This window comes from Larsenimonas suaedae, from assembly GCF_023712105.1.
Classification (GTDB): Bacteria; Pseudomonadota; Gammaproteobacteria; order Pseudomonadales; family Halomonadaceae; genus Larsenimonas; species Larsenimonas suaedae.
The window spans coordinates 173,014-230,684 of record NZ_JAMLJI010000003.1; the positions used below are offsets into that span (position 1 = coordinate 173,014).

Consider the following 57,671-nt stretch of genomic DNA (forward strand, 5'->3'; position numbering starts at 1 on the left):
TTGGTTTCCCGCTATCAGCTGCGGGCATTCAAGCGCGCGGGCGTACAACCATCCTCAAGCTCAACTATCGAAATACACGTGAGATCCTGACCTTTGCCTATGATTTCGCAAAGGAGTTCATCCAGGCTCAGGACGCTGATGATGATCATATCCCGCTGATCACCCCCGAGGTAGCGGGCATTAGCGGGCCTCACCCCGTCTTCCGAAAAAAGAAAACGCTGGAGGAAGAAGGCCGTTTTCTCGCACGCTGCATTCTTCAGTGGCAGGAAAAAGGGGTTGAGCTCAATACCATTGCCATCGTGTACCCACACAATAACGTTGGCCACTTCTTCCAAAAGTTTTTAGAGGACGAAGGCATTCCTAGCGTTTGCCTTTCTGGCAAAGAGGATAAGCGCGCGTACAACCCCGAGGCTAATCAAGTCGTACTGCTCAGTCGACACAGCAGCAAGGGTCTAGAGTTTGATACTGTCCTGCTGTGCGGCATTGGAGAATTGGCGGACAACGATGAACAAAAGGCGCAGGAGGCACGGCTTTTGTATGTCGGGATGACCAGAGCGCGTAAACAACTATTGATTACGAGCAGTAAGAAAAACTGGTTTACCGAGAAACTTGAGAAATTGAGTGCCCCGATCAATCAAAAACACGGCACGCAGGTTTCAGAACCCGCCTAAAACCAGACCAGTAGAAACGCTTGATGCGCATTCAAAGTATCTAACGCGCGCCTAGAAATACTATGTTGCCCTGAGGCTCGGCCTCGGCAGCCTCTGATACTGCCTGCCCCCAGCGCTCCCATACATCGGCCTGCATCTGGTAACGCTTGCTTTTGTTATAGGTGCCGAGCAACTTCGGGGGCGCATGCGCCAGCATGGCATCCACCAGCAAAGGGTCTGCCATGAATGTTTCCGTCCACATGGTGGCCACCGACCGCCTCAAATCATGCACCGTAAAATGATCGAGATGGTAAAGAGGTGCGGAGGGGTCATGCTCCTTGCGGTTGCGACCCTGCAACTTGGCAACGGCCGAAGTAACCGTGTCGTAATGTATTGGCCTTCCAGGGCTTCGATTTGACTCGAACACAAACTCGCTGCTCGAAAACCGGCGCTGTTCGGTCAATATTGATCGCGCTAGAGCAGAGAGATGAATCCGATGCTCTCGGCCACTTTTCGTGCGTTCAGCGGGAATCGTCCAAGTCTCCTTTTTGACCTCTGACCACTGCATCGATGCAACCTCTGCACGTCTGGCGCCCGTCAGCATCAGCAGCTTTATGGCATTGGCCACTGAAGACGAAAGAACGACAGAGGAAGCAACACCTTCTACCACACGCTGCTTTTCATTAATTGACTCCCAAAGCACCTTGATTTCGGCCAGATTGAGATGACGCTCGCGAGGTTTACCGGGGCGCGCCTTGATCTTTGCAGGCTTGAGGCCAGCTGCCGGGTTGTCCTGGATTTGCTCTCGGTCTTCACAGTAATCGAGTAGCTGGCGCAACAGGGTAAGGCACTGGCGCCCTTCTTCTCTCGTTCGGGTAGAGACCTTCTCCAACACTTCGATCAGGTACCTTCGCGTCATGTCTCGAACGTATGCGCCACCCAATGGCTCTTTCAAGTAAAGCCGCCAGCGCCCTCTTTGCTTGGCTACCGTTCGCGCTGTAGGTGCCTTGCCAGAGCGTGCAGGAGCTGACGCATAAAACTCTATCCAACGCTCAAAGGCATCATCCATGGTCCAGGCGGTTTGATTACGCGCCTTTTCTGCCTTGCGGTGCTTTCGGGGGTCAATGCCCTGCCTTAACAGCTCAGCCGCTTCGCGATGCGCTTTTCGCGCCTCGGCCAAGCCCATCTGTGGGTAGCTACCCAGCTGTTGCTCGACAGTTTTATCGGCGTCTCTATAGCGGTAAATCCAGCGTTTTGCCTCGCGCTCAATTCGAGCCTCCAAGGCAAGTCCACCATACCCGCTATTGGATACCGTAAGCCGTGCCTTTTTCTTTCCTGCAGGCACAGAGAAGTTTTCGACGCCCTTGGACGTGGTTATCGCTTTTCGTTTCCCTGTGATCTCAGTCACTTGCCTTCTCCAGATGCCCAATTTTTGGACCCCAACAGCGCCCCCAACAAGATCACTGTATAGCGCTGTATACCCTTGGACAACCCTGGACGACTCACAAGCAATAAAATAACTTAAGCCACTGATTAATGTATAAATTTTATACATTATTAGACCTAGATAGATGCGTCTGGATTCGGCAAAAAAACCTCACCTTGACGCTCCTAAGGGGAAGGTCTCAGGTTCGAATCCTGATGGGGGCGCCACCTGACGTTCCTGACACGTCCAAGCGGTTCCAAAAAAACCCTTAAATTCAAAGAAGTAACCTTAAAACCATTCCCAGAAAGTCCAGGCCATTCCTACCTAATCCGGCATACTCATGGTATACGTTGTGGACTAACCCACTGTTCGAAGAATGTCGGTATGCCACGATGCCTCTAACTGCCCAACAAGTCTCGAAAAGTAAGCCAGGGGACAAAGTCATCACCCTGTCCGATGGGTCGGGATTAGAACTCAGGATTTCTCCAAATGGCCGCAAGGGATGGCGCTTTCGCTACGTGCGTCCCAATGGAAAGCGCAACATGATCAGTTTTGGGACATACCCTGAAACTACACTCGCAGAGGCCCGGGAAAAGCGCATTGATGCAAGACGGCTTATAGCCAAAGGCATCGATCCCGCCGAAGAAAGAAAGCGTGAGCAGAATGAGCATCAGGAGATCGTGCGCAATAAGTTCATCACGCTTGCCCAGGAATGGCACACAACGGGCGCCACCGCCCTCTTCGCACGTTTGCCTTTCTGGCTCTCTACCCGTGCCGCGTTTCATCGGTCAGTTCGATATAACTCGATTCACCCTCACCGCAGGCGCTCATACGAATAAACGCCCTCGGACGTATCGACGACGCCACTCACACGCCGCAGCATGGCCCTCGTGAGAAACAAGGGGTTGGCAATGCGCAATGAGGCCGGCCTTCGTTGCAAAACCTGTTGGCGCGTTAGTCAGGTTCTTCGGCGTTCTTTCCAACTGAAGACCTTGCCGTGTGAAGAGACAACAGATACTCGCACCGTACTGGTCACCGTATCGCAGAACTCATGCCCCAAGGCCACCGATCATCGCTTACGAGATGAGCATACGCTGAGTGCGGTGCATGTCACTCATGATTGACGAGACGACCCACAAATGATGTCGCCGTCTATCCTGATGCAACGTTCTGCCCCAGAATGGGGCACTTTTTTGGCTCTCAAGGGAATGTTGTGGCATGTCATCGGTAAGCTATACGAAGAAGGGGTCTCAGGCGGCACTGGCACTGGTGGGGCTGTTGCTGGTAGCGATCAATCTGAGGCCGGCGCTGACCAGCGTCTCTCCCGTCCTTAAAAATATCGCCGAGGGGCTGTCGCTGTCTCCCGCCGCCCTGGGGGTTCTGACCACACTGCCGGTGGTCTGTCTTGGGCTTGCCGCGCCGCTGGCCCCCAAACTGTCACGACGTATTGGCCCCGAGCGCACCATCTTCATCATTCTCATCTTGCTGGCTGTGATACTGCTGGCCCGGCCCGTGACCGGCACGCTGGGGCTTTTCGTGTTCACCGCGCTGGCAGGTGCCTGTATCGGGATCATGAATGTTTTGCTGCCCGGCATCGTCAAACGCGACTTCCCCGCCCGGGTCAGCCTCATGACCGGCCTTTATACCGTGGCACTCAATCTGGGCGCCTCGCTGGCCGCCGGGGCGACCGAGCCGCTGCGTCAGGCCTTCGGTAACCAGTGGCAACCGTCGCTGGCCTTCTGGCTGATCCCGGCCGTGATCGCCGCGCTGGTCTGGATTCCGCAACTTCGGATCAATCACATTCCCCGCGTACGCCAACGGGACGGCCATTCCCTGTATCGCAACGCTCTGGCCTGGCAGGTGACGCTGTTCATGGGGCTGCAGTCATCGCTGGCCTACACGGTGTTCGGCTGGCTGCCAACCATTTTGCAGGATCGCGGTGTAACACCGGTCACGGCCGGTTTGGCGCTGTCGGTCTCGATCCTGTGCCAGGTCATTACCGCCATTGTGGCGCCCCTGATCGGCGGTCGCATGAACGATCAGCGGGCGGTATTGATCAGCGTGATGCTGCTTACCCTGTGCGGCCTGGCGGGCTGTCTGTATGCGCCCATTCAGAGTGTATGGCTGTGGGTGGTGATTCTGGGCCTGGGTCAGGGCGGCACATTCAGCATGGCGCTGACGCTTCTGGCGCTGCGCGCGCCGGATGCCGACACCGCCGCCGAACTCTCCGGCATGGCGCAGGGCTTTGGCTATGTGTTGGCCGCCTTCGGCCCACTGCTGGTCGGGCTGTTGCACGACTGGTCGGGCGGCTGGGATGTGGTCGGCATTCTGCTCGGGCTGATCGGGCTGGGAGCAATGATCGTGGCCCTCGGCGCCGGGCGCAACCAACTGGTCAGACAGCCCGACTGAGCATCCTGTCATGGGCCCGGGGCGCTTTATGAGCGCTCCGTGGCTCGCGCCCTCCTCGCCTGCGCCTTCCTGTAACACCGTCAGGTCGTCCCGTATAGCGGCCCTCATTGGATCAAGCGTCTTCTCCCAAAGGAAGACCAGATCGACGCGCCGCAGCCCCCGAAACCTGCACGCGATCCATTCAGGATCGATGCCCCGCGCCTCCCATATCACCGTGGAACCTCACACCTGCTGCTCATAGGCAAGGAAGGCTCAAGCCTGACGTCATTCACGCCAGGTCGAACAGAAGAACCTCCGAAGCGTCGTGGCCAATAACGGTAATGGGCTCACCCGGTTGAAACGCGGCAGCGTCTCCGGCTGAAAGCCGTTGGCCGTTGATCTCGGCCGTTCCGCGCGCCACGTGCAGCCAGGCGTGGCGAACCTCTGGGGATGTTATTTGCTCGCCGGCGTCAAACCGTCCGACGTAGAGGTTGGCGTTCTGGTTCAAGCGAACCGAGCCATCACGGCCATCCTCGGAGAGCACCAACCGCCAGCGGCCGCGGCGTTCGTCTTCGGAAAAGTGCTTCTGTTCGTAGCTCGGCTCAACGTTCTGCCGATTCGGCTCAATCCAGATCTGCAGAAAATGAAGCTCATCAGTGTCTGAGTGGTTGAACTCACTGTGGCGCACGCCGGTGCCGGCGGACATGCGCTGCACATCACCCGGGCGCATGACCGCGCCGTTGCCCATGCTGTCCTTGTGGGCCATGGTGCCGCTCAAAACAAAGGAAATGATTTCCATGTTCCGATGCGGGTGGGTGCCGAACCCGGCGCCGCCCTGAACGCGGTCTTCGTTGATGACGCGAAGGCTTCTGAACCCCATGTGCTCGGGGTCGAAATAATCGGCAAATGAAAAGGTATGGCGGGAGCGCAGCCAGCCGTGATCGGCAAGACCGCGTTCATTGGTACGTCGAAGGATCATTGTGGTACCTCGCTTGAGCGCAGCGACCACCCGGCCGATGCGCGTCTTTAATGGCGATCGTGGCACGGGGATCGTGGACGTGATAAGCACGCTTATCACTTTAATGACCCGATCGTATTCTTCTCACGTGATCGAATAAAAGAGGCATTTTTAGATCATTACGCTCGATTTTTTCGAAAACCGATCTCAAGCGCCTCTGTCCAAAAACGCTTCTGGCGAAGCCGTGAGCGCGTATTTCCATTCGGGCGGCGCGGCTTTAATCCATTGCCCAAGTTCAGTCAATCAGCGCGCTGACCGACTACGACTATTGTCCAGGCCAGCGCACGCGAGATCACGCGGTGATCTATAAACCCGGTTCGCCCAACGCCGATATATAAAGCATCAACGACCATCACCGAAGGCCAGGTCAGCCTCAGGATCGGTGACATACGCAGGGATGGGTCAACGGGTCGTTTATCTCACGACCGTATCGAGGGCAGCACCATGGTGACATGCATCAGTGATATCAACGACCGGTTCGACTACGCCGATGAAGTGCCGGACTGCATGGGCAGTTTCGAGTGTGTTCCCTGCGGCCGCGCGCAGAATTACAGCGAACTGACCTACATCTACATGCAGTTTCTGGCGCCGAAAATCGCCGCCAATGAATGCAGCGAACAGGACGCGCTCGACGCACTCGAGAAAGCGTGCACGGAGCTTCCGACTCCGCGCTCACGGTCAGACTTCTACGCGTTTCTGGAAGAAGAGCTCAATATCGACCTGGATTACTGAGCCGCGTTTAACGCACGCGATATATCGAAAAACCGCGCCTTGGGCGCGGTTTTTTTGTGCACGTCATTTGGCCGGCTCTCTTACAGAAAAAGGACCGCCGCGTGTGCGACGATCCTTTGATAGTACCCTTCCGGTCTCAGGATCTGACGATCTCGAGTCCCATGGCTGCTGCGTTTAGAACGTTTCCCATTCATCGACTTCGGTAGTCGATGCAGGTGCCTTGTAGCTCTGGCTTTTGGATGCGACAACTGGCTTGCTCGCAGCCTTGTGAGCCGGGGTGTGCCTGGCGATGACCGGCGCCGACGGCTGATGCTGTGTCGGCCGCTTGGCAGACGTGCGTGCGGCGGGCGCGGGCGCATGACGCGTCATACCGCCATCGGCCACCTTGAAGAAGGCAACCTGCTCACGCAGCAACCGAGCGCTATCCTCCATCGACCGGCTGGCCGCGGCCGCTTCTTCCACCAACGCCGCGTTCTGCTGAGTAACGCCGTCCATCTGCGAGATTGCCTGGTTGACCTGCTCAATACCGGTCGACTGTTCGCGACTGGCCGCCGCAATCTCGGCAACGATGCCGGTCATCTTGTTGATGCTCTCGACAATGCCCCCAAGCGTCTGACCCGAGCGGTCCACCAGCTCGGCGCCGTTGGCGACCTTGGAAACGCTGTCATCGACCAGCGCCTTGATTTCGCGCGCGGCATCGGCACTTCGGCTCGAGAGCGTTCGCACTTCACTGGCAACGACTGCAAAGCCTCGGCCCTGCTCACCGGCCCGGGCAGCTTCGACCGCGGCGTTCAGCGCAAGCAGGTTGGTCTGAAACGCGATCGAGTCGATCAGCCCGACGATCTCGGCAATCTTCTGACTCGAGGTGCTGATTTCATTCATGGCAAGCGTGGTCTGCTCGACTACCTGGCTGCCTTCGCTCGCCTGTTTGCGCACATTCAGTGCCAGCTGATTGGCCTGGGCGGCGTTGTCGGCGTTCTGTTTGACGGTCGAGGTCATCTCTTCCATGGAGGCCGCGGTTTCCTCGAGGCTTGCCGCCTGATCCTGGGTGCGACGAGACAAGTCATCATTGCCCGAGGCGATCTGGCTGGAGGCAGACCCGACCGACTCCGCATTCACGCGAACATCGTTGACCACATGCGCAAGCTGCGTCTGCATCGCATCGAGGCTTTGAAGCAAGGTGGCGAATTCGTCGCGGCCCGTGACCTCAATTCGGTTGTCCAACTTACCCTGAGCGATGGATTCGGAGACTTCGCCGGCGCGCTTGAGCGGCGCCATGATGCCTCTTACCAGGAACCAGGCGATGACCGCCATCAGCACCAGTGCAGACACAATGGCAGCGATGATGATGCTTAGAGATTGAGACGTATTGGCAAGACTATCAGTGTAGGCGCGCTCGGACTGCCGGGCATTGATCTCAAGAAGGTTCTCGAGCTCAGCGGACAGTTTTTCGAAATTGCCACGCGTTTGCTGAATGGTTGGCGTAAGCTCGAAATTTCCCTGGCTCATATCGGTGGCCACCTGCCGATACAGGGACCAATAGGTCGCAAGCGAGGCATCCAGACGGTCGGCAATGGCTTTTTCATCTGGGGAGGTAACCTGAGTGGTGCTGTATTCCTGCCAGGCGCGATCCGTCTCGTTCTTGTATTGTTTTTCGTAATTATTGAGAACGTCCGTGGCGGTCTGCTCACTCCGGTCGGCGCGGGCCTTGAACGAATCAATCCGTGACCAGTTGATGTTCTTTCGGATGCTTGCAAGGTTCTGCATCGGCAATACATTGCCCTTGTAGACGGACTCCAGATTCTTGTTGCTGCCATTCATGCCAAAGACACCCACGGCACCAATGACCAACATGACAACGCCCATGACCACCATGGTCGCTATGAGCTTGTACTTCACACTGCGATTTAGACCGAACATGCTGGCCACTCCCGAAATGAACGTCGTATAGAGAAACGGCCATGGGGGCCGCATGACGTTCGTATCGGCGCAGCACATGGATTCTGAAACGCGCTTGGCTTGAAAACGCATTGTCACGCCAGACTGCCTTCTCACATCAAGCGCGACAGTTCTGCTCTTTTCCATACGCAAAGCCTGCCAATGACATCAAGGCGTGCCACTATGAAGCTTTCACGCTGAACAGGTATGCCTCATGAGTCTTGCTCGACTAACCCAGTGCCGACACTGGGTATTTGATATGGATGGCACGCTGACGGTGGGCGTACATGATTTTCAATACATTCGCCGTGCGCTCGATATCCCCCCGGATCGTGACATCCTTGAATACCTTGAGGCACTGCCCGACTCCCGGCGCGAAGCAAGTCATGCCTGGCTCATGGCACACGAGCGCCAGCTGGCGCTTGGCGCCACTGCGGCTCGAGGTGCCAAGGCACTGATACGTGCACTGCGCGTGCGGGGCGATCATTTGGGCATTCTGACCCGTAATGCCCGTGAGCTTGCCCACACCACACTCCAGGCGATCGAGCTGTCAGATGTGTTTGCCATTGAGAATGTACTGGGGCGCGAGTGCGCGCCGCCCAAGCCCCATCCTGGCGGTCTCGAGCACTTCTTCATCCGCTGGGACATCGAACCCGCCCGGGTAATCATGGTCGGCGATAGCCCACTTGATATGCAGTGTGGTCGCGCCGCAGGCGCAGGTACTCTTTTGATCAACACACCGGAGAACCCATGCCCTGAGGCAGTGGATCATCATCTTGATGACTGTGAAGCGCTGCTGACGGCGTTGCAACTGGGCTAGCCATCAAGAGTCTGTCGCGCTCCTTACACCCACCCCATCCACTCCGGAGGCGGTATGCGTGTTTCTTGCACAAGAACACTAATGGCGGTGGCGGTGGCACTGTCACTTGCCTGCACTCAAGCGCGTGCTGACAACCTTCCAAACCAGGTTCGCGCACAAATTGATGCTCAGTGTTCGATAAACGAGCGCGAACTGACGCCAAAGCAGTTTTCAACCGGTAAGTCCGGCACACTCTGGCTGGTGCCCTGTGATGTGGGGGCCTATCAAACCGGCTATCAAGTGGTCTACCAGTCAGAGAACGGCCCGCCGCGACGATTGCTTTTTGCGAAATGGCAGGAGTACAGCTGGACGGGCAGCACAACCGTTTTTGATCCCACATTCGACCCTGAAACCGGAGTATTAAGAGATCAATACAAGGATCGTGGGGTGGGCGATTGTGGTGGCATACGGGTCTGGCAGTGGCGTGAGGAGGCGTTCAAGCTTTTAACTTATCGCGCCCGCAGCTGCAAGAACCCCGGGGCTTCCTTCCCGGTGGTGTTTCAAGCACCGCCCGAGACGTCTTAAAATCGCCTGAGTGAACAGATATACAGTCGGCGCGGAACGTAAACCGCCGGACCTTGAACGTCCGGCGATTCTATCCCTTTCGGCGACATGAATTTAACTGCCAGCGTCCAGAGACATCTGCACCTTATGCACTTCGTTGCTGGAGGGTTGACCGATCATCTCGTCATAGGGGGTCTGCTGTACGAAATAAAATGGCACGTTCTTGATCCCATCCACCTCGCTCAGCAATTCTTTGGCATTGGCAACCGAGGTTGGCTTTAGGGTCGAGCCATCCTTTTTGGTCAATACGGTCACATCATCGTTTTGAACGGCTTTCAAGAGAAAGATGTCCCCTTCCATCGATTCAACCTGAACTTCATCGATGTCACCGCTGGCAATCAAACGGGTAAATTCATCAAATGTCATGGGGTCCGTACATCCTGTCGTTTTGGAATGGGCCGAACTCGGTACGCGGCGTGCGTCCATAGCCGGAAAATCGCATTCTTGAAAAGATAGGCGGCGCCTGAAGCGTGTCAATGCCCGCCACGCTGGGGCTTTGCATATCAGAAAATGGTATTTGAATATCTTTCTTATGAAAGGCTGGCGCACTTCTTCAGGAATAAACAAAAGTATTGATTGACTCAGAACGATACGACGCGCACTATGGGCTCCGTTGGTAGCAAGACGCAGTATATAGTCAGTTGCAGTCGAATCATTCGGTAGCCTGGTCATATTTTCACGTTTTGCCCACTATCTCGGGTATTTCCCGGCAATCGCACTAAAAGCGCATAGCGCAAAGGAATTCGATCATGGCAACTGGCACAGTTAAGTGGTTCAACGACACTAAAGGCTTCGGTTTCATTTCTCCTTCTGAAGGCGGCGACGACCTGTTCGCTCACTTCTCTGAAATCCAAGCAGACGGTTTCAAATCCCTGCAAGACGGTCAACAGGTTTCCTTTGACGTCACTCAGGGTAAAAAAGGTCTTCAGGCGTCTAACATTAAGCCGCTCTAAGCGCTTGACGTAACGCTAGATCTTTAAAAGGCCGGGCCCGCACATGTGGGCCCGGCCTTTTTGTATGCCGCACGCTTAAAAAATACCGCTCTACCTCTACCTCTACCTCTACCTCTACCTCTACCTCTACCTCTACCTCTACCTCTACCTCTACCTCTACCTCTACCTCTACCTCTACCTCTACCTCTACCTCTACCTCTACCTCTACCTCTACCTATCATCATTTAAAAACGAGCCAGGCCGGTACGCAAGTCATGCCACCGACCGAGACGTTCGCTCATCGCCCGCGCTCATGCGCGTTCAAAAGCTCCATTGCCAGCGCGCGACCGGTCGCCGTTAAATTGAGCATCTGACCGACTTGGGTGATATATCCCTGATCCAGCCCTCGCAAAATGACCTGCCTGGCGCGGCCATCGCTCCAATGAAGATGCTCCCGCAGCGCCTTGACGACATTCTCTTCCTGCTGTGCGTGGCTGTCTTCGTGGTTGTAAAGGTGCACCGCAAGCGTTCGGGTCTCATTAAGCCCACGCTGACCTCGACGCACCAGAACCTGCGCCACCACCCCGTGACGCGGGCCAATCAAAAATGCAAGCAGCAAGAAAATGCCAGTCATTACGGCCATCATTCCGCCGATTGATACGTCCCATCGAACCGCCAGGGCGTAGCCGGCAACGCTTGCCGCAATCGACATCACCATGCCATAGCCGAGCATGCGCATCACGCTGTCCGTCAGGAGATAGGCACTGGCGGGAATCACAATCACGAACGCGACAAAGAGCACCGCTCCCACCGCATCGAACGCCGCCACGGCAGTTCCACTGGTTAAAAAAAGCAGCCCATAGAACAGGAGCCCTGGCGCGAAACCGAGTGCGCGCGCCAGCGCTTCATCGAAGGTGGCAAGCTTCAGTTCCTTGAAAAAAAGACCGACAAACAAGGCGTTGATCAGCGTCATGCCCCCCATGGCCAATAGCGCCTGAGGAACATCCACCCCACCAAGCGTTACGGTATCGAGCCACACGAACCCGATCTCACCAAGCAGTACAGTGTGGGTATCGATATGCACATTGCCGGCATACAGGTTCAGTAACAGCACACCGATCGAAAACAGCAGCGGAAAGACCAGCCCGATCGCGGCGTCCTGCTTGACCCGTTTCGAATGAATCAATGCCTGGGTCAGAAAAACCGTCAAGATGCCGGTAAGCGCGGCACCGAAAATCTGCAATGGTCCGCTTTGAACGTGCGCGACCAACCACACCACGATGATACCGAACACGATCGAATGACTGATCGCATCCGCCAGCATACTGGTGCCGCGCAGCACTAGAAACGTACCGACCAGCGTCGAGGCCATACCGACCAGCGCACCGACCAGCACGATGACGGTGCCGGGATCATCAAGCCAGGCCATCATGAGCTCGCCCCTCCCTGCTCCACGGCCATAAGGATACGCTCGGCCTCCTGCTGCCCTTCAAGCGTCAGCTGCCAGTAACGCGGCTGACGTGAGGCTTGGGTCGAGAGCGTAACCATGCCGCGCTGTGCAAGCACCTTGAGCGCCGGCCGAACCGCCGTGCCATGCACCCCCTCGAGCAATCCCTGCTCGGCATAGAACGCGTGATCATCATGGCGTGAGGCCAGCCGATGAAGTGTGGTCAACACATGCTGGTGGTGAAGCTCTCGGCGCTGGCGCACGCGAAGGAGCCACGACCAGACAAGCCCACGCCCCGGCGCGAACAACAGCGAGGCCATTACCAGAAGCGAGACCACGATAATGATCAGCGGGCCGGTAGCCAGCCCGCGCCCGAGTGTGCTTGCAAGAGCCCCGGAAAGGCCCGCAACCATACCGAACACCGCAGCAAGGGGCACCATGACCTCAAGCCGGCGACTCCATTGGCGCGCCGCCACCGCAGGCGCAATGATCATAGCCGCCATCAGCACTACGCCAACCATTTGAAGCCCGACCACCACCGCAAGCGCGATCATGACCGTCAGTACCGTTTCCAGTAACAGCACGGGCAGGCCCTGGGTCGAAGCAAACCCGGGGTCAAAACAAACCAGCTTGAACTCTTTCCAGCACAGCCCGACCAGAATCAGCGCGATGGCCGTAATGGCGGCCATCACCCATAGATCGCTTCGAAGAGTGGCGGCGGCCTGACCGAAAAGAAACGCGTCAAGCCCACCCTGGGCCGCATTGCCGGTGCCCTGAATGTAGCTCAGAAGCACAACGCCGAGCGCGAAGAAGGTGCTGAGCACAATTCCGAGCGCGGCATCCGTTTTCAATCGGCTATAGCGCGTCAGCGCCATCACCAGAAGCGCGGCCAGCGTGCCGGTGAACAGCGCCCCCAAAAGCAGGCTACCCATGTGGCGAGCACCGGTCACGATAAACCCCAGACAGATACCCGGAAGTGCAGCGTGAGACAGCGTATCGCCCAACAGGCTCTGCTTTCTGAGTACCGCAAAGCTTCCGAGCACGCCGCTGATCAGGCCGAGAAACAACGCCCCGAGAGCCACGTTTTGCAGCGTGTAGTCCCCCAATAGCGCCATTAGAGTCATGATTTTGCCCCGGTATCAGAGGCCAAAACGCTGTCCAGAAGCGCAATCTGGCCGCCATAGGCGCGCTTGAGGTTCTCGGCGGTGTACACCTCTTCGACCGGCCCCTGTGCGATGACACGAACATTCAAGATCAACATCCAATCAAAGTAGGAGCGCACTGTCTGGAGGTCGTGATGCACCACGATCACGGTCTTGCCAGCATCTCGAAGCGTTCTGAGGATATTGACGATTGCCCGCTCAGTGGGTGCATCGACGCCCGCCATGGGCTCATCGAGAAAGTAGATGTCGGCATTTTGAATCAGCGCTCGGGCAAGAAAGACGCGCTGCTGTTGACCGCCGGAGAGCTGGCTTATCTGGCGCTGAGCGAAGGCCTGCATGCCAACCTGCTCGAGTGCATCCATCGCGCGTGCGCGCTCTCGTCGGCCCGGCCATCGACACCACCCAAGCTGGCCGTAAAGACCCATGGTGACGACGTCGAGCGCGGTCGTCGGAAAATCCCAATCGACGCTCGAGCGCTGGGGCACATACCCCACGCGTTTTCGAATGGCCTTGTAGGGCCGGCCGAACAGCGTGACGTGACCCGCGATCGGGGGCGCGAGCCCGAGCACACTCTTGATCAGCGTGCTTTTCCCTGCCCCGTTGGGGCCAACGATGGCGGCCATCACGCCGGGGGGTATGTCGAAATCGATGTCCCACAGTACCGGCTTGGCGTGGTAGCTCACGGTCAGATCCTCGACGTGCAGCGCGAGATCCGGTTCGTGCAGATCAGTTGACATCATGCGCTCCCATGGCGGTGTCCTGTGGCATAAGATCGGCAAGCTCGTTTGGAAGAGGCGCAGGCCGGCCACCGAGCGCGGTCACGATGCGTTGGGTATTGGCGTAGAGCATGCCAATGTAAGTGCCTTCGAATCGCCCGGTCTCGCCCATGGCATCGGAATAGAGCTCGCCCCCGACCTCGATGGTCTGGCCCTTTTGCCGCGCCGCTTCGATTACCGAGCGAATCGTACGCGGGCTGATCGTGCTCTCGACAAACATGGCCGGCACCTGGCGTTCGGCCACCACGTTTGCCATGGCGCGAATATCGGCGATCCCGGTTTCGGTTTCGGTGCTGATGCCTTGGATGCCTTCGACGTCGATGCCGTAGGCTCGGCCGTAATAGTTGAAGGCGTCGTGGGCAGTCACCAGGATACGCTGCTGTTCCGGGATCGTTTTAATAGAGCGGGTAATCCAGTCGTCGAGCGCGCTCAAACGCATGCGATAGGTTTCGGCGTTGGCTGCGATGGTATCAGCGCACTCCGGGCGCTGTGCCTTGATCGCCTCGGCAATCGTTGGCACCAGCGCGCCCCAGAGTTCGACATCCATCCAAAGGTGCGGGTCAGTGCCATAGGCATCATTGACGCGGATGAGCCGGTCAGGGGCGATAGCCCGCTCGGACACCGCAAGCGTTGGGCGGCGCTGCTTGAAGCGTTCGAGCACGGACGCCAGCTTTCCTTCAAGCGAATACCCCGAATACAAGATGAGGTCGGCGTTGTTCAGAGTGGGGACATCGCTTGCACGCGCCTGATAGGTGTGCGGGTCGATGCCGGGGCCCATCAGGGATACAACATCGACGCAGCGCCCGCCGATGTTTTCCGTGACATCCCCAAGCATGCCGATGGTGGTAACCACATTGAGCGGCGCCGGTGACGCGGCTACGCCGAGCGAACACCCAAGCAGCCACCCCGCCATCAGAACTCCTGAAACGCGCCCCATAAATTCACCCTGGTTAAATCATGTTCCCGAGATTGTTATTTGTAGCACCGGTTAATATGGCGAGAAATATTCACCTCAGCTTAAATTAAGATATCCGAGTCATCTCTCACCCTGCTACAACGCCAGGCAGAGTTTCAGCCATATCTCATCTACGCTTGCCGTACGCTTTTCATTTCGTCAAAGGATATGACGCATGACCACTCCGACCCCGGACATCCGACGCACGCTTCTGGCCGCGATCCTTCTAGGCATCGGCTTCATGGCCGCCATTGATGAGGTTATCTTTCACCAGTTACTGGTCTGGCATCATTTTGTCGAAAGCGACAGCACCGTAGCCGCCATTGTCTCCGATGGCGTATTGCATACGCTCGAACTGGTGCTCCTGGTCACCGGAGGCGCGCTGATGCTGAGGCTTCACGAAACTCACCGCCACGCACCGGGCTATCGCGGCCCTGGCTTCCTGTTGGGCATGGGCGGATTTCAAGTGTTCGATGGCATCATCGATCACAAGGTGCTGGGCCTTCACCAGGTTCGCTACGTCGATAACCTCTGGCTTTATGACCTGGCCTGGAACGGATTCGGTCTACTGCTGATTGTGGTGGGTTATGTACTGCTCAAGCGGGCCAAACGTGGGCAGGCCTTTAGTCAACGCACATGATCATCCTACGCGTTCTCATTGCGCTGATCGGCGTCGCGTACCTGATGGCGGCCTGGAGACAGCGTCGTCATGGCACCAGCTGGCCCGTCTCGCGTACGGCGCTATTCATCGGGGGCATCGTTACGCTCGAATTTGGCCTGTCACCTCAACTCATGCACTACGCACATGACGACGTTCACATGCACATGTTTCAGCACTTGCTGATCGGCATGTATGCCCCACTCGCGCTGGTCTTTGCCCGCCCGATGACGCTGCTTTTAAAAACGCTGACGCCGGCACAAAGCCGCCACGTCGTCGCCTTTCTCGCCAACCGACTCGTGCGTCTTTGGTGCCACCCGCTTACAAGCGCCGTGTTCAACGTTGGCGGCATGGCGCTTTTATACCTGACCGGGCTCTATGCGCTTCAGCTTCACACGCCGTCACTGTCGCTCTTGGTTCACCTGCACTTTATCGTTGCCGGATGCCTGTTCACCTGGGCGGTGGCCGGCCCGGACCCCGCGCCTCATCGCCCGAGCCTTTCGACGCGGTTTGCGGTACTGGTCAGCGCCATGGCCTGTCATGCAGTGCTTGGAAAATGGATGTATTTCGTAGAGGCACCCGTGATCGCTGGCGCCACGACAATGCACATTCAGCACGCGGCGCAGTGGATGTTCTATGGCGGGGAATTGGCCGAGGCTGTTTTGGTGTTCGTGCTGGTCAGGCAGTGGCTCGCCAAACCGGTAACGGGAGCCCATCAAGCCCCCACCACGGCATTGAGCGCCGAACGGCGCTCAAGCATGGGGGTATCATGAAGGACTGATTCAGATCAGGAACTTGCCACGGGCGCTCGACGTTGGAACACGCCCTTGACGGCCCAGCACAGCGCATAAAGCACGCTGATGAACGCAAGCGCTGTAATGGCACTTGGAATGCCTGCCGTCATACCGGCAATGGCCGACACTACCAGAGGACTGATGAACTGACCGATGTAGAGCGCGCCGGTGAAAAAGCCCATGCCGCGACCGCGTGTACGCTGATTGAGCGCCCCCATGACCGGCGCCATCGAATTTGGAACCAACATGCCCGCACCAACGCCATGAATGACCACCGCGACGATCACCATGGTGTAACTCGGCGCCCGAACCAACAGCAGAAGACCCACTGCAAGCAGTATCAATAGCAGCGTATTACAGCCGGAAACACCGAGCGTGCGACGCGCCAGCGGCCAGCTAAGCGCACCAACCAGAGAAGCCAAAAGCCCGATACCGGTCGCAAGCCCAATCATGGTGCTGGAGGTAATGCCCATGCTCACCAGCAGCCCGGGCGTCTGTACCGGCACGACCATGCTCAGGATCATGCCGAAGCACACCAGCGCATAGCCACCTAAAAGCGTCGACATTGCGACCGGACCATCCTGGCTCGGCTGATGCGCCTCGCTTTTTGCCTTGCGTGGCTCCCACAGCACCTTGGCGATAAACGGCACCAGAAGCAGTGGCAGCAAATACAGATAGAACGGCGTACGCCAGCTGTGCTCACCCAGTGCTCCACCCACCACGAAGAAAAGCGCACCGACCAGCGCAATGGCAACGACCTGACGATTAACGTATCTAAGCCGCTGCTCGCCGTACCAGTAATCGGCAATCAGCGCCGTACAGCAGGTCATGATGATGGCCTCGGAGGCCCCGAACAGCAGCCGGACACCGACGATGGCCATTAGTTGATCGAGAACCGCAGGCAGTGCACCCAGCAAACTATAGAGCAATGCACCAAGCACCAGCAGCTTGACTCGGCCATACCGGTCGGCAAGCCAGCCGGCGATGGGCGCGAAAAAGGCAATCGCTAGTGCGGGCCCGGTCAGCGCCATGGCCACCCAGAGCGCAGCGTCCGGCATCGACGGCGCAAAATGCGCCGTCATCTTGGGAAGCACCGGGGCGACCATCACAGAGCCAACAATGGTCAGACTGCTGGCAAGCACGATGACCCAGCCTTCGGGGGCTCCGGGTTTTTTTTCAGTTATGGACGTCATGTTGGCCACCTCTTAGAAGCTGTGAGCGATACGAAGTGCGACGTTATAGCCTTCTGCTCGATTGCGAGCACCGAACTCCTTGTAGGCATGGAACCAAACGGTTGGAAGGCCTGGCTTGAAGAAGCTGACGGCCGGGCCAAGTGCCCAGACACGGGCGCGATTGCCATCGTAAATCGTATCCGCATCACCCTTGTCGTCGGTGATCTGATGGTAGTAGTACCCCCCAAGACCCACGGTATAGCTATCTACATGCTGGCCGATGGCGAACTCATTTTTGTATTCGATGCCACTGCGATAATCGGTATCGGGGTTTTCGGTGTTGATGTCGAACTGGGAGAGGGTCGAAAATTCAAGCCCAGTATCGGTGATGTAGCTGAAACCAAAAATCGGAGAGAATGCCCAGTGGTTGACGCCTGGGTTGATCAACCGGTCCTTATCGTAATCCCCGGTCGGTGCCTGCACCTGAAACTGCGCCGTGACGCCCATGTTCGGGGCTGGGTTCCAGGCCAGTATCAGTGGTGTGACCTGCAGGTCGGCCTGACGGAAAACACTGGCGCTGTCGCTGAATACGGTGGTGCCGTTGACGTTGACATCAAGCTCGGCGTTCATTCTTGTAAAGGGCATGACCCCACTGAAACCGTAGCGCCCTCCAAACAGCGTCTGGTCGGTCATGTGGATGTAAGCCAGACCGATCGATAGCACATCGATCGAGACGTCATTATCGGCCCGGTTGCCGCTGGCATCACGAAGGTTATCAGTGGTGTAGTACGAAGTTCGAAGCCCAAAGGTTCCATAAGGAGTTGCTGGGGGGAGAAAGCCGGAGCCGAATTCGTAGACGCCCATGGGCGTTGTTGGCGAACCATTTTCGGTGGCATAAGCGGAAGCGGCGGTCAAAAAGCCAGCACACGCAGTTAGAGTAACAAGCGCTCGTTTCATGAAATGCACCTCGGTCTTTGTGATTGTTGTGCATTTCACTGTATGGAGCGTTGAGCGGCGGGCGTTATCCGCATTTGGCACAATCACACTACCTCTTTAGTCGCCCTGCCCAGGCGTTTTCCCCGCACCGAGAGGCGTGCCGCGACCGTGAATTTGACCAGCCGCGACACCTATCGATATCTATCGACACCTAGACTCTAGAAGCTTTGAGCGACGCGCATGGCGATGTTGTAGCCCTGGGTGCGATTGCGTGCACCGAATTCCTTATAGGCGTGGAACCAGACCGAAGGCAGGCCCGGCTTGAAGAAACTGACGGCGGGCCCAAGCGCCCAGACCCGCGCTCGATTGCCATCCTGACTGCCCAGGGAATCGCCCTTGTCATCGGTAATCTGGTGGTAGTAATACCCGCCAAGCCCGACGGTATAGCTTTCAATATGCTGCCCAATGGCGAATTCGTTACGGTACTCGGTGCCGCTGCGGTAATGGGTATCGGGGTTTTCGGTGTTGATGTCGAACTGGGACAGCGTCGACAGCTCAAGCCCGCTCGCCGTGATGTAACTGATGCCAAGAATTGGTGAAAATGCCCAGTGATTAAGCCCCGGACTAATCAGGCGGTCTTCATCGTAGTCACCGGTAGGCGCCTGGATCTGAAACTGCGCTGTCACCCCCATGTTGGGCGCCGGGTTCCAGGCAAGCATGAGCGGAAGAAGCTGAAGGTCGGCCTGGCGGAACACACTGGCGTCATCGCTGAATACGGTGGTGCCATTGATATTGACATCAAGGTCGGCATCCATCTTGAAAAACGGCATGACGGCGCCGAATCCGTACCGGCCGCCAAACAGGGTTTGATCGGTCATACGGATGTAGGCCACACCAACGGAAAACACGTCGATAGAGAGGTCATTGTCGGACCGGTCGCCGTTATTGAGGCGCAGGTCGTCGGTGGTGTAATAGGCCGTTCGAAGCCCGAAGGTCCCGGTCGGTGTTGCAGGCGGCAGAAAGCCCGACCCGAAGGTATAAGTCCCCATGGCAGTGGTCGGCGACCCGTTTTCAGTCGCATGAGCAGAGGTGGCCGCAAACAGGCCGAGACAGGCTGACAGTGCAACGAACGTATATTTCATGAATAGACGCACCCTTTTTATTCATTGTTGGCGCTTGCGATACCATTCGGCTCTACAAAGCCTGTTTCCAAGGACAGATCGAAACGGTGTGTCGACAGAACGCGCTGGAGGTTAGACGCATCCAAACAGCACAGCCTCAACGAGGCCCCTATATTAGGCGATGCCTCTGGATGCATGAGGAGCTATCGGCCTCGAAAACCGCGTACCTGAGGTCGCTTCGACGAAAGTGAGCCTGTCCGGCGATCAATCTCAACGAGCGTATGCCGCCAGGCATAGCTATAGAAGGCGCTTGCGCCCCTTGAGAAGACCGTTCCAGTAGTACCTGGGCATCAGCTGCGTTTTGACCCACCATGCAAGCCGGGAAGGTTCCGTGCTGCCAACAAGCCACTGGGGCAAGCTCGGCTGAAGTTCACCGCTGTAGTCAAACTCCGCCAGCACGACTCGACCGTGCTCGACCGTTAGAGGACAGGCGCCATAGCCGTCATATTTCTGCTTGGGCATAGCGCCTCGTAACACGGCAAGAACGTTGTCGGTCACGACCGGCATCTGCGCGCGCACCGCCGCCGCCGTCTTGGCGTTGCCTGTTCCGCAGACATCACCAATGCCGAAAATAGTTGGAAAATAGGTGTGCTGGAGCGTACCGGGATCAACATCAAGCCAGCCCCCGGAATCGGCCAGACCACAATCGCTGATAAGCGCGGGCGCGCACTGGGGCGGCACGACATGCAGCATGTCAAAGCGCGCTTCGTATTCTCGAAGCCCCTGGTCACCCTGATAGCGGAAAAACGCTTGGCGGTGCGTACCGTCCACGGCAACCAGCTCTTCCTGCGAGTGATGCGAAATGCCGTAATGCTCAAGGTACTTGGAAAGAACGGGCACAAAGGCATCAATGCCGAAAAGAGACGCCCTTGAGTTGTGAAAATGGACGTCGACGTTCGATAACACGCCCGCTTTTCGCCAGTGATCGCAGGCCAGGTACATGGTCTTTTGAGGAGCACCGGCGCACTTGATCGTCTCCAGAGGCTGTGTAAACAGCGCACGGCCCGTCGTCAGAGCCTGAATATTTTGCCAGGTGTACGGCGAAAGCTCCGGCATGTAATTGGAAGATACGCCGTTCGAGCCAAGCGTTTCTTCAAGTCCCTCGATCCCTTTCCAATTGAGAGTAAGACCCATTGCAATGATCAGCACCCGGTACTGAAGCTGCTGACCGCTGCCCAGCGCAATCCAGCGCCGACGAGGTGCGATTGTTCTAACCCGCTGCTGATACCAGATCACATCGTCGGGCAGCACCTGGATCATGGGACGATGCGTCTGCTCGTAGGGCATCAGGCCAGCGCCGACCAAAGTCCAGCCGGGCTGATAGTAATGGTTCGCCGAAGGCTCAACGACCGCGATTTCAAGCCTGGGATGGCGTTTCAAAAGGCTTGCCGCAGCAGCAATACCCGCAGTCCCCCCACCGACGATGACGACGTCGTAAACATGATGCGATGACTTGTTTTTAAGCGTACTCATGATAGTCCCTCACGGTTCGGATCTGCTCGCATCACACAGGCCCGGTACGGCGCACATGCATCTTCTTGTTTTATATTCACCATAGCTTAACAATCACGCCTCATGAAAGTGTTCACGACAATGGTCTGGGCGTACTTACAACGCAACAAGGCAATGGTCGTGTTGATCGGTGTCATACACTCACGTTCTTGAGGGCATAAGAAGAGACTACTTCACTGGAGCGGCCGCAGTGGACACACTAGCGTGTAGATAAGCAAACACTATCCAAAACAAGGACGCCCCATGGACTCAAAACCCGAGCTGGATGACGCGGCGCTGGAATTCGCCGCTCGGATTTTCGACGCCGCCAGAAACGGCAATACCGAGCAATTTCGCCAGTGGTTCGCACAGGGCCTGCCGTCGGACATGCGAAACCATAACGGCGACAGCCTATTGATGCTTGCAAGCTACCACGGTCATCACGACACCACTCGGCTTCTGCTCGAACACGGTGCAGACCCTGAACTCTATAACCTCAAGGGTCAGAACCCCTTATCGGGCGCTGCGTTCAAGGGCGATCTCGAAATGGTGGACATCCTCCTCAATGGCGGCGCCCGGGTCGACGGCAGCACGGAAGATGGCCAAACGCCACTGATGTTTGCGGCCATGTTCAACCACCCGGCCGTCGTGACGCGACTGATTGAACGCGGCGCCGATACAACCCGGACCGACCGCCAGGGAAAAACGGCAAAGGCACTGGCCGAAGCCATGGGCGCGCCCGACACACCGCCCCTGTTGACGTCCTGAACCGCGCGCTAACGTCGCACCCCGCAACGATTGTTGACATGGCGCGTGCGCGCTACTATCGCTCTGCCCCGGTTTCGACCGCCGTTGAGTGATTGAAGTACGCGCGATGAGGTGTTCCCTACGCAGGCCTGCCCCAAATCTTGCCTGGATTGCGATTCTGGCTATGGCGCTGCTGTTTGCAGCGCCGGTGGTCAGTCAGACACTGCACTCGCTGGACCGAGCGTCCGCCTCGTCACATTCAAACATGACGATGGCGCACTCAGCACATGACGAACGGGCAAGCGATCATCATTCCGCGCTGATCGCCTGTGGGTACTGCGTGCTGTTTGCACACGTGCCGACCTTACCGCTTGGCGTATTCACGCCGCCCGCCTTCCCCGAATTTGCCCGAGACCTCATCCCGCGCGGGCCTCCGGTTGAAGTGCGCGCCCCTTTACCCTATCGACCGAGCCTTCCACGCGCGCCACCTCGTTCTCGTCTCTGAATCCGCATGCCTTCGATTAATTTCGATCGTTTTCATCTTCAGACAGCGAGAAATCATGACTCGACACGCTTCTTCGTCGAACGCCCAAGCGCGTCCGACCCCCTTGCGCGCGCTTATCCTGCGACTGCATTTCTACATCGGGCTGTTCATTGCCCCGTTCATGCTGGTTGCGGCCATCAGCGGAACGCTTTATGCCCTGACGCCTCAGCTCGAAGCCTTTATCTATCACGACGAGCTGACCGCCACTCGACAAGGCACCCCCAAACCGCTCGATCAACAAATCGAGCGTGCCCAACGCGCCCTCGGCACCACCGAGCTCCCCGTGGCCGTGCGTCCAGCCCCCGAGCCCGGCACGACCACACGGATCATGTTCAACGATGCCTCACTGGGTGAGTATGAGCATCGCGCGGTGTTCGTTGACCCCGTAACGCTCGAGATCAAGGGTAGCCTGCCGGCGTACGGCACCAGCGGAACGCTGGCCCTTCGAATTACGCTCGACAAGTTTCACCGCGCCCTGCTGCTGGGCGATACCGGCAGGCTCTACAGCGAGCTTGCCGCCTCCTGGCTCTGGATTGCCGCACTGGGCGGGCTGGCACTTTGGCTCACCAGGCCCTCGCGCGCGGCCACGTCACCAGAGACTCGCCGCACCACGCTGAATCGATGGCACCGCTGGCTCGGCGGCGCGCTGATGCTCGGCCTTCTGTTCTTTTCCGCCACAGGGCTAACCTGGTCAAAGTGGGCCGGCGGCAACATTGCCGAACTAAGGCATACGTTCGGCTGGGCCACGCCAAGCGTGTCTCTTGCGCTGTCCGGGTCTGCGCCGGAACACGGCCACCAGCATCATTCAACAATGACGCATGATGAGATGGCGTCCGGTACGCCGGCCACGTTCGCACGGCTCATGGCCCAGGCGCGAGCGGCCGGACTCGATAGCGGCCACCTCGAGATTCAGGCCAAGCCAGCAGGAACAGCCTGGAAAGTGCGCGAAATCGACCGGCGCTGGCCGACCAATGTCGATGAGGCGGCGTTCGATCCCACCACAGGTCGACTGGTCGACCTTGTGCGTTTCGAGCAATACCCTCTGGCGGCCAAGCTAACCCGCTGGGGCATCGATGCACACATGGGCATCTTGTTCGGGTGGCTGAACCAATTGATTCTGGCAACGGTCGGGCTCGGCCTTGCCACCATGATCGTGCTCGGGTATCGCATGTGGTGGCTAAGGCGCGTGCGTGCGGTTCAAGCGCAGCATGGGGCGCGCACCCTGATCACGCTATGGCGGGCGCTCTCGATCAAGGCACGCCTTGTGACCGCTGCTGCACTGGCGGTGTTCGGCTGGATCTTGCCGGTACTTGGTGTCAGTGCGGTAATCATGCTGATCCTTGATGCCTTGATCGTCGGGCGCGCCAGATCCGAAACGGACACAGCCTCGGGCTGACGCAGACTAGCACTTAAATTCTGCCGAATCGGCGCTGCCTATACGGTGGCGCCAAGCCGCACATAAATGAGAATTAGATGTGTTTACCGGTACAACTAGAATCGTCACCCGAGCGGTTTACACGATCTCACACGCGAGAGTGAACATTGCCTTATTTTGAGGCGCGCCCCGTGGTTATTCGGTCGAAAGCGCTTACAATCGCCTCCGCACTGCGCGCTTCGATCTTGAAAACCATGCTCATGGACTGCCCTTGATGCCTAAAACAGCCTTGATTATCGATAATGTGGCTGACCTTCCTCGCTTGAACACGCTGTTTGTCGACCGCGGTTTTGACGTGTCGACAGCCGAGGGTATGCATGATCTTGCTTACCGGCCTGCCTACCTCGAGGTAGACCTGATCGTCTTGAACCTGAACCTGGGCCCATTCTCGGGCATCGACGTTCTTGATCTCTTGCAGGAAAGAAGAATCGATTCAGCGATCATGTTGATCAGCGATGGGGACACACCGTCTGCCGGGGCTCTATTGCGCGCAGGGCTTGAGCGCGGCCTGCGTATGCTCGGCCTGATGCCCAGAACCGTCTCGGCAGCGACACTCGAGCAACTCCTTGCCCCCCTCGAGACGACCCAGCGCCCCTTGACCGCGCTGGACATCGACCAGGGGCTCGCCCAGCAGGAGTTCGCCCTGGAGTATCAGCCCAAGTTCGATCTTGAAAGCAACACCCCCTGCGGGTTCGAGGCGTTGCTGCGGTGGCATATTCCCGAACGCGGCCCGGTGCCTCCCTCGCGGTTCATTGCACTGGCAGAGCGCGACGAGCGGATCATCAGTCTCAGCTGGTACGCCATCGACCGCGCCTGGGCGCTGCACGCGCGGCTCATCAAACAGGGTTACCGACTCAACATTGCCGTCAACATTCCGCCGCCGCTTCTGGGCGAACCCAATGTGCTTGAGCGCATGGATCAACTGGCACGACGCCATCAGTGCTCGCCAAAGGGCATGGTGCTTGAAATCACCGAAACCTCGATCATCGAGTCGATCAGCTACGCTCGGCACATGCTCGAAGGGTTCCGGGCACGCGGGTTTCAACTGTCACTGGACGACTTTGGCACCGGCTACTCCTCGATGACCCAGCTCGCCCACCTCCCTTATGACGAGCTCAAGCTCGATAGAAGCTTCATTGCCCAGTGCCATGAAGGCGACGCCGAAGCGATCACACGGTCGATCGTCGAACTGGGCCAGCGCCTGGGGCTTCGGGTCGTGGCCGAGGGCATCGAAACCCATGAACAGTTCCAGTTTCTGAAAACGCTAGGGTGTGATTGCGGTCAGGGCTTTCATCTGGCACGCCCCATGCCCGAACACGATGTGGAAACCTGGCTGTCATCATGGGCGCTCTCGACATCCCTGACACCTTGATCATCCCCGCTTCCCCCCAGCCCATGAACCGGCAGCGCCCAACCGGATAAAGATAGCGTCACCGCCACCGTTAAAGCAGTATCTGATACGTAATGCGGGCGGCACCGATGAAGCATTCCCTACAACTCTTGTTGATCGACCGGGACAAGGACGCGCTGGCCTCGCTGATGGCGATGCTCGAGGCGACCCAGCTTCCGCTTGGCATCGTGTGTGCCTCAAGCTTTTCGGAAGCGGGCAAGAAGCTCGTTTCACATACCTTCGATTGCGTTCTGGTCGAAAATGAAACGGTTAGCCTCCTCCACAGCGACCTGAAAACCACCATTCACCGTCACCAAAGTGCTCCGTTCACACTGATCGTGCTCAGCAAGCACGCCGACTCACGCCTTGCAGGCCAGGTACTTGAACTTGGTGCGTTTGACTACCTGGACAAGGACGATATCAACGTCTCTCAGCTTCGTATCGTATTGGCGCGCTGTCGCACGTGGCTTGGCCAGGAGCGCGAGCGCATGGCGACCGAGCAGCGGCTACGCTCGCTTGCAGAGGGCATTCCTCAACTGGTCTGGAGCTGTGCGCCCAATGGCAAGATCGATTATCTAAGCCAACAGTGGGCCGACTATACCGGCGTCACGTTTGCCCACGACCTGCAGGTGGCGTGGTTTACCCGCATTCATTCCGATGATCGTGACCGGTTTGTCGAGGCGTGGAAAAACGCGCTGGAAACTCAACAGGATTTCCAACTGCTGTGTCGCATCAAGCGCCACGATAATGCCTTTCGGTGGTTCGATACCCGCGTGACCGCCCGGAAAAACGACCTCGGTCAGATCACGCAATGGATCGGCAGCCACACCGACATCACTGAAATCGAAGAAGCTCGATTGAGTCAGGCCAAGCTCGCCGCCATCGTCGAGCACTCTCAGGACGCCATTATCGGTCATGATCTGCACGGCCGCATCACGAGCTGGAACAAGGCCGCCGAGCAGCTTTTTCAATACAGCGCGCACGAGGCGTTGGGACGCACCCTGACCGACCTCACCGTGCCGGCGCCCTTTCTCGACGATTTCAAGCAACACCTGCATATGCTGAACCATTCGAACAGCTACGAACCCCACTATGAGACTCAGCGCCAACGACGGGATGGGACGTTGATCGATGTCTCGATCACCTCCTCGCTGGTCAGAACGCTTGATGGTCGTGTCGAGGGGGCCGCCAAGATTGTACGAGATATTACTGATCGCAAACGATTCAGCGCTCAGCAGCAAGCCTCTCTGCAGGAAAAGGAGACCCTGCTCAAGGAGGTCTACCACCGAGTCAAGAATAACCTTCAGGTCATCGGCAGCCTCTTCAACATGCAGATTCGCCAGTTGCCGGAGGGAACGGCCAGAAACGTACTCAAGGACAGCGCCGACCGCGTCAAGGCCATGGCCCTGGTGCACGAAAAGCTTTATCAGTCGGCGTCGCTGTCCTCGATCAATCTAAAAAACTACATCGAAGAGCTCTGCACCAATCTTGCCTCGACCACCGGGGCCAACTCACGGCGTATTACGATCAATGCACAGGTCGACTCTATCCCCGTCGGACTCGAAACCGCGGTACCGCTGGGACTTTTGCTCAATGAGCTTCTGACCAACAGCCTGAAACACGGCTTTCCGAATGAGAATGGCGGTGAGGTACAGGTCATGGGCCGCTGCCTTGGCAGCGGGCTTCTTCGGATCGACGTCACCGACAACGGTATCGGATTCGACCCTGAGGCCACCTCAACGGAATCGCTGGGGCTCAAGCTCATTCGCATCCTCGGCCGACAACTGACGGCCGAGCTTTCGATCGAGTCGGCGGAAGGCACACGATGCACACTGACACTCCCGCTTCCACCCTCCAAAAACTGAGCGTTTGGCCGTTAGTTACCGCAGTAACGTTTTTTTGCCCCTTTTCAAGAGTACGTGACCATGACCCCAGCGCTTCCGTCATGCCTTGATGCGTCCAGAGACACCGCTCGCGATACACACGCCGGTGGCTGGCGTCTGCTGATCGTGGAGGATGAAGCCATCGTCGCCGAAGACCTGGCCGAACAGCTTATAGGGCTGGGGTATGACGTCTGTGGAATCGCGGACAACGGCGAAGAAGCGATCAAGCTTGCCAATGACCATTTGCCACAGCTTGTGCTTATGGATGTGGTCATCAAGGGCGACATCGACGGCATCGAGACGGCGGCTCGAATGAATCGCGATCATGATCTCGCGATCATCTTTCTAACGGCCTACAGCGATTCGGAAACGGTGCGCCGGGCCACGGAAACCGCGCCCTATGGGTTTCTGACCAAGCCTTATCAAATCAAGGAAATCAAGGCCGCACTCGATATTGCAGCCTACAAGTACACGCTCGAACAGGGGCTAAAGGAGTCCGAGCGCTGGTTTTCATCCATGCTTCGCTGCACCTGCGATGCCATCATTGCAGTTGACCACTCAGGCGAGATCATCTTTGCAAACCAGGCCGCCGCCGCCCTGTTTACGCTTACTCAAGGGGAGTTTGCAGGGCGTGCCTTCGACCAGCTCGTCATGTTTGTCCCTTCAGACGTCGCCAGACTAACCTCCCCACTCCAACTGGATACTCAAAACGTTACCAATGCCTTCATTCGTTTCGGGGAAACGCTTGAACTGCCTAACGGTCAGCGGTTGCCGGTCGATGTCTCTGCGGCACCCATCCGAGATACCAAGGGCGAATCATCGGCAACGCTTATTTCACTGCGCAATGTCAGCGAGCGCTTTGCGGCCGAATACGCGCTGCGTCAAAGCGAGGAAAGCTTTCGGACCGCGTTCGAAATGGCCCCTAACGGAATGGCGCTGGTAAGTGTCAACGGCCAGTTTCTTCATGCCAACCAGGCACTTAGCCGTCTACTAAACCTTGAACTGGATAGCTTATGCCAGAAGACCCAGGCCGATGTCACCCTGGCCGAAGACTTGGCCGGCGAGGAACGCCAGCTTCTCAACCTGTTCATCGAAGGCATTCCCTCGGTTCAGTTCGAAAAGCGCTATATCACGGCCCAAGGCACCGCGACCTGGGCGCTGGTCAGTGTGTCACTGATTCGACAATCGGATACCGCGCTCTGCTACCTCTATCAAGTGCATGACCTTACGCTTAGAAAGGAGTACGAGCTTCATCTGGCGCGCCAGGCCATGACCGACGGCCTTACCGGCCTGCCCAACCGAACGGCACTCATGACCGAGCTTGAGCGGTTGATCGCACGCAGCAAGCGTCGGGACCAAAAATTCGCCGTGCTGTTTGTGGATCTGGATTACTTCAAGCAGGTCAATGACACCTATGGTCATGAAACCGGGGATCAGCTGCTCACAGCCGTTGCCTCCAGCCTTAGAACACTGGTGCGGGCCTCGGACTTCGTTGCGCGCCTCTCAGGCGATGAGTTCATTATCCTGCTGACCGATTTGGTCAATGCCGAACAGGTTCGCCCTGTAGTCAAGAAGCTGCTGTCGCAGTTTTCACGGCCATTTTCGATCGGCAACCGCCAGTTGCAGTGTGGCTTGAGTATTGGCATCAGCATGTACCCTGACGACCATCAGGAGCCTGAAAAACTGCTTCAACTGGCCGACAACGCGCTTTATCAGGTCAAGGCCGAAGGGCGAGGGGCCAGCCAGTTCTATCGTCAGGAATTCACACATCACCTGAATGCGCGAATGAACCTGGACGATGAGCTCGAAAAGGCGGTCAATCGGCAGGAGTTCGAACTTTTCTATCAACCAATCGTGCCGCTGGATGCCACCCATTCGATCAAGGCAGAAGCATTGATTCGGTGGCGCCATCCGACACGCGGACTGGTCGGCCCCTTCGAATTCATCAACCAACTCGAAGACAGCGGTATGATCGTCGAGCTCGGCCGCTGGATCATTCGCACCGCATGCCAGCACGCAACATGCTGGCCTCGTGTCCACGGCCAGGCACCTGAGGTCAGTGTCAATATTTCCGCCAGGCAGTTCCGCTTCGACGATCTGGTCGGCACCATCTCAGCGGCACTTTCAGACAGCGGCCTTCCGCCCGAAAAACTCTGCATCGAAATCACCGAGAAGCTGTTGATGATCGATTCGGACGCGACGCTTGCCACCATCGATGCCTTGAAAGCGCTTGGCGTTAAGGTGGCCATCGACGATTTCGGCATCGGATACTCGTCGCTGTCCTACATTCGCCGCTTCCAACCGGACAACCTGAAAATCGATCGGGAATTCGTTCAGGGCATCGACACCAGCGAATACGATCAGCGCCTACTCGCAGCAATCATCGCAATGGGCGATCAACTGCATATTTCGATTACCGCAGAAGGCGTCGAGACCGGCCTGCAGCGCAATTACCTTCATGAACACCATTGCGGGTATATACAGGGGTATTTCTACTCAAAACCCTTGGCGGAGACCGAGTTCAGGCTGTGGCTCGAACACACGGCTCCTGCCGTGGTGGCCTCCCCTTACTGGCAGCCGACCTGAACGAGGCAATCAGGTTTTCTGGATAACCTCGGAGTGTCGCTTGAACGTCAGCTCCAATCGGCGGCATAACCCTTCCGTCAAATCAAGACGATCCTTACTGATACCGTCATCACCTTTCATCTGAGCGAGCAGTACCTCGGAGGCCTTGCGAAAGTCATCATCAACATCACCCCAGGCGCACTTTTGGTAGGCAAGTGCGAGTGCGCGCTGCCAGCGACGTGAGGCGGCTTTCAATCGTGGGTCGTCATACTCCGAGAGATAGGAGTGCAGCCGCATCGACACATGCCCGAGATTGAGCCCCGTCAGCCCGAGATCCAACAGGTTACGGCGCTCTTCAGGAAGATGTGCGTCATAGCCTGCCAACCGCTGAAGGCGCTCAGCCATGCGCCCGTTGAACCAGTGCTCACTGTGTTCCTTTTCGCGCTGCCAGAGATGCCGAAGATCGTCCGCGGTCGCGCTAATCAAGCGCCTGCGCATGATCTTGACGCTGGGTGAGCCGATCATCCGGAAAAGCGCCCACAGGATGACCAGCCCGAGCACGACCACCAACCCCCTGTTCAGTGTACTTGCGATGTTGAAACTCATGGAATTGCTGGGCATCGTAAGAATGGTATAAATGATGCAAAACCCAAGGCCGTAGGCGCGCGTTTGGGCATTGGCAATGGCCATCAGCCCCAGAAACAAGGGGGGGCCGAAAATCAGCATCAGCATTTCAAAATCGCGAGGCGCGCCGGCCAATAGCACATTGCCGAAGATCAACGCCGCCGGAAATGCGATGAGCGCGCCTACAAGCACCTGTTTGAGCATGGGTGCCGGCGCCGGAAAACGAGCGAACATGATGCTGAAAATGACGGGCAGCACCATCATCAATACCGCTGAAGAATTGCCACTCGCGACCCAGACCAGCGTTCCTATCGCAAACGCGACACCGGTTCTGAGGCCGGTCAAAAGGCCTAAAAGCAGATCGCGGTAGGTAGAGAGACTGGGGGCTTTAAGCTTGGTCCGCTCGGCATTGACGATGGCCTTGTTGGCCTGAAGCATCAAGATCGAGTATGCCACCATTTCCCGCATACTGTGGAGCACGCGCTGTTGAAGCGGCGTAAGCGTTGTTTCCTGCTTGATGTGCTGAATACGACGTCTGAGTGTCTGAGCCATATCACGCGCTTCTTTTTCAGACGACGTTTCTCGCATTGCCCGAAACGTACACCGGAGCTCGTCCAACACCTCCTTCGTCGTACCATCCATGCTCTCGGGCGCATGCCGCATCAGTCGCCCGAGGATCTGAATATCGGCAACCAGCGTCAATGTCCGCTGGGCCAGAACATTGGCAGCGCGCACCCGCCCTGCCCCCGCAGGCCCCTCATACACCATGGCACTGCTGTCATTATCAAGTGCCACTACAGCCTGGATAGTGTCGATCACGCTTTGACGCGCAGTATTGGGGTCGGCCTCCAGAGACAGCTGCTGCTCCAGACAATTGAAGGCAGAATTGACCACCGTTCGAGCGTGGGCGGTGATGATGTCGCGCACTCTTGCAGGCCAGAGCAACATGCTGACAAGCGTGGCGCAGGTTGCCCCCAGGGCAATTTCACTGACTCGGGCAACAGCGGTATCGAAGACACTAAAGCTTGACGGCGCGTTGCTGTACACCAGCGACAACAGAACAATCAGTGCAGCCGTGGCTCCTGAAATGGCAAAGCCATAGGTCAGGTTGAAGTTTCGAACGAGCGCGGAACCCGCGGCGTTAAGAGACAGCCATACCATCAGAACCATCAAGGCAATACCCGGCGACTGCATGAACAGCGCCATGATGGCAATGCCCGCAGCGCCGCCGACCAGGGTGCCTCCGATCTGGCAAAGCCCCTTTTCGATGACCAGGCCGCTTTGAGGTCTGATCTGAAGAAATACGGCCGAAATGAGCGCCCAATAGGGCCGCTCCAGATTCATTTCCATGGCGAGAAAGAGCGCCAAGGCCATGGCGATTACACCCTTGAGGGCGAATTGAAGCACCGCCCTTTCCGGCAGTAGATAGAGCCTGAGCAGCGGAGGCATGCTCATTCCTCGTGGCCTGTCACCGCCCGAGAGGGCTCAGCGTCGCCTTGAAGAACCTGAATGCTCGCCGTCATACCTGCACTCAGATGAAGATTATCGGGTACATCATCAAAGACGATATCGACAGGAATGCGTTGAGCGAGCCGTACCCACGTGTACGTCTGCTGAACTTGCGGTAACAGCTGACCGTCCGGCGTGGTGTTCTGGTTGGAAATACCATGCCCGATACTTGCAACATGGCCCATGATGGTGGCTCCGCCACTCATCAGGTGAACACGAGCTTTATCACCGACCTTGATCGAGGGAATCTTGGTCTCCTCGAAGTAGCCGGTAACGTAATATGACCCCTTCTCCACCACGGAAAGCACCGACTTTCCTTGCGTCACGTAATTGCCTTCACGCAGTTGCAGGTTGATGATCGAGCCAGAAACCGGCGAGGTCACCGTTGCACGAGCGAGATCGATCTTGTCTGACGCCAGTTTCGCAAGCGCCTGCTGATAGTTGGCCTTGGCAATATCGGCCTGAATCCGGGCAGACTCTAAATCTTCCGAACTAATGGCGTTTTTGCTGAGCGCACTGCGCCGCTCGAACTGATGCTGGGCCTGCTCCCAGGCGTATTTCTGATGACGCACGCTGGCCTCATCCTGATCGACCATTGCCTGATAGCGCGTGTCATTGATCTTGAACAACACATCACCAGAACTTACCGAGGCGTTATCACGGACATTGAGCTTGCTCACCCAGCCAGACACATCGGGCGCAACAGTAACAATGTGCGCACGAACACGGCCATCCCGCGTCCAGGGCGAGTACATGTAATACTGCCAAAGCCAGATTCCGGCAATGACCGCCAGAACGACGATCGCGAGCGTAATAAAGATTCTAAGCGACTTTTTCATGCGGGAGACTATCCGAACGCACCCAACCAGTACGTAATACCGGCAAGGATGCAAATATAGAGCGCAACATCGAACCACGCTTCCTTCCACACCCAGCGCTCGAGCACTGTTTTATGCATCACGAAGCGAATGATGAATGTTGCAATGAAACTAAGTATGCAAAAAAGAATTAACGGGCTGAAGTAGACGCCACCCCAGGCCAGCTCATGCAATAACATCGACGAGCCTCATCTCATCAACCACCCTGCCGTGCGGCTACGTGTTCCTCGAAATCGAAAGGGAGTGTAGCACGACCACTGAATCACTGAACAAACCGATACCTGTTTCGCACTCGAAACCAAAAAAGCCGGCCCCTTTGGGGCCGGCTCTATAGAGTGATCAAGCAGTTACGCAAGAATCAACTTAGAAGCTGTAGGCAACACCGGTAGCAACGCCGTTGTTGGCGTCGTCTTGACGGTCATAAACAGCGCCTTCAACCCAGACGTACATCTGATTGCTCAGGTTGTAGGTCGCACCGATCATAGCTTCGTTATAGGTCTCGTCGCTCTGATTGCCGATACCGTTAAAGCCACGCGGATCAAGTGTTGCAACCGCATCGCCTTCAGCATCCACGTACTGGTAAGCGCCGTAGATGTCGCCCTTGCCGTAACCCCAGCGTGCGCCAATGCCGTAACGGTTAACGTCGGCGTTGTCGTTCCAGTCCGCATCAAGGCGTGACGCTTTAACCGCGACACGCAGGGTGTTGATAGTGTAGGCAACGTTCAAACCGAACAGGTCGCCATAATCGCGCTCGCCACCGGTACCCGGTTGGAACTTGAAGTTATTCAAGTTGTCATAGGAAGCAGCAAGAGTAAGGCCGCCAACGGTGTAGCGAAGTCCACCGAACAGGGAGGCGCTGCTATCGTCATCAAGGACGAATTGGCCAGTGCCGTCATTCAGGTCGTTATTTACAGGAGAGTTGTCTGCTGCTTCACCATCACCCTTATACTGTGTACCGATGGCAAACTGAAGACCACCAAACATCGGCGAAGTGTAGGTGATCTTGTCACTTTCGTATTCGCTGCCGACAAGATCGCTCTGCTCATCGGTCATATCGAAGTATTCGTTGTTGGACACCGGATCCGCAATCCAGTCGTCAAACAGGGAATCCCAGGAGCCGACACGCAGGTCACCGAAGTTACCAGTCAGACCGACGTAAGCCTGGTCGCCCGTAGTCAGACCAGAATTGTTGCCACCGTCGCCACTTTCATAATTGGCGTAGGCGCCTTTTTGCTTATCGGCTTCGAATTCAAATTCAGCACGGAAATAAGCGGTCAAACCGTTATCAAGAACGTGCTCGCCTTTAACACCCAGCGTAGAGCCGTTGTCGAAGAGATCGCTTTCGGTGGAATCACCGTTATCGATGTTACGCAGGCCAAGCTGAACGTTACCGTAGAGGTCCAGCTTGGAGCCGTCCTGATTGTAAACCGTTGCTGCCTGAGCGCCAGTTGCAGCCACACCCAACACACCGGCAATCGCAGTCGCTAATAGCGTCTTTTTCATTTTGAGTTCCTTAAAAAGCTTACTGTTCGATTGTCTGCTTTCTTATTGATTTGCAGAAGATTGCTCCCCACCTCTCCGGGCGTTGGAGCTTTGTTATTTATTGCTCGCAGACGTACCTTATAACGGCCCTACCCCGAACGCAACTAGAAAAAAACAGTGTTTTCGATGTTTTTTAGACTGCGTTTTAGCCGTTATTCCGGTGTGCAAAGTGCCATGTTTTTATGACATTTTTATGAAAAATCATTTTAAATCGAGTAGTTATAGAACATCGTTATCGAACAGTGATCATTTAAAAGTCCGATAAATAGTTCCGTACACGATTATTAGACTTTAGTCCAAATAAAGTCAGTGGCCCTGCAAATGATTTGCAAGCGCAGAAAGTTTTTTATTCATTCGCTCCTGCTCCGCCCTGGCCTGCCGCTCTTTCTGGCGCGACTGTAATCCTTCGAGTTTCGTAAGCGCGTGTGCGGCCTCTTCCTGAGTAATAACACCACAACTCTTGCCGTGTAGGTCGACACGCTCTCTGCCTTCGCGAATCGATTTCAGATACCGAGGCAAGTTGACGTAACACGCCAGCGCACGACGTAACAGTTTGGTGGAGACGTTGTAGTGACGAGCGAGTTCTGTATGAATACCCACTTGAAGCGGCTTGGTATGGCCCTTGAAAAACGCAGCCGGGAAGCGGCTGTACCACTCTTCAAGAAGCGAGTGCGGGGTGTACAGCGCGTCGTCGTTTGCGGTGGGCGTCTCAGCGCCAACGTCTTTCGGATCGCTGGCGGCCATAACCTCGTCCGGCTGTGAGTGCACCGATTCTTCCTGGTGTTCAGCAGGGGCTGAAGAAGGCAACGGCGTTTCAGGATCCGCTGCCTCGCTGGCCGGCGCCCGGGTAGGGGCTTCAGCTACTCGGGCATTGCTGGAGGCATTGGCAGGAGCAAGCGCTTCGATGCGAGAGCGAAGCACCCTGTTTTCCGCTTCGAGGGCCCGAATACGGGCCTTGGCCTGCTCGAGCTGTTGCCAGGCATTGATGGATGTATGCTCGAGCGCATCGACCAGCGCTTCAAATCGGTTACTCATGAGGACCTCCCGTCGCCATGTCGAAAGCGCCTTTCGGCTTAGAGTTCACGTTCGTAGATCACGAACGCATAATCGGGCTGTTGTTCGCTGGGTGCACCTGGCATGCGCTCGACCTCATGCCAGGCTTCGGTCGAAAACTCCGGAAACCAGGTATCGCCGTTAACATCCACATCCACTTCGGTCAGATAAAGACGCGAGGCCAACGGCAGGGTCTGCGCATAGATGTTGCCACCACCGATGACCATAATTTCCTCGCTACCATCGAGCATCGCCTGATTGTCCGCCACATCCAGTGCCGACATGAGGTCGTTGCACACGCGAACGCCCTCATGGGAAAAGTCCGGATTACGCGTGACCACGATATTGAGTCGGTTCGGCAGGGGTTTGCCAATCGACTCGAACGTCGCCCGACCCATCACGATGGGCTTGCCCTGTGTCCTTGCCTTGAAAAACTTAAGGTCTTCCGGAAGATACCAGGGCAGGTTTCCTTCGACCCCAATCACTCGATTGCGGTCAACGGCAGCAATCAACGCAATCGGCACGAAAAATTCCGGTGTCTCAGTGCTCATACAGCCACCTCGGCCTTGATGTGAGGATGCGGGTCATAGCCCTTGATCGCGATGTCATCAAACGTAAAGTCGAAAATGTTCTTCACGGAAGAATTCAATTCAAGCGTCGGTTTCGTGCGCGGCGTTCGACTCAACTGTTCGCGCGCCTGCGCCAGATGGTTCGAATAAAGATGTGCGTCGCCCAGCGTGTGGATGAACTCGCCAACCCCAAGATCACACACCTGCGCCACCATGTGGGTCAAAAGCGCATAACTTGCGATGTTGAACGGCACGCCCAGAAAGATGTCCGCGCTTCGCTGGTAAAGCTGACACGAGAGTTTGCCGTCGGCCACATAGAACTGGAAAAGCGCATGGCAGGGTGGCAGCTTCATCTCATCGATCAGCGCCGGATTCCAGGCCGAGACGATCAACCGGCGTGAATCCGGTGACGTCTTGATCATGTCGATGACCTGTTCGATCTGGTCCACATGGCCGCCGCGGTAATCCGGCCAGCTTCGCCACTGGTAGCCATATACCGGTCCGAGCTCGCCCTGCTCATCGGCCCACTCATCCCAGATTCGAACCTGATTGGCTTTTAGATAGGCGATGTTGGTATCGCCACTCAAGAACCAGAGCAGTTCGTGAATGATCGAACGCAAGTGCAGCTTCTTGGTCGTGACGAGGGGAAACCCTTCGCTAAGATCGAATCTCATCTGATGACCGAACACCGAGCGCGTTCCGACACCGGTCCGGTCGCTCTTTTCTGTACCGTCATTCAGTACACGCTGCATCAAATCAAGATAGGGCGTCATGGTAACTCGTTTACTCACTGGCTGATTCGGCCGCCGGAGACGGCCGGTCCACGGTTTGTCGACGTGACCATATAATCAACCACACACCACCGAGCAGCATGGGTACGCACAAAAGCTGCCCCATGGTCATCCACCCGAAGGCGATAAATCCGAGCTGGGGATCGGGGCGGCGGAAGAATTCCACGGAAAACCGAAAAGTGCCGTAGAGTAGCAAAAACAGGCCTGAAACGAGACCCCGCTTGCGCGGCTTGAGCGAGACCAACCAAAGAACGATAAAAAGAACGATCCCTTCAAGAATAAACTCATAAAGCGCCGAAGGGTGCCGCGGCTCGGGGCCGTACTTGGGATAATCCATCGCCCAGGGCACATCCGTGATTCGGCCCGGTAACTCCTGATTGATGAAGTTGCCCAACCGGCCTGCGCCAAGCCCGATCGGCACCAGAGGTGCAATGAAATCGGTCAGCTGGAAAAAGGCCAGGCGGTGACGCCGCGCAAACAGGAGCGCTGCGATTAACACGCCAATCAGCCCGCCATGAAAGCTCATGCCCCCATCCCAGACCTTGAACGCCCAGAGCGGATCGGCCGCCAACGCGTCCCACCCATAAAACAGCACATAGCCCAGGCGCCCGCCCAGCACCACCCCGAGTGCGCCGTAGAAAATCATGTCGCCGACCTGATCCTTGGTCAGGCCCAATCGATCCGCACGATAGCGCGCCAACACCCACGCACCGGCAAACCCGACAACATACATCAAGCCATACCAGTGAATGGCAAGCGGACCAATGGAAATTAAAACAGGATCGAAATTCGGATAATGGAGCATGTAAACGCCTTTAGCTGATCAAAAACTTCAACGCCATCACAATTAAAAGTGCGGCAAACGCCCGCTTGAGCCAGCGCTCGGGCAGGAAATGGGCGGCGCGCGCACCAAAGCGGGCTGTCCAGGCACTCATGAGTACGATGCCGATAAAGGCAGGCCAGTAAACATAGCCCGTAGCCCAGGGGGGAAGCCCTGCGTGAGACCACCCAACGACAATGGCGGTTAACGCACCAATAATGGCAATCGGCACACCACAGGCGGACGAGGTGCCGACAGCCGAGCGCATTGGCACACCGCGCCATTCGAGAAACGGCACCGAAAGCGTGCCTCCGCCGACGCCAAACAGAGCAGACAGTGCGCCAATCACCCCGCCTGCACCAAGCATGCCCGGCCTTGAAGGCAGGGCTTCGTGGCCTCGCGCAATGCTTGGTGAAAAGAGCAGCTTGGTCGCCACCAGCAGAAAGAAGATGCTCAAAAGCATCGACATGATCGCCCCGGAAAGCTGCCCACCGATTACGACGCCCAGCATGGCGCCGAACACTAGCCCGGGAAGGAGTAATTTAAGACAGTCAAAGCGCACGCTTTCACGCTTGAAATGCGCGTTTGCCGATGACAGCGACGTAATGGCGATTGTTGCAAGCGAGGTGCCGGTCGCCATATGAACGATCACCGAGGACGGAAACCCGAGGGCCTCGAACGTCAGCGCAAGCAGCGGCACAATGATTACCCCGCCACCGATGCCGAACAGGCCCGCCATGAACCCTGCCAACGCACCGATTCCCAGAAAAACGATAAAACTCAACGCTCGGACTCCACTTCGATAAAGGCTGAGACAAAGAAAAAGCGCCAGATCAGGCGCTCCTCTCGATTTGAAGCAGTGTTACTCTTCCCGTGGTGGCATTAGATGTGACAGCCCCCACTGACTCATTCGCTGATTCAGCTGCCGATGAACCAGGGCCGGCGTCGGCTGGGCCAGCGCCTCTTGAACAAGCGTCTTGGCCGATTCAAGACTCACTCGACGAATGGCTGCCCGGACCCGCGGCAGATTAGGCGCATTCATGGAAAGCGCCGTGTAGCCCATTCCCATCAGCATCAGCGCACCCGCCGGATCGCCGGCCAACTCACCACAGACCGATACCGGTATATCGAGTCGCCTGGACTCGCGAGCCACATGATCAAGCGCTCGCAGTACCGATGGGTGGCAGGCATCATAAAGCGATGACACCCGGGCGTTATTACGATCAACGGCAAGCAGATACTGTGTGAGGTCGTTACTGCCCACTGAAAAGAAATCGACCAGTTGAGCCAGCGCATCAAGCTGATAGAGCACGGCCGGCACTTCAATCATGACACCCACGAGTGGCCGTTCGATCTTGACGCCATCATGGGTCAGCTCTTCGGTCACGCGGTCCATCAACTTCAGTACCGACAGCACTTCTTCCACACACGATACCATCGGCAACAGAATGCGCAGGTTATTGAGCCCTTCGGCGGCGCGCAGCATCGCACGCAGCTGAACCATGAGCACTTCAGGGTGGTCAAGCGTCACGCGAATGCCGCGCCACCCGAGAAAGGGGTTGTCTTCTTCAATGGGAAAGTACGGCAAATCCTTGTCGCCACCGATATCCAGCGTGCGCATGACGACAGGATGCGGCGCAAAGCCTTCGAGCTGATCCCGATAGAGCCTGAGCTGCTCCTGCTCACTTGGAAAGCGCTGATGCATCATGAAGGGAACTTCGGTGCGATAAAGCCCGACGCCATCGACCTTGGCCTTGAGCGACCCGACCGCTTCAAGCGACAGGCCAGTATTAACCATGAGCTTCACGGAATGGCCGTCTTCCGTTTCACCGGGAAGAAACTGTTCATCCTCGAGCATGCGCGTGAGCGCTCTTTCCTCGTTGATCAACGTGACGTAACGGCTTTCCATCTCGGCATCAGGGCGGACCATCAGCTTGCCGCGATGGCCATCCACCACCAGCCGCGTATGCGCAAGCCGCGACAGTGGAAGATCATTCATGCCAAGCACCGCAGGAATACCCATAGCGCGCGCTAGAATCGCCACATGGGAAGTGCTGGACCCTCGCGTTGCCACCAGCGCCGCCAGCTTGTCTCGAGGTATCTCACCAAGCTGCGCTGCACTGATTTCATCGCCCACCAGGATGGTGTTGTCTGGATAAACAACCGGTTCCATGGCGCTTTCCTGCTGTAGATACCCAAGCACCCGGCGCCCGAGATCTCGGATATCGGCAGCGCGCTCTTTCAGGTAATCGTCGTCGACGCGCTCCAGATATTGAACGTGGCGTTTGACGACCTTTGCCAGCGCACTGGACGCACTCCAGCCTTCACGAATACGCTTTTCGACCTCCTGGCCAAGCGAGTGCTCGCCAAGCATTTGCTGATAGACGTCGAAAAGGGCCTGCTCCTGCGCGGAAATACGGCTAGCCAGGCGTTCGGAGGCGGTCTGGATATCGGCGCGTACACCGCGAATTGCCTGATTGAACCGACCTACCTCAGCCTCGATATCGGTCACTCGGCGATCAGGCACTGCGTTCAGATCGGCAGGCGGCACCACAACATGCGCCTCACCAATGGCAAGACCAGGCGAGGCGGCCACACCGGAAAGCACCGCCGAGCCCTCGAACTCACCCAGACGGGCAAGTGCACCGGAGGCAAGTGCCTGAACAAGCACTCCCGCAAGCTGCGCTGCCATGGTGATGAGAAAGGCCTCTTCGCCTTCATCGAAGCGCCGATTGTCGCGCTGTTGAACCACCAGCACACCAAGCACCTTGCGCTGGTGAATGATCGGCACCCCGAGAAAGCTCGAGTATCGTTCTTCCCCGGTTTCTTCAAAGTATCGAAAGTGCGGATGCGCAGGCGCGTTTTCCAGATTCAAGGGCTCTTCGCGGCTACCCACCAGCCCAACCAGGCCCTCGCCAGGTTTCATCGCAACCTGACCGATCGCACTGGCATTCAAGCCAATGGTATCCATCAAGACAAAGCATTGACGCTCGCTGTCCAGCAGATACACCGAGCAGACATCGGTTTTCATCGCCTTTCGAATGCGGCGCACGATAATGGATAACGCCGAATCGAGACTGGTTGCGCTATTGACCTCCTGAACAATTCGCCTGAGCACCGTTAGCATGGAAGAAACAATATCCTTTTATTTCGATCAGCGCCCCGGTAAGAAAAAGGATCGCCTGTCTTTTGTTATCGAACGCCTGCGTGTCGTATCACTACCGCATTCTGACAAGGAAGGCGGGGGGCCAGTTCACGCAATGCTCGCCGATAAACTTCCCGTTTGAAGGGAACAACCTGACCAAGCGGGTACCAATAGCTTACCCAACGCCATCCATCGAATTCGGGCTTGGGCGTGGTATCGACACAGATACTTGTTTCCTGACACCGAATACGAAGCAGAAACCACTTCTGCTTCTGGCCAATGCACAACGGTTTCGAGCGGGTCCGGATCATGCGCTGCGGAAGGCGATAACGCAGCCAGCCGCGTGTGCATCCGATGATATCGACATCACGTTCACATAACCCGATCTCTTCTTTCAGTTCTCGAAACAGCGCCTGCTCGGGCGACTCATTCGGTTTGATACCTCCTTGCGGAAATTGCCAAGCATCTTGCCCTACCCGACGCGCCCAAAGCACCTGCCCTCTCGAGTTGGCAATGATGATGCCAACATTGGGGCGGAAGCCATCCGGGTCGATCACGAGTATCACCTTTGAATATTTTAATTGAGTTCATTCTTCCACAAAGCTTTAAAGGCCATCAACCAGCCTGGTCACGTATTAAACAATAACCATCTTTGCCATAATCATGAACGTCAGAGATCCATTATAACCAACCGGAACAGGAGTCGTTCGTGCGACTGGCCATCTTTGATCTAGATAATACCCTGCTGGCAGGAGATAGCGACCACACGTGGGGGGAATTTCTGATAGAGCAAGGCGCTGTAGACGAAAAGACCTACCGCGACGCCAATGACCGCTTTCATCAGAATTACGTTGAGGGCACCTTGAACCTCGATGACTACCTGAACTTTTCGCTGGCGCCCTTGGCCGAGCACCCCATCGAGCAACTCAATGCCTGGCATCAGCAGTTCATGGCCTCCAAGATCGAGCCGATCATTCTGGCTCGTGGTGAGGAGCTTCTGGCAAGCCACCGCGCCCAAGGCGATTATCTTTTGATCATCACAGCCACCAACCGGTTCATTACCGGCCCGATCGCCGAGCGACTTGGCGTCGATGATTTGATCGCCATTGAGGTCGAGGAGAAGGAGGATGGTTATACCGGTCGCTACAGCGGGGTGCCAAGCTTCCGGGAAGGCAAGGTAGAACGCTTGACCATGTGGCTTGAACAAAACGGCATGACACTCGAAGATGCCTATTTCTACAGCGACTCTCAAAACGATCTGCCGCTGCTTCAAAAGGTCGACCATCCTGTCGCGGTCGACCCGGACGACCAGCTACGCCAGCATGCGATCGATGCAGGCTGGCGCATCATCAGCTTGAGAGATAGTTGACTGCCAGCCCCTTAAGGCGCGCTGGAGGCGTCTTGAGGGGTTTGGGTATGAACCGCATGAAGACGAGCGATCAAGGCATCTTCCAGCTCGAAACGCTCCCGCAGCCCACGCTCGAGTCGCGCGAGCCACCCTGGCAACTGGCGTTGATTGGCATTGAACGCTGCCTCATTGGCGTAGGCGTCGTTGAAATCGAGCACAAGCTGGGTCGAAGGATCCAGATTGGCCAGTAGTTGATGGCCGGCGTCCAGCCCGTCCTGATCACCGAACAGCTGACACTCTTCGTAAAGTTTGGGATAGAGCTCGAAATGCCCAAGGCTTACGTAATCAGTAAGCTCTTCCCCGAAACGATCCAACGCCATCCGATCCATATGCTCGAGATCACTGTCACCCTGTGATTGAAGAGCATCGAAGCTTTCAAGCAAGCTCAAACGCTGCCCCAGCCACCGATCAATCAGACTATGCACACCGCCCCAACAGGCCTGAGCCCGGGCTACCTGTGTCAACATGATGAACTGCCCTCAGTTCTTCAAACTCAATGCGCGGGCGCGCGCACGCTTCGAACCATGGCCGTGATAATCAAGACCGCCAGAACACAGAAGCCGATCAGCGTCCAGGCAGGCAGGGTCATACCAAGCCACCTGAAACTTACTTCAGCACACTCGCCCGATCCGGACAATACCTGTGAAATCACGTTCCAGAGCGGCAGCACCTCGAGCATGTAATCAAGACCCGGCCCGCAGGTGGGCACCTGATCCGGCGGCAGCGTCTGAAGCCATGTATGGCGCGCAGCGATACCGATACCAACCAGGATGGAAACAAGGCCCAGACCACCATAAATGGCCCCTGCCTTACCCCTGGGATTATGCACTGCACCTATGACCAAAAAAATCAGCGCCACTAACACGGCAATGCGCTGAAAGATGCACAGCGGGCACGGCTCAAGACCGAACCCGTGCTGCATGACCATGGCCGTTCCCAGCATCAGTACGCAAAATCCCGCACTGATCAAATACCAGGTCCGCGTTGTCTGTTCGAGCACCCACTGTTTCATTCGATCAACCATCAAAGTAAAGGATTAACGCGCATTAGTCCGCCTTGGCGACGCGAGGTTCACTGGCCTGTTCGAAATAATGCCCAAGAAACTCATCGAAAGACGGCTCATGCTCGCCATCCAGATCCCGCTGCTGCGAATGCGACGTTTCTGAAAGCTGAGTAAACAGCGCCTCACGTGCGCGATCCATCGGCTCGGCCATGAAATGTTCTGCGTGCATCTTGGCGCGTTCGACGCTCCAGTCCGTGAATTCACACTCTCGAGCGGTCAACTCTTCATACATGCGCCCGGCAGGTGTCGATTCCGGATGGTCAAGGCGCGGTTTCAGTCGAGAAAGCGCCTGTTGATGCGAGCCGGCATCATCGCCCTCGTCCAGAAGTTCTGCCACCTGTTCAAGGCCCGGCCACAGCGCGTGCATCTGGGCATTGATCGACACTTCCCTGCCCTCGATCAGCAAGGTGAGATCGGGGTCTCGGCCATTGGCCACAACCCGAGCCCGGTTGAGATCGAGTTGATCGCATTCGGCATCGGACACCTTGGGGCTCGGTGACAGAAGACACCAGACCAGGAACGTATCGAGAAAACGAATCTCATCTTCGCTGATGCCCAATGGGTCAAATGGGTCGAGATCGAGACAACGCACCTCGATATACTCAACGCCCCCGGCTTCAAGTGCCTGGGTAGGCGTTTCGTTATGCTTGGCGACCCGTTTTGGACGAATATCGCTGTAGTATTCGTTTTCGATTTGAAGAATATTTGTGCTGAGCTGGCGCCACTGCCCCTGCTCATCCTTCACGCCCTTCGCCTCATAGGCCGGCCATTTGGCAGAAATCGCATGGCGCAGGGTATTGATGTAATTTTCAAGCGAGTTGAAACAGATCTTGAGCTGATCCTGCACCTTGTTCTGGTAGCCCAGGTCACTCATGCGAAGGCTCGATGCAAACGGTGACAGCCGCGTCCGCTTACCGTGACGCGGTAACGCGGATTCACGCCCATCGAGAAAGCTCTCGTCGATAGCCGGCGATCCACCAAACAGATACAAGAGCAGCCAGCTGTTGCGGCGGAAGTTACGAATCAGATCGAAATAACGGCGTGAGCGGTACGTCGACCGTGCAAGGTGTTCGCTGCCCTCCATTGACTGGAGCACAGGCCATAGCTCGTCCGGCAGCGAAAAGTTGTAATGAATGCCGGCAATGGACTGCATGATGCGGCCATAGCGAAGATCGAGACCACGCCGGTACACCTGTTTCATCTTTCCGATGTTGGACGAACCATAATCGGCGATCGGCACACTGTCGTTGCCGTTGAGACGACTTGGCATGCTGGCCGGCCACACCCACTCCCCGTCGAGGTAACGGTAAGTATAGCGGTGAAGATCACCCAGAAACGCCAGCGCATCCTTGGGCCTGCAATATACCGGCGTGATGTATTCCAGAAGCGACTCGGAATAATCCGTGGTGATGTGCGGATGCGTCAGCTTGGCGCCCAATCCCTCGGGGTGAAAGCGAGCGCTGATTCGGCCATCGTGATCGACCCTCAACCCCTCTTTTTCGATACCCCGCCGGATTCGACGAAACATACCCTGACGCGCGGTCGAACGCAGCAGGTCCAGCTGGCTTTGAAATGACTCAGACAAGAGGCGGCACCTTTCTTTCCGCGAGGGCGAACCCTCATGTTTCGGAGCAAGCTCAAGGGCTTTGCGATAAAAAAAACAGACCCGTCAAACGGGTCTGGAACTGCTGACCATTATGGCGCGCCACAGCCTGCTTTCAAGAAAACATCACTGCCGCTTGGCGCCTGCCTTTAAAAGCGCCTCGCCCAACGCCCCCACCGATCCGGTCGAATTCGACTTCTCGGCAGGTTTATGTCTGGACCGCGCCGACGCCTTTTGATGCTTACCATCATCGCCGCGAGCCGAGACGGCTTCCGGCGTATCGTTCAAGCGCATCGACAACCCAACACGCTTTCGCGCGAGGTCGATCTCCATCACCTTGACGCGCACGATATCGCCAGCCTTTACCACTTCACGCGGATCCTTGACGAACCGATCCGACAGCGCAGAGATATGCACCAGGCCATCCTGATGAACCCCGATATCCACGAACGCGCCGAAGTGCGTTACATTCGTGACCGCGCCCTCGAGAATCATGCCGGGTTCAAGGTCATTGAGCGTTTCAACGCCCTCCTGAAACTCGGCGAACCGAAACTCCGGCCGCGGGTCTCGGCCCGGTTTCACCAATTCTTTCAAAATATCTGTAACCGTTGGTAGCCCGAATCGCTCATCGGTAAACTCCGCCGGTCGAAGATTGCCTAAAAACGCAGCGTCCCCGACCAGGCTCCCAAGCGCACGGCCATGCGCCTTGGCGATACGCTCAACCACCGGATACGCTTCCGGATGAACCGCAGAACCATCCAGCGGGTTATCGCCATTGGAGATCCGTAAGAATCCGGCACACTGCTCGAACGTCTTGGGCCCAAGCCGCCCAACCTTCAAAAGCTGAGTCCGCGAGCCGAATGCCCCGTTCTGGTCACGCCAGGCCACGATATTATCGGCCAGGTTAGCGTTAAGCCCCGAGACGCGCTTAAGCAACGCACTCGAGGCCGTATTGAGGTCGACCCCGACACCATTAACACAGTCTTCAACCACCGCATCCAAAGAGCGTGACAACTGGAGTTGTGAAACGTCGTGCTGATACTGACCGACACCGATTGACTTCGGATCGATCTTGACCAGCTCGGCAAGCGGATCCTGCAGCCGCCGCGCGATTGAAATCGCTCCTCGAATCGTGACGTCAAGGTCGGGAAATTCCTGAGCGGCAAGCTCGGAGGCCGAATAGACCGAGGCGCCGGCTTCACTGACCACGACCTTGCTGACGCTGCGCCCCTTCTCGCCAAGCGCTGCAACCACTTCGCCGGCCAGTTTATCGGTCTCACGGCTGGCTGTTCCATTGCCGATCGCAATCAGTTCGATATCAAATTTCTCACACAGCGCGATTAACGCCGCTCTAGCCTGATCCCAGCGCTTTTGCGGCGCGTGAGGATAGAGCGTGTCGTGCGCCACGACCTTGCCCGTAGCATCGATGGCCGCCACCTTGATGCCGGTCCGAAGCCCCGGATCAAGCCCGAGCGTCGGCTTGGCGCCGGCCGGAGCGGCCAAGAGCAAATCGTTCAGGTTCTCGGCAAAGACAGTAATCGCCTCCAGCTCGGCCCGCTCACGGAGTTTGCCAAGAAGCTCGGTTTCAAGCTGGGTATAGAGTTTGACTCGCCAGGTCCAACGAACGACCTCCTTGAGCCAAGTGTCCGCCGGGCGCTTTTGATCGGTGATGCCTGCGTGCCGTGCAATTATCCCCTCGGCGGGATGACTGACGCTCTCATCGGCATTGTCGAGGTCAATCTTTAACGCCAGCACGCCCTCATTTCGACCGCGAAACATCGCAAGTGCCCGGTGAGACGGCACGCGGTTCAAAGGCTCCTGATGCTCGAAGTAATCGGAAAACTTGGCGCCTTCGGCCTTTTTGTCAGCGACCCCCTGAGAGACCAGTACGCCGTCTTCCCACAGGCGCTCTCGAAGCGTACCGACCAATTCCGCCTGTTCCGAAAACCGCTCCATCAGAATCTGCTTGGCACCGTCGAGGGCGTCCTTGACCGTCGCCACGCCTTCAGTGCTGCCAAGATAGGGCTCAGCCGCCGACTCCGGCGTCTGCTGAGGGTCGTTCAACAGGCTGTCGGCCAACGGCTCCAGCCCCGCCTCGCGCGCTATCTGAGCCTTGGTGCGGCGTTTTTTACGATAAGGGAGATACAGGTCCTCAAGGCGCTGTTTGGTATCGGCGTCAATAATGGCGCGTCGCAGTGTATCGTCGAGCTTGCCCTGCTCATCGATCGAGGCAAGTACACTGTCACGGCGCTCATCGAGCTCTCTTAGGTAGCGAACACGCTCTTCCAGCGTGCGCAGCTGACCATCGTCGAGCCCGCCGGTTGCCTCCTTCCGATAGCGTGCCACGAACGGCACGGTCGCACCGTCATCGAGCAGCGCCATCGCAGCCGCAACCTGCTTGGGCTGCACGTTCAACTCTTGCGCGACACGCGTCGCAACATTCCGATCCATAGCCGTCATAGTCACCACTGTTTCCAATTTCAGACCGGTCGACACCCTATCACACAATGCTCTAAATCATGCGCCTGCTCTAAAGCCTCTCTCGGGCGCGGTCGATACTTAAAACACTACCTTCGTCCTATCTCGAGCCATCGCATGCGCCATGGCGCGCTCTGTGAGGAATAGCCTATGTCGACTCGCTTCCACAGCCTGAAGTTCAAATATGGCGCCGCGTTCATAAGCGTTGCCCTGCTCATGATCATCGTAACGGGCCTTTCCGAATACATGCTCGAATCGGTCAAGCAGCGCATGAACGAATTCAGCGGAAAGTTCAACACCTCGATTTCCGCGGTATTGAACGCCGACCGGGATCTCTATCAAGCCCACACCGCCGAGCTGAATTATCTCCAGTCCACACCGGGCACCGAGCGCGCTCAAGGCTACAAGGCCACCTTTGAAGAGAACGCGCAGCAGGCGTTCGATCGCATGCAGGTTTATAAAAACACGCTGTCCGATTACCCGGAACTGATTACGCCTCTGGCCGACTTCGAGGCCCGATTCGATCAGTGGAAACAGGTGGCCGATGAGGTTCTAACGCTTCATGCCGCCGGAAACAGCGAACAGGCACTTGCCCTGAGCCGGGGCGCGTATCAGACCCAGTTCGATCAGTTAAGAGCGCTTTACGACCTTGCCGGTGAAAGCGCTGGCGCGAAGACCGATGCACTCGGTGCCGAGACGCTCGAGCGCGTCGGTTTTTTTGAAGTGATGATCTTGATCGTTGCTTTGCTCGCCACCACCCTGGCCATCGCCATCGCCATCGTCGGCCCCCGCCGTCTGACAAAAAGCATTCAGGCATTGATTGACCGGGTCGAGGACATTACCCGTGGTGAGGGGGATTTAACCCAACGGCTCTCAACCGATCGCAAGGATGAACTGGGCAAGATGGCTCAGGCATTCAACCATTTTATCGATCACATTGATCGCACGCTTGGCGGCATTCGTACAAGTTCCGACAATGTCCGCAGCACGTCGAAGGAAATTGCCCGCAGCAGCAGTGACATGGCTGCCCGCACGGAGAAAACGGCCGCCAACCTTCAGCAGACCACCGCTTCGATGGAGGACATCACAAGCGCGGTCAACAAGACCTCTCAAGCCGCGCGGGATGCAAGCACGCTTGCCGACAGTACAGCCCAACTGACACGAGGCGGACAGAAAGCGATCGAGCAGGTCGAACACACCGTCGCGGCAATCAACGACTCCTCGGTCAAGGCAAGCGACATCATCACACTGATCGATGGCATCGCATTCCAAACCAATCTGCTGGCATTGAACGCATCGGTCGAGGCCGCCCGCGCCGGAGAGCACGGACGTGGCTTCGCGGTTGTCGCTCATGAAGTACGTACACTTTCAGGTCGCGTCAGCGATGCCTCTCACAACATCCGTGAGCTAATGGAAACGTCGGTGGAAAACGCCAGAAATGGCACGGAGCTGGTCAAGCAGGCCAGTGAGGCCATGGCGTCGATTCTGAACAGTGTTGAAGAGGTCAATGACATCATCAACCGCATCAGCGTAGAGAGCCAGAGCCAGAGCGAAGGCGTCAGCCAGATCAATCACGCCATCAACGAACTCGACCACATCACTCAGCAAAATGCGGCCATGGTGGAAGAATCAAGTGCCGCGGCCGCCGACATGAGCGAACAGGCGACAAAGCTCCACGAGGTTATCGGAAGCTTCAAGCTGAGCAGTCACGCCAACACCGGGGCATCGTCAGCCAAGGCCCCGGCGCATTCACGGCCGCGCGCTGCCTCGCCCTCTGTTAACTCACAGAAACCGGCAGGAACTTATGCGCCCAAAGCACCTCAGTCAGTGAATAAGCGCGAACACGCTCCCTTACGCCCCGCACCCGCTGCAAAGCCTGCAAGCACCACCGTCATGACTTCGGATGACGATGACTGGACCGAATTCTAGGCATCACCACGGCAGAACTCGAGCGATGAGTTCTTGCCACTAGGGAGCCGGTGACGTACAGGCCGGCCGCACAAAATCAAAAAAGGGGCGGCACATCATGTGCCGCCCCTTTTTCTCTTTCTGTCTTCCTCATGAACCATCGAGGAAGTACGTCATCAGTGCTCGAGCTGTGGCCCGGCCTGAATCACATCGTCTTCGACACCTTCGAACTTGGTGAAGTTTGCCGTGAACTTCTCGATCAATGACTGTGCCTGCGCCTCGAACGCTGCCTTGTCTTCCCACGCATCGCGTGGGTTGAGCAGCGTCGTGTCTACACCCTGCACGGCTTTCGGAACGTCAAGGTTCAACCCGGGCACCCGCTGCGTTTCGGCATGGGCCAGGTCGCCGCTCTGAATGGCGGCGATGATGCTGCGCGTGGTGGGAATGCTGAAGCGCTCGCCGCCCTGACCGTAGGCCCCGCCGGTCCAGCCGGTGTTGACCAGGTAAACGCGCGAGCCGAAGGCTTCAATGCGCTTCATCAAAAGCTCGGCGTACACGTGTGCCGGACGAGGGAAAAACGGGGCGCCAAAACAGGTCGAGAACGTGGTTTCAAGCGAGGACGTCGATCCGATTTCGGTCGAGCCGACCTTGGCGGTGTAGCCCGACAGGAAATGGTACGCAGCCGCCTCGGGCGACAGCACCGACACCGGCGGCAGTACACCGCTCATGTCGCAGGTCAGAAAGACGATCGCACTCGGCTCCCCTGCACGGTTTTCATGCACGCGCTTTTCAACAAACTCAAGCGGGTACGCAGCCCGGGCGTTCTGGGTCAGTGACGTATCGTCATAATCGGTGTCGCGCGCGTCACCCAGAACCACGTTTTCGAGCACGGTGCCGTAGCGGATTGCCCGCCAGATAATCGGCTCATTCTTTTCAGACAGATTGATGGTCTTGGCGTAGCAGCCGCCTTCGAAGTTGAAGACCGTCCCCTCGCCCCAGCCATGTTCATCATCGCCGATCAGGTAGCGAGACGGGTCCGCAGACAGCGTTGTCTTGCCCGTACCGGACAGCCCGAAGAACAGTGTCGTCTGGCCGTCCTCGCCCACGTTCGCGCTGCAGTGCATCGGAAGCACGTCCTTTTCGGGCAGCAGGAAGTTCTGAACCGAGAACATGGCCTTTTTCATTTCGCCGGCATAGCGCATACCCGCGATCAATACGCGACGACGCGCGAAATTGATCATGACGGTACCGTCGCTGTTGGTGTTGTCACGGCCGGGTTCACACACAAACGTCGGGGCGCTCAGGACTTCCCATTCGCGCTTGCCTTTCGGGTTATAGGCCTCGGGACGCACAAACAGGTTACGGCCGAACAGCGCATGCCAGGCAAATTCAGTACGCAGACGGATGGGCAGATAGTGCTCGGGATCGGAGCCAACATGAAGCTCGTTGAGGTAGGTCTCGCGCTCGGCCATGTGATCCTCGACGCGCTCCCACAGGGCATCGAACGTGGCGGGCGTGGCCGGCTGGTTGACGTCACCCCAATCGATGTATTCGCTGGTGGAAGGCTCATCGACGATAAAGCGATCTTTCGGGGAACGACCGGTTCGATGTCCGGTTTCGGCAACCAGGGCACCGTTGACCGAGAGCCGTGCTTCATCGCGTGAAAGCGCGTGCTCTACCAACTCAGGTACCGTCAGATTGACGTGCGGCTTTGCCGAACTGTCCAGTTGTGTCGTCATGTGATTCCTCGGCCGTGAGGCCTCTCTCTCTCGTTAACACATTAAGTACGTGGCTCTCAGGCCACGCTTTATGCCATTAAAGGCTTTTTATAGACGCCATTGCCGATGAGCAGAACTCATCGGCAAGCCGGGGTCAGTATGGCAAAAAAGCACATGAGCTGAAATAACGTAATGAGCAGGACGTCCCGTTATGCACAACTTGAACGGGGTATGCACGGCAGAAAAGGCGCCACATGCCCTCAGTGAACAGTGGGCGGGGGCGCGTCCGGCGCATCAATCAGTTGCTCGACGTCTGCCGCAGAGAAGTGATAGTGCGTATTGCAAAAATGACACTGGGTATCGATCTGATGCTGCGCCTCGATCGTTGCTCGAAGCTCGTCCTCACCCAGATTCAAAAGCGCGGATGCAAATCGCTCGCGCGAACAGGTGCACCCGAATTCAACGGGAAACGGGTCGAAAATGCGGGTCGTTTCCTCATGATATAACCGGTAGAGCAGCTCTTTCGGTTCAAGCATCAGAAGTTCATCGCGCTTGACGGTTTCAGCAAGCTTGACGGTTCGATTCCAGGCATCCGGGTCATCGGTGCGCCCATCTTCAGGAAGCTTCTGTAGAAGAATGCCACCCGCCCTTGCCTGGTCTGCCTCGAGCCAGAGTCTGGTCGGCAGCTGCTCGGACTGAGCGAAATATGTCTCCAGACATTCGGCCAGGGTGTCATGCTCGAGTTGGACGATCCCCTGATAGCGCTTCCCTTCCCTGGGGTCCAGCGTAATGACGATATGCCCTTCCCCCACCAGTTCAGCAAGCGATGGCGCCTCAGACAGCTCGGCCTGCTCATCGAAGCGGGCAATCGCTCGAAGGGTTTGCGCATTGCCTTCAAGCCCCGGGTTGGACTCGGCCATTAAAAGCGTTGCCGGCCCGCTGCCTCGCACTTCGAGGCTGACCACGCCATCGAGCTTGATGGTCGAGGTCAAAAGCGCGACAGCGCCGAGCAGCTCGCCGAGCTGACGCTCGATCGGTGCCGGGTAGTCGTGGCGAGCGATAACGTTTGAAAAGGTGTCCTCGAGCGTGACGACTTCGCCCCGCACGTCGGTATTGTCAAAAATGAAGCGTTGAATGTGATCCATAACTGTCTCGTGTTGGCCCTCGCGCTAGTCCTGAAACCCATCGCGCTGAAAGCGCTGGATGGAGCGGCGTTCGCGCTTGTCTGGGCGATTCTTGGGCGGCTGCATGGCTTGTTTGTTGGCGCGTCGCTGTTCGGCGTTGCGTGTTCGGCGTGCCTCACTGGCAGCGGTCTCGGCATAGAGGGCCTGCGCCTCCGGTGCGCCTCGGCGCTGCTCCGACAGCGCAACCACTTCGACGTCCAGCATATCGAATCCTTGCGGCACCGAAATGACGGCACCAATCTCGACCTGCTTACTGGTCTTGGTTCGTGCACCGTTGTAGTGAACCTTGCCGCCTTCGATCGCCTTCTTGGCAAGCCCACGTGTCTTGAAAAAACGGGCGGCCCAAAGCCATTTGTCCAGTCGTATCGCCTGTTCGCTCATACTGCCTCCCTGGTTGCCATGCCTGACATATGAGGGCGCGCGGACTGGATCACAAGGCATCCACCATCAGCGCCTGGAAGCGATCAAGTGCAACGAATTCCTGAAGCTCCTTCACTGGTGAACGGCTGTTGGGTTGCAAAATGCCCAAAAGGTATTGAACGCCGTGCTCACGGGCGGCCTCGAGAACATGGACGTTATCGTCGATCAGAAGCGTTCGCGCCGGATCAAGACCGAGCCTGTCTTCCAGCAGCATCCAGAATTCGGCCGACTCCTTGGCATGCCCAAGGTCCGCCGAGGAAACAATGTCATCGAGGTAGACATCGAGGCCGGTCAAAGGAAGCTTTAGCTCAAGACTTCGGCGATCGGCATTAGTGGCCAATATGACCTTCGGATGACGCACCTTGAGCCATTCCAGAAAGTCCCGTGCATCGCTTCGAAATCCGATGAGATGGGCGACTTCCTGCTTGAGCGCCACAATGTCCACATCAAGCTCTCGCGACCAATAGTCCAGGCTGTAACCGTTCAGGGTGCCGTGCTCTGCGCGAATACGTGTCACCAGCGTCTCAAACGAGGCTTCGTCCAGCTTTTTAAGCTCCCGATAGCGCCGAGGCAGGTGCTCCAGCCAGAAATGGCTGTCGAAGTGAAGGTCCAGAAGCGTGCCGTCCATATCGAGCAGCACGGTATCGATGGCGTTCCAGTCAAGCATGGGGGGTGTCCTTATAAGCGAAATACCATTGAGCCTCCTTTTTAACCCTGACATTAAAGCGCTTCAAACCGATCACCCCCCATTTTTTCGATAAGCCTGGCCGGGGCGCCTCCTGAGCAACCATCTTATGAAACACCTATTTTCTGAAGCACCATTGTCTCAAGCCATGCAAGCGCTGCGAAAGCCAAAGCGATTGGCTACCATGAAGCACACTTGGTTTATAGGAAAGACATGCGATGCCGGATGAAAAGAAACCCCGAATCGAGGCCCTTGAGACCGTTGCGGAAAGCGCACTGTTTCGCATCGAGGCGATGGATCTCACTTTCAGCAATGGCAACACGCGTCGATTCGAGCGCCTTCGCGGCCGCGGCAAGGGCGCCGGCGCGGTGATGATCGTTGCCCTTTCAGATCCCGAGCATGTTTTACTCGTTCGCGAGTACGCCGCCGGCATCGATGAGTATGCGCTTGGCCTGCCCAAGGGCGTAATCGATCAGGGGGAGGATGTTCTGACAGCGGCCAACCGGGAGCTCAAGGAAGAATGCGGTTTTGGTGCTCATGTTCTGGAGCAGCTGACCGAACTCTCTCTGGCCCCCAATTACATGTCCCACCGCATCCAGGTCGTTCTTGCTCAGGAGCTCTATGAAGAACGCCTTGATGGCGATGAGCCAGAGCCCCTGGAGACAGTGCGGGTACGCCTCGATGAGCTGGGTGAACTTTTAACCCGCGCGGATGTACACGAAGGCCGCTCGATCGCGGCGCTGTTCATGGCACGAGAATACCTTCGCGCACGTGAAGAAAATGATGCGTCCTGGTGGTAACTGCGTTGTCTCCTACGGTGTCCCAGAATAAAAAAAAGCCCGCGTTGAGCGGGCTTTTTCGTACAGCGTTGGAACGGCACGCTGGAATGCTTACTGGGCGGTGTCGTTGCCCATGCCTTCCTGAGTCTGCATTTCTGCAGAGTGACCCTGGCGGCCTGTTTGGGTTTCAGGTTGCTGCTGGACATCACCATTATCGAGCGCGGTACCTTCGTCCTGCATGGCAGCAGAGTGACCTTGGCGACCGGTCATATCATTATTGGTGCCTTCCTCGATGCTGCTGTGTGCAGCATCGCCACTCATGTGCGAGCCCTGCTCTGAATGAGAGATATGATCTGAATCAGTGGCTTTACTGCCCATGTACTCCTGACCATCGCCGGTCGGAGACACATCATTCTGACCGGTCTGTGCAGCGAACGCCTGCATGGTCGGCAGAGTCAGAGCAGCGCAAAATGCAGTAGCAATCAGCTTTTTCATGGTTCCTTCCTTGAGCTTTGATCGAAAATCGGCGTTTCAGTTAACAAATGGTGATTTTCCCTGTTTCTTCAAGTCTGGCCATCCTTACGCCATGGCTTGAAACATCCGATGTGGGAGTCTCACTGACGTCCTGTCCGCGGATCACCAAAACATGATCTCATGTTAGACAAGACATCAACTTCTGTCAAAGTCTTGTACAAACAATGATGCGTGTACTTGGTTTCTTTTTATAGACGGTTTTGAGACCCACCGCCTCCTTTTTACCCGGCCATTGCGCGCTCTTAAGTTAGACCGTGTACTTTCTCTCCCGAATATCCAGCGATCCCCGCATTTCTCATGCCCCAAAAAAAGCCCGCTCTAGGCGGGCTTTTTCAGAACGTGATGGTTGAGCGCGTGGGCTTAACGATCCTCGAGCTTATCGAGATCGCGCACGGCGCCCCGGTCAGCAGACGTTGCAAGCATGGCGTAGGCCTTGAGCGCAGCCGAAACTCGACGCACACGCTGAATGCTCGGTTTCCACGCCTGGGCGCCGCGGTCTTCCATCGCCTGACGACGATGGGCCAACTCTTCCATGGGAAGGTCAACGTTGATAGTTCGATTGGGAATATCGATCTTGATGATGTCCCCGCTTTCAACCAGACCAATCGCACCGCCGGCAGCGGCCTCGGGCGATACGTGGCCGATGGAAAGCCCGGAGGTACCGCCGGAGAAGCGACCGTCGGTCATCAACGCACACGCCTTGCCAAGCCCCTTGGACTTCAAATACGACGTCGGATACAGCATTTCCTGCATGCCGGGGCCGCCTTTCGGGCCTTCATAGCGAATGACGATGACTTCGCCTTCCTTCACCTTGCCCTCGAGAATGTGCTCGACGGCTTGATCCTGCGACTCCACCACGTGCGCCGAGCCCTCGAACACCAAAATGGAATCGTCGACACCGGCGGTTTTCACCACGCAGCCACTTTCAGCGATGTTGCCGTAGAGCACGGCCAGACCACCCTCTTTCGAGAACGCATGCTCAAGACTTCGAATGCAGCCATTGGCGCGGTCGCCGTCAAGCGAGGGCCAGCGTGAAGACTGGGAAAACGCCTCCTGAGTGCGAATGCCGCCGGGGCCGGCCTTGAAGTATTCGATCACCTCAGGCGTGGGATTTCGCATGATGTCCCACTCCTCGAGTGCCTCGGCGAGGCTATCGCCGTACACCGTCGGCACGGACGTATCGAGCACGCCCGCCCGGTCGAGTTCACCAAGAATCCCCATGATGCCGCCCGCACGGTGGCAGTCTTCCATATGGTATTTCTGGGTATTGGGGGCCAGCTTGCAAAGCTGCGGCACTTCCCTAGACAGCGTATCGATGTCGCTCATCGTGAAATCGACCTCGGCTTCCTGCGCTGCTGCCAGCAGGTGCAGGATGGTGTTGGTCGAGCCGCCCATGGCGATGTCAAGCGTCATGGCGTTTCTGAACGCGGCCTTTGAGCCGATGGCGCGCGGCAGCAGATGGGCCTCATCGTTTTCGTAATAGCGCTTGGCAAGCTCAACGATACGATGGCCGGCCGTTTCAAAGAGGCGCCGGCGGTCACTGTGGGTCGCAAGCGTAGTGCCGTTGCCCGGCAGCGCGAGGCCGAGGGCTTCGGTCAGACAGTTCATGGAGTTGGCCGTGAACATGCCCGAACAGCTGCCGCAGGTCGGGCAGGCGCTGCGCTCGACCTCGTTGAGCGTTTCATCATCGACGCTGTCGTCGGCGGCCATGACCATGGCGTCGACCAGGTCGAGCCCGTGATTCAAAAGCTTGGTCTTGCCTGCTTCCATCGGGCCGCCGGAAACGAAGATGACCGGTACGTTGAGGCGCATGGCCGCCATCAACATTCCGGGCGTGATCTTGTCGCAGTTGGAAATGCAGACCAGCGCATCGGCGCAATGGGCGTTGACCATGTACTCGACGCTGTCGGCGATGATGTCGCGGCTTGGCAGCGAATACAGCATGCCGTCGTGGCCCATGGCGATGCCGTCATCGACTGCGATGGTATTGAATTCCTTGGCCACACCGCCGGCCTTTTCGATCTCGCGCGCGACCAGCTGGCCCATGTCCTTCAGGTGGACGTGTCCGGGCACGAACTGGGTGAAGGAGTTCGCGACCGCGATGATCGGCTTCTGAAAATCGTCGTCGTTCATGCCGGTCGCGCGCCATAGCGCACGGGCACCGGCCATGTTGCGCCCCTGGGTCGTCGTTCTAGAGCGGTATTCAGGCATGATGTCCTCATCGTTATCGTCGTGGGGTTGGCCGGATAGGATCAATGTGTCCGTGCATGCCCCGGCGTTCATCAGCCTGGAGCGGCCTCTCTTGACTGGAGGTTCTAGCCACGCTCGATCTTCTGGCACAACGCCCTGGCACCTGGGTGCCGTGTGTCTCAGCGGTCGGACATTTTGTCACGCTTGACCCAACCGTTACCAGTGGCCTGTCGCCACTGGCCTCTCAAGGTACGCAGCCTCCGAGCATCCCCGTTATGCTAAAGGCGTATTCATCACGGATCAGGAGAGAACCATGGGGTCATCGGTTGTATTCATCACCGGCGCCACGTCCGGCTTCGGTCGCGCCTGTGCCTATCGCTTCGCCGACGCCGGCTGGTCGCTCATCATCAGCGGTCGCCGTAAATCGCGTCTGGACGAGCTCGAGCGCGAACTGGGCGCGCGCGTTCCGGTGCACAGCATCGAGCTGGACGTGCGCGAAAGCGACGCCATAACGGCCGCGGTCACGGCCCTTCCGGAAACGTTCAAGCGCGTAACCTGCCTGGTCAATAACGCGGGGCTCGCCCTCGGCGCCGGCCCCGCGCAGGAGTCAAAGCTCGATGACTGGCACACCATGATCGACACCAACGTCACCGGCCTGGTCAATGTTACCCACGCGCTACTGCCCACGCTGATCGAGAGTGGTGCCGGCGCAAGCATCGTCAATCTGGGTTCGGTTGCCGGGCAGTGGCCCTACCCCGGCAGCAATGTGTACGGTGCCTCGAAAGCGTTTGTGAAACAGTTCTCGCTGAACCTTCGCTGCGACCTGCTCGGCACCGGTGTCCGGGTAACCGACATCGCTCCCGGCATGGCCGAAAGCGAGTTCACGCTGGTGCGCATGGGCAACGACCAGAACGCCTATGACCGGCTCTACAACGACACCACTCCGCTGCAACCGGAAGACATCGCCGAGCAGGTGTTCTATGTGGCAACGCTCCCCGCCCACATCAACATCAATCGGCTCGAAGTGATGCCGGTGCGCCAGGCATGGCAGAACTTTGCGGTCGACCGCGACACCTGAGCACTGACCGCTGAACGACACACATGAATGAGAAAAGCCACCCGAAGG

Annotated in this window: 52 protein-coding genes (1 of these 52 running past the window's edge); 19 read left to right on the forward strand and 33 right to left on the reverse strand. The window is 57.2% G+C overall.

All coding sequences use genetic code 11. The features are described from left to right. Nucleotides 1-671, forward strand: the end of a protein-coding gene (locus NAT49_RS10330) for a 3'-5' exonuclease (protein ID WP_251593879.1). 1,213 nt of this gene lie to the left of the window's left edge; only the last 671 of its 1,884 coding nucleotides appear in the window; its start codon lies beyond the left edge, outside the window; it ends in the stop codon at nt 669-671. A gap of 40 nt (nt 672-711) precedes the next feature. On the opposite strand, the gene NAT49_RS10335 is transcribed toward NAT49_RS10330, so the two are convergent. Next, on the reverse strand, nt 712-2,058 hold the full coding sequence (locus tag NAT49_RS10335; RefSeq protein WP_251593881.1) for a tyrosine-type recombinase/integrase: 1,347 nt from the start codon (nt 2,056-2,058) through the stop codon (nt 712-714). Between the two features lie 410 nt (nt 2,059-2,468). On the opposite strand from NAT49_RS10335, the gene NAT49_RS10340 reads away from it, so the two are divergent. Next, complete coding sequence (locus tag NAT49_RS10340) at nt 2,469-2,915, forward strand: Arm DNA-binding domain-containing protein (protein WP_251593883.1); 447 nt, start codon at nt 2,469-2,471, stop codon at nt 2,913-2,915. Between the two features lie 379 nt (nt 2,916-3,294). Continuing rightward, nucleotides 3,295-4,485: a CynX/NimT family MFS transporter gene (locus NAT49_RS10345; RefSeq protein WP_251593885.1), complete on the forward strand. Its 1,191-nt coding sequence runs from the start codon at nt 3,295-3,297 to the stop codon at nt 4,483-4,485. A gap of 268 nt (nt 4,486-4,753) precedes the next feature. Here the strand turns inward: NAT49_RS10345 and NAT49_RS10350 are convergent, their stop codons facing one another. Continuing rightward, nucleotides 4,754-5,443 (reverse strand): pirin family protein, encoded by a 690-nt coding sequence (locus tag NAT49_RS10350; protein ID WP_251593887.1) that lies wholly within the window; start codon nt 5,441-5,443, stop codon nt 4,754-4,756. Nucleotides 5,444-5,926: 483 nt separating this feature from the next. Between NAT49_RS10350 and NAT49_RS10355 the strand changes: the two genes are divergently transcribed. Next, nucleotides 5,927-6,214 carry a hypothetical protein gene (locus tag NAT49_RS10355; protein WP_251593889.1) on the forward strand — a complete coding sequence of 96 codons (288 nt, stop codon included), beginning with the start codon at nt 5,927-5,929 and terminating at the stop codon, nt 6,212-6,214. Between the two features lie 174 nt (nt 6,215-6,388). On the opposite strand, the gene NAT49_RS10360 is transcribed toward NAT49_RS10355, so the two are convergent. Further along, on the reverse strand, nt 6,389-8,134 hold the full coding sequence (locus NAT49_RS10360) for a methyl-accepting chemotaxis protein (protein WP_251593894.1): 1,746 nt from the start codon (nt 8,132-8,134) through the stop codon (nt 6,389-6,391). Between the two features lie 232 nt (nt 8,135-8,366). Between NAT49_RS10360 and NAT49_RS10365 the strand changes: the two genes are divergently transcribed. Further along, nucleotides 8,367-8,972, forward strand: a complete 606-nt coding sequence (locus tag NAT49_RS10365) for an HAD family hydrolase (RefSeq protein ID WP_251593895.1) — start codon at nt 8,367-8,369, stop codon at nt 8,970-8,972. Nucleotides 8,973-9,026: 54 nt separating this feature from the next. Beyond that, nucleotides 9,027-9,536, forward strand: a complete 510-nt coding sequence (locus tag NAT49_RS10370) for a DUF1176 domain-containing protein (RefSeq protein ID WP_251593896.1) — start codon at nt 9,027-9,029, stop codon at nt 9,534-9,536. 93 nt (nt 9,537-9,629) lie between these two features. Here the strand turns inward: NAT49_RS10370 and NAT49_RS10375 are convergent, their stop codons facing one another. Continuing rightward, entirely contained in the window at nt 9,630-9,941 is a 312-nt protein-coding gene (locus NAT49_RS10375) for a DUF6482 family protein (protein ID WP_251593898.1), read from the reverse strand. Nucleotides 9,942-10,324: 383 nt separating this feature from the next. On the opposite strand from NAT49_RS10375, the gene NAT49_RS10380 reads away from it, so the two are divergent. Further along, on the forward strand, nt 10,325-10,528 hold the full coding sequence (locus NAT49_RS10380; protein WP_251593900.1) for a cold-shock protein: 204 nt from the start codon (nt 10,325-10,327) through the stop codon (nt 10,526-10,528). 277 nt (nt 10,529-10,805) lie between these two features. On the opposite strand, the gene NAT49_RS10385 is transcribed toward NAT49_RS10380, so the two are convergent. Genes NAT49_RS10385 through NAT49_RS10400 form a run of 4 tightly spaced genes read right to left on the reverse strand, consistent with a single transcriptional unit; the run spans nt 10,806 to nt 14,806 of the window. After that, nucleotides 10,806-11,939 (reverse strand): metal ABC transporter permease, encoded by a 1,134-nt coding sequence (locus NAT49_RS10385; protein ID WP_251593903.1) that lies wholly within the window; start codon nt 11,937-11,939, stop codon nt 10,806-10,808. After that, nucleotides 11,936-13,078 (reverse strand): metal ABC transporter permease, encoded by a 1,143-nt coding sequence (locus NAT49_RS10390; protein WP_251593904.1) that lies wholly within the window; start codon nt 13,076-13,078, stop codon nt 11,936-11,938. Before NAT49_RS10390 ends, NAT49_RS10385 begins: the two co-directional genes overlap by 4 nt. Beyond that, nucleotides 13,075-13,854, reverse strand: a complete 780-nt coding sequence (locus NAT49_RS10395) for a metal ABC transporter ATP-binding protein (protein WP_251593906.1) — start codon at nt 13,852-13,854, stop codon at nt 13,075-13,077. Before NAT49_RS10395 ends, NAT49_RS10390 begins: the two co-directional genes overlap by 4 nt. After that, on the reverse strand, nt 13,844-14,806 hold the full coding sequence (locus tag NAT49_RS10400) for a metal ABC transporter solute-binding protein, Zn/Mn family (protein WP_251593915.1): 963 nt from the start codon (nt 14,804-14,806) through the stop codon (nt 13,844-13,846). Before NAT49_RS10400 ends, NAT49_RS10395 begins: the two co-directional genes overlap by 11 nt. A 217-nt stretch (nt 14,807-15,023) precedes the next feature. On the opposite strand from NAT49_RS10400, the gene NAT49_RS10405 reads away from it, so the two are divergent. Both NAT49_RS10405 and NAT49_RS10410 read left to right on the forward strand, forming a co-directional pair. Continuing rightward, nucleotides 15,024-15,488: a DUF2243 domain-containing protein gene (locus tag NAT49_RS10405; RefSeq protein ID WP_251593916.1), complete on the forward strand. Its 465-nt coding sequence runs from the start codon at nt 15,024-15,026 to the stop codon at nt 15,486-15,488. After that, nucleotides 15,485-16,279 (forward strand): cytochrome c oxidase assembly protein, encoded by a 795-nt coding sequence (locus NAT49_RS10410; protein WP_251593917.1) that lies wholly within the window; start codon nt 15,485-15,487, stop codon nt 16,277-16,279. Before NAT49_RS10405 ends, NAT49_RS10410 begins: the two co-directional genes overlap by 4 nt. A 14-nt stretch (nt 16,280-16,293) precedes the next feature. On the opposite strand, the gene NAT49_RS10415 is transcribed toward NAT49_RS10410, so the two are convergent. From NAT49_RS10415 to NAT49_RS10430, 4 genes are all read right to left on the reverse strand, one after another. Then, nucleotides 16,294-17,493, reverse strand: coding sequence for an MFS transporter (locus NAT49_RS10415; protein WP_251593918.1), 1,200 nt, complete (start codon nt 17,491-17,493; stop codon nt 16,294-16,296). Between the two features lie 12 nt (nt 17,494-17,505). Then, nucleotides 17,506-18,429 carry a SphA family protein gene (locus NAT49_RS10420; protein WP_251593919.1) on the reverse strand — a complete coding sequence of 308 codons (924 nt, stop codon included), beginning with the start codon at nt 18,427-18,429 and terminating at the stop codon, nt 17,506-17,508. 197 nt (nt 18,430-18,626) lie between these two features. Then, complete coding sequence (locus NAT49_RS10425) at nt 18,627-19,550, reverse strand: SphA family protein (RefSeq protein ID WP_251593920.1); 924 nt, start codon at nt 19,548-19,550, stop codon at nt 18,627-18,629. Nucleotides 19,551-19,826: 276 nt separating this feature from the next. Next, nucleotides 19,827-21,062, reverse strand: a complete 1,236-nt coding sequence (locus tag NAT49_RS10430) for an NAD(P)/FAD-dependent oxidoreductase (protein ID WP_251593921.1) — start codon at nt 21,060-21,062, stop codon at nt 19,827-19,829. Nucleotides 21,063-21,344: 282 nt separating this feature from the next. Here NAT49_RS10430 and NAT49_RS10435 point away from each other — a divergent pair, with 282 nt between their 5' ends. The 6 genes from NAT49_RS10435 to NAT49_RS10460 all read left to right on the forward strand — a co-directional run bounded on the left by NAT49_RS10435 (nt 21,345) and on the right by NAT49_RS10460 (nt 29,665). Beyond that, nucleotides 21,345-21,848 carry an ankyrin repeat domain-containing protein gene (locus NAT49_RS10435; RefSeq protein ID WP_251593922.1) on the forward strand — a complete coding sequence of 168 codons (504 nt, stop codon included), beginning with the start codon at nt 21,345-21,347 and terminating at the stop codon, nt 21,846-21,848. Between the two features lie 106 nt (nt 21,849-21,954). Then, nucleotides 21,955-22,332: a DUF2946 domain-containing protein gene (locus NAT49_RS10440; protein WP_285836107.1), complete on the forward strand. Its 378-nt coding sequence runs from the start codon at nt 21,955-21,957 to the stop codon at nt 22,330-22,332. Between the two features lie 55 nt (nt 22,333-22,387). Then, nucleotides 22,388-23,767, forward strand: a complete 1,380-nt coding sequence (locus NAT49_RS10445) for a PepSY-associated TM helix domain-containing protein (protein ID WP_251593926.1) — start codon at nt 22,388-22,390, stop codon at nt 23,765-23,767. 253 nt (nt 23,768-24,020) lie between these two features. Next, nucleotides 24,021-25,178, forward strand: a complete 1,158-nt coding sequence (locus NAT49_RS10450; RefSeq protein ID WP_251593928.1) for an EAL domain-containing response regulator — start codon at nt 24,021-24,023, stop codon at nt 25,176-25,178. 107 nt (nt 25,179-25,285) lie between these two features. Next, entirely contained in the window at nt 25,286-27,061 is a 1,776-nt protein-coding gene (locus NAT49_RS10455; protein ID WP_251593930.1) for a PAS domain S-box protein, read from the forward strand. 60 nt (nt 27,062-27,121) lie between these two features. Further along, nucleotides 27,122-29,665 (forward strand): two-component system response regulator, encoded by a 2,544-nt coding sequence (locus NAT49_RS10460; protein ID WP_251593932.1) that lies wholly within the window; start codon nt 27,122-27,124, stop codon nt 29,663-29,665. A 9-nt stretch (nt 29,666-29,674) separates the two neighbouring features. Here the strand turns inward: NAT49_RS10460 and NAT49_RS10465 are convergent, their stop codons facing one another. From NAT49_RS10465 to NAT49_RS10515, 11 genes are all read right to left on the reverse strand, one after another. Then, entirely contained in the window at nt 29,675-31,717 is a 2,043-nt protein-coding gene (locus tag NAT49_RS10465) for an FUSC family protein (protein WP_251593933.1), read from the reverse strand. 2 nt (nt 31,718-31,719) lie between these two features. After that, on the reverse strand, nt 31,720-32,616 hold the full coding sequence (locus tag NAT49_RS10470; RefSeq protein ID WP_251593934.1) for an efflux RND transporter periplasmic adaptor subunit: 897 nt from the start codon (nt 32,614-32,616) through the stop codon (nt 31,720-31,722). A gap of 8 nt (nt 32,617-32,624) precedes the next feature. Beyond that, on the reverse strand, nt 32,625-32,834 hold the full coding sequence (locus NAT49_RS10475) for a DUF1656 domain-containing protein (RefSeq protein WP_251593935.1): 210 nt from the start codon (nt 32,832-32,834) through the stop codon (nt 32,625-32,627). A 184-nt stretch (nt 32,835-33,018) separates the two neighbouring features. After that, complete coding sequence (locus NAT49_RS10480) at nt 33,019-34,158, reverse strand: porin (protein ID WP_251593936.1); 1,140 nt, start codon at nt 34,156-34,158, stop codon at nt 33,019-33,021. Between the two features lie 345 nt (nt 34,159-34,503). After that, nucleotides 34,504-35,232, reverse strand: a complete 729-nt coding sequence (locus NAT49_RS10485; protein ID WP_251593940.1) for a ProQ/FINO family protein — start codon at nt 35,230-35,232, stop codon at nt 34,504-34,506. A 38-nt stretch (nt 35,233-35,270) separates the two neighbouring features. Next, complete coding sequence (locus tag NAT49_RS10490; RefSeq protein ID WP_251593941.1) at nt 35,271-35,801, reverse strand: dihydrofolate reductase; 531 nt, start codon at nt 35,799-35,801, stop codon at nt 35,271-35,273. Beyond that, a complete protein-coding gene (locus tag NAT49_RS10495; protein WP_251593942.1) occupies nt 35,798-36,592 on the reverse strand; it encodes a thymidylate synthase in 795 nt (264 codons plus the stop codon). Before NAT49_RS10495 ends, NAT49_RS10490 begins: the two co-directional genes overlap by 4 nt. Nucleotides 36,593-36,602: 10 nt before the next feature. Continuing rightward, a complete protein-coding gene (lgt, locus tag NAT49_RS10500; protein ID WP_251593945.1) occupies nt 36,603-37,415 on the reverse strand; it encodes a prolipoprotein diacylglyceryl transferase in 813 nt (270 codons plus the stop codon). A gap of 10 nt (nt 37,416-37,425) precedes the next feature. After that, entirely contained in the window at nt 37,426-38,214 is a 789-nt protein-coding gene (locus NAT49_RS10505; protein ID WP_251593946.1) for a sulfite exporter TauE/SafE family protein, read from the reverse strand. 78 nt (nt 38,215-38,292) lie between these two features. Next, nucleotides 38,293-40,557 carry a phosphoenolpyruvate--protein phosphotransferase gene (gene ptsP, locus NAT49_RS10510; RefSeq protein WP_251593947.1) on the reverse strand — a complete coding sequence of 755 codons (2,265 nt, stop codon included), beginning with the start codon at nt 40,555-40,557 and terminating at the stop codon, nt 38,293-38,295. Nucleotides 40,558-40,622: 65 nt separating this feature from the next. Continuing rightward, nucleotides 40,623-41,132 (reverse strand): RNA pyrophosphohydrolase, encoded by a 510-nt coding sequence (locus NAT49_RS10515; RefSeq protein ID WP_251593948.1) that lies wholly within the window; start codon nt 41,130-41,132, stop codon nt 40,623-40,625. A 152-nt stretch (nt 41,133-41,284) separates the two neighbouring features. Between NAT49_RS10515 and NAT49_RS10520 the strand changes: the two genes are divergently transcribed. Then, complete coding sequence (locus NAT49_RS10520) at nt 41,285-41,944, forward strand: histidinol-phosphatase (protein ID WP_251593949.1); 660 nt, start codon at nt 41,285-41,287, stop codon at nt 41,942-41,944. A gap of 11 nt (nt 41,945-41,955) precedes the next feature. Here the strand turns inward: NAT49_RS10520 and NAT49_RS10525 are convergent, their stop codons facing one another. The 4 genes from NAT49_RS10525 to NAT49_RS10540 all read right to left on the reverse strand — a co-directional run bounded on the left by NAT49_RS10525 (nt 41,956) and on the right by NAT49_RS10540 (nt 47,100). Continuing rightward, nucleotides 41,956-42,450 (reverse strand): Rsd/AlgQ family anti-sigma factor, encoded by a 495-nt coding sequence (locus NAT49_RS10525; RefSeq protein ID WP_251593951.1) that lies wholly within the window; start codon nt 42,448-42,450, stop codon nt 41,956-41,958. Between the two features lie 26 nt (nt 42,451-42,476). Continuing rightward, nucleotides 42,477-42,995: a disulfide bond formation protein B gene (locus NAT49_RS10530; protein WP_251593952.1), complete on the reverse strand. Its 519-nt coding sequence runs from the start codon at nt 42,993-42,995 to the stop codon at nt 42,477-42,479. Nucleotides 42,996-43,029: 34 nt separating this feature from the next. After that, nucleotides 43,030-44,631 carry a glutamate--cysteine ligase gene (gene gshA / locus NAT49_RS10535; protein ID WP_285836108.1) on the reverse strand — a complete coding sequence of 534 codons (1,602 nt, stop codon included), beginning with the start codon at nt 44,629-44,631 and terminating at the stop codon, nt 43,030-43,032. 144 nt (nt 44,632-44,775) lie between these two features. Then, the gene (locus NAT49_RS10540; RefSeq protein ID WP_251593954.1) at nt 44,776-47,100 is read right to left on the reverse strand and encodes a Tex family protein; all 2,325 of its coding nucleotides are present in this window, start codon (nt 47,098-47,100) and stop codon (nt 44,776-44,778) included. A gap of 177 nt (nt 47,101-47,277) precedes the next feature. Here NAT49_RS10540 and NAT49_RS10545 point away from each other — a divergent pair, with 177 nt between their 5' ends. Further along, nucleotides 47,278-49,056 (forward strand): methyl-accepting chemotaxis protein, encoded by a 1,779-nt coding sequence (locus NAT49_RS10545; protein WP_251593955.1) that lies wholly within the window; start codon nt 47,278-47,280, stop codon nt 49,054-49,056. A 155-nt stretch (nt 49,057-49,211) separates the two neighbouring features. Here NAT49_RS10545 and NAT49_RS10550 read toward each other — a convergent pair whose 3' ends face one another. The 4 genes from NAT49_RS10550 to NAT49_RS10565 all read right to left on the reverse strand — a co-directional run bounded on the left by NAT49_RS10550 (nt 49,212) and on the right by NAT49_RS10565 (nt 53,024). After that, nucleotides 49,212-50,774, reverse strand: coding sequence for a phosphoenolpyruvate carboxykinase (locus NAT49_RS10550; protein ID WP_251593958.1), 1,563 nt, complete (start codon nt 50,772-50,774; stop codon nt 49,212-49,214). 239 nt (nt 50,775-51,013) lie between these two features. Continuing rightward, complete coding sequence (hslO, locus tag NAT49_RS10555) at nt 51,014-51,898, reverse strand: Hsp33 family molecular chaperone HslO (protein WP_251593960.1); 885 nt, start codon at nt 51,896-51,898, stop codon at nt 51,014-51,016. Nucleotides 51,899-51,922: 24 nt separating this feature from the next. Beyond that, nucleotides 51,923-52,318, reverse strand: a complete 396-nt coding sequence (locus NAT49_RS10560) for an RNA-binding S4 domain-containing protein (RefSeq protein WP_251593961.1) — start codon at nt 52,316-52,318, stop codon at nt 51,923-51,925. 49 nt (nt 52,319-52,367) lie between these two features. After that, on the reverse strand, nt 52,368-53,024 hold the full coding sequence (locus tag NAT49_RS10565) for an HAD-IA family hydrolase (protein ID WP_251593962.1): 657 nt from the start codon (nt 53,022-53,024) through the stop codon (nt 52,368-52,370). A gap of 236 nt (nt 53,025-53,260) precedes the next feature. Here NAT49_RS10565 and nudE point away from each other — a divergent pair, with 236 nt between their 5' ends. Further along, nucleotides 53,261-53,842 carry an ADP compounds hydrolase NudE gene (gene nudE, locus NAT49_RS10570; RefSeq protein WP_251593963.1) on the forward strand — a complete coding sequence of 194 codons (582 nt, stop codon included), beginning with the start codon at nt 53,261-53,263 and terminating at the stop codon, nt 53,840-53,842. Between the two features lie 90 nt (nt 53,843-53,932). Here nudE and NAT49_RS10575 read toward each other — a convergent pair whose 3' ends face one another. Next, the gene (locus tag NAT49_RS10575; RefSeq protein ID WP_251593964.1) at nt 53,933-54,316 is read right to left on the reverse strand and encodes a hypothetical protein; all 384 of its coding nucleotides are present in this window, start codon (nt 54,314-54,316) and stop codon (nt 53,933-53,935) included. Nucleotides 54,317-54,715: 399 nt separating this feature from the next. Then, complete coding sequence (gene ilvD, locus NAT49_RS10580; RefSeq protein ID WP_251593965.1) at nt 54,716-56,566, reverse strand: dihydroxy-acid dehydratase; 1,851 nt, start codon at nt 56,564-56,566, stop codon at nt 54,716-54,718. A gap of 292 nt (nt 56,567-56,858) precedes the next feature. On the opposite strand from ilvD, the gene NAT49_RS10585 reads away from it, so the two are divergent. Then, the gene (locus tag NAT49_RS10585) at nt 56,859-57,623 is read left to right on the forward strand and encodes an SDR family NAD(P)-dependent oxidoreductase (protein ID WP_251593966.1); all 765 of its coding nucleotides are present in this window, start codon (nt 56,859-56,861) and stop codon (nt 57,621-57,623) included. Nucleotides 57,624-57,671 lie beyond the last annotated feature (48 nt).

Excerpts from the sequence above, each read along its gene's own strand:
- NAT49_RS10350 (WP_251593887.1), bottom strand. The coding sequence starts at position 5,443 with ATGATCCTTCGACGTACCAATGAACGCGGTCTTGCCGATCACGGCTGG.
- nudE (WP_251593963.1), top strand. The coding sequence starts at position 53,261 with ATGCCGGATGAAAAGAAACCCCGAATCGAGGCCCTTGAGACCGTTGCG.
- NAT49_RS10575 (WP_251593964.1), bottom strand. The coding sequence starts at position 54,316 with ATGAAAAAGCTGATTGCTACTGCATTTTGCGCTGCTCTGACTCTGCCG.
- ptsP (WP_251593947.1), bottom strand. The coding sequence starts at position 40,557 with ATGCTAACGGTGCTCAGGCGAATTGTTCAGGAGGTCAATAGCGCAACC.
- NAT49_RS10440 (WP_285836107.1), top strand. The coding sequence starts at position 21,955 with ATGAGGTGTTCCCTACGCAGGCCTGCCCCAAATCTTGCCTGGATTGCG.
- NAT49_RS10400 (WP_251593915.1), bottom strand. The coding sequence starts at position 14,806 with ATGGCGGGGTGGCTGCTTGGGTGTTCGCTCGGCGTAGCCGCGTCACCG.
- NAT49_RS10415 (WP_251593918.1), bottom strand. The coding sequence starts at position 17,493 with ATGACGTCCATAACTGAAAAAAAACCCGGAGCCCCCGAAGGCTGGGTC.
- NAT49_RS10385 (WP_251593903.1), bottom strand. The coding sequence starts at position 11,939 with ATGATGGCCTGGCTTGATGATCCCGGCACCGTCATCGTGCTGGTCGGT.
- ilvD (WP_251593965.1), bottom strand. The coding sequence starts at position 56,566 with ATGCCTGAATACCGCTCTAGAACGACGACCCAGGGGCGCAACATGGCC.
- NAT49_RS10485 (WP_251593940.1), bottom strand. The coding sequence starts at position 35,232 with ATGAGTAACCGATTTGAAGCGCTGGTCGATGCGCTCGAGCATACATCC.
- NAT49_RS10530 (WP_251593952.1), bottom strand. The coding sequence starts at position 42,995 with ATGAAACAGTGGGTGCTCGAACAGACAACGCGGACCTGGTATTTGATC.
- lgt (WP_251593945.1), bottom strand. The coding sequence starts at position 37,415 with ATGCTCCATTATCCGAATTTCGATCCTGTTTTAATTTCCATTGGTCCG.
- NAT49_RS10405 (WP_251593916.1), top strand. The coding sequence starts at position 15,024 with ATGACCACTCCGACCCCGGACATCCGACGCACGCTTCTGGCCGCGATC.
- NAT49_RS10585 (WP_251593966.1), top strand. The coding sequence starts at position 56,859 with ATGGGGTCATCGGTTGTATTCATCACCGGCGCCACGTCCGGCTTCGGT.
- NAT49_RS10450 (WP_251593928.1), top strand. The coding sequence starts at position 24,021 with ATGCCTAAAACAGCCTTGATTATCGATAATGTGGCTGACCTTCCTCGC.
- NAT49_RS10345 (WP_251593885.1), top strand. The coding sequence starts at position 3,295 with ATGTCATCGGTAAGCTATACGAAGAAGGGGTCTCAGGCGGCACTGGCA.
- NAT49_RS10470 (WP_251593934.1), bottom strand. The coding sequence starts at position 32,616 with ATGAAAAAGTCGCTTAGAATCTTTATTACGCTCGCGATCGTCGTTCTG.
- NAT49_RS10475 (WP_251593935.1), bottom strand. The coding sequence starts at position 32,834 with ATGTTATTGCATGAGCTGGCCTGGGGTGGCGTCTACTTCAGCCCGTTA.
- NAT49_RS10445 (WP_251593926.1), top strand. The coding sequence starts at position 22,388 with ATGACTCGACACGCTTCTTCGTCGAACGCCCAAGCGCGTCCGACCCCC.
- NAT49_RS10560 (WP_251593961.1), bottom strand. The coding sequence starts at position 52,318 with ATGAGCGAACAGGCGATACGACTGGACAAATGGCTTTGGGCCGCCCGT.
- NAT49_RS10420 (WP_251593919.1), bottom strand. The coding sequence starts at position 18,429 with ATGAAACGAGCGCTTGTTACTCTAACTGCGTGTGCTGGCTTTTTGACC.
- NAT49_RS10435 (WP_251593922.1), top strand. The coding sequence starts at position 21,345 with ATGGACTCAAAACCCGAGCTGGATGACGCGGCGCTGGAATTCGCCGCT.
- NAT49_RS10540 (WP_251593954.1), bottom strand. The coding sequence starts at position 47,100 with ATGGATCGGAATGTTGCGACGCGTGTCGCGCAAGAGTTGAACGTGCAG.
- NAT49_RS10550 (WP_251593958.1), bottom strand. The coding sequence starts at position 50,774 with ATGACGACACAACTGGACAGTTCGGCAAAGCCGCACGTCAATCTGACG.
- NAT49_RS10490 (WP_251593941.1), bottom strand. The coding sequence starts at position 35,801 with ATGAGCACTGAGACACCGGAATTTTTCGTGCCGATTGCGTTGATTGCT.
- NAT49_RS10525 (WP_251593951.1), bottom strand. The coding sequence starts at position 42,450 with ATGTTGACACAGGTAGCCCGGGCTCAGGCCTGTTGGGGCGGTGTGCAT.
- NAT49_RS10425 (WP_251593920.1), bottom strand. The coding sequence starts at position 19,550 with ATGAAATATACGTTCGTTGCACTGTCAGCCTGTCTCGGCCTGTTTGCG.
- NAT49_RS10495 (WP_251593942.1), bottom strand. The coding sequence starts at position 36,592 with ATGACGCCCTATCTTGATTTGATGCAGCGTGTACTGAATGACGGTACA.
- NAT49_RS10430 (WP_251593921.1), bottom strand. The coding sequence starts at position 21,062 with ATGAGTACGCTTAAAAACAAGTCATCGCATCATGTTTACGACGTCGTC.
- hslO (WP_251593960.1), bottom strand. The coding sequence starts at position 51,898 with ATGGATCACATTCAACGCTTCATTTTTGACAATACCGACGTGCGGGGC.
- NAT49_RS10455 (WP_251593930.1), top strand. The coding sequence starts at position 25,286 with ATGAAGCATTCCCTACAACTCTTGTTGATCGACCGGGACAAGGACGCG.
- NAT49_RS10360 (WP_251593894.1), bottom strand. The coding sequence starts at position 8,134 with ATGTTCGGTCTAAATCGCAGTGTGAAGTACAAGCTCATAGCGACCATG.
- NAT49_RS10545 (WP_251593955.1), top strand. The coding sequence starts at position 47,278 with ATGTCGACTCGCTTCCACAGCCTGAAGTTCAAATATGGCGCCGCGTTC.
- NAT49_RS10380 (WP_251593900.1), top strand. The coding sequence starts at position 10,325 with ATGGCAACTGGCACAGTTAAGTGGTTCAACGACACTAAAGGCTTCGGT.
- NAT49_RS10465 (WP_251593933.1), bottom strand. The coding sequence starts at position 31,717 with ATGCCTCCGCTGCTCAGGCTCTATCTACTGCCGGAAAGGGCGGTGCTT.
- NAT49_RS10355 (WP_251593889.1), top strand. The coding sequence starts at position 5,927 with ATGGTGACATGCATCAGTGATATCAACGACCGGTTCGACTACGCCGAT.
- NAT49_RS10365 (WP_251593895.1), top strand. The coding sequence starts at position 8,367 with ATGAGTCTTGCTCGACTAACCCAGTGCCGACACTGGGTATTTGATATG.
- NAT49_RS10565 (WP_251593962.1), bottom strand. The coding sequence starts at position 53,024 with ATGCTTGACTGGAACGCCATCGATACCGTGCTGCTCGATATGGACGGC.
- NAT49_RS10395 (WP_251593906.1), bottom strand. The coding sequence starts at position 13,854 with ATGTCAACTGATCTGCACGAACCGGATCTCGCGCTGCACGTCGAGGAT.
- NAT49_RS10410 (WP_251593917.1), top strand. The coding sequence starts at position 15,485 with ATGATCATCCTACGCGTTCTCATTGCGCTGATCGGCGTCGCGTACCTG.
- NAT49_RS10460 (WP_251593932.1), top strand. The coding sequence starts at position 27,122 with ATGACCCCAGCGCTTCCGTCATGCCTTGATGCGTCCAGAGACACCGCT.
- NAT49_RS10390 (WP_251593904.1), bottom strand. The coding sequence starts at position 13,078 with ATGACTCTAATGGCGCTATTGGGGGACTACACGCTGCAAAACGTGGCT.
- NAT49_RS10480 (WP_251593936.1), bottom strand. The coding sequence starts at position 34,158 with ATGAAAAAGACGCTATTAGCGACTGCGATTGCCGGTGTGTTGGGTGTG.
- NAT49_RS10340 (WP_251593883.1), top strand. The coding sequence starts at position 2,469 with ATGCCTCTAACTGCCCAACAAGTCTCGAAAAGTAAGCCAGGGGACAAA.
- NAT49_RS10370 (WP_251593896.1), top strand. The coding sequence starts at position 9,027 with ATGCGTGTTTCTTGCACAAGAACACTAATGGCGGTGGCGGTGGCACTG.
- NAT49_RS10375 (WP_251593898.1), bottom strand. The coding sequence starts at position 9,941 with ATGACATTTGATGAATTTACCCGTTTGATTGCCAGCGGTGACATCGAT.